The sequence below is a fragment of the Comamonas sp. Z3 genome, from assembly GCF_008121565.1.
Taxonomy (GTDB): Bacteria; Pseudomonadota; Gammaproteobacteria; order Burkholderiales; family Burkholderiaceae_C; genus Comamonas; species Comamonas brasiliensis.
The window spans coordinates 340194-388899 of the sequence record NZ_VOQU01000008.1; the positions used below are offsets into that span (position 1 = coordinate 340194).

A 48706-nucleotide genomic window follows, 5' to 3' on the forward strand; every position below is an offset into this window, starting at 1 on the left:
GCGCCGTCTGCTGCGCCGGGCCAGATCGATCAGATAGTCGATCACATAGGGACAGCGTTTCTGATAGGCCTGAATCACAAAGCCCAGGCCGTTCCAGCCCGCCAGGCTGGGGCCATGGGCCAGTTGCTCCAGCAGGTCCAGCGACAGCTCCAGCCGATCGGCTTCTTCGGCGTCGATATTGAGACCTATGCCGTAGCTGCGCGCCAGCTCGCACAACTGCAGCACGCGCGGCAGCAACTCGCTCATCACGCGCTGCCATTGGGCGCGGCTATAGCGTGGATGCAGGGCGCTGAGCTTGATGGAAATACCCGGTCCTTCATAGAGGCCCATGCCGCCAGCGGCCTTGCCAATGGCATGAATCGCATCCACATAGGATTGCAGATAGCGCTGCGCGTCCTGGGCTGTGAGAGCCGCCTCCCCCAGCATGTCGTAGGAATGGCGAAAGCCTCGGGCCTGCAACTCTCGCGCGCGCTCCAGAGCCTGGGCAATGGTCTCGCCCATCACAAACTGCTCGCCCATCAGGCGCATGGCCATATCCACGGCCTTGCGCACCAGCGGCTCGCCCCCTCTGGTCGTGACACGCTTGAGCGCCGCGAGCAGGCCCGGTTCGCTATGCGTATCGACCAGCTTGCCAGTGACCACCAGCCCCCAGGCGGCGGCATTGACAAAGAGCGAAGGGCTTTTGCCCAGATGCGCCTGCCAGTCGCCGCCGCGCAGCTTGTCGCGGATCAGTGCGTCGCGCGTGGCGGCATCGGGTATGCGCAGCAAGGCCTCGGCAAGACACATCAGCGCCACGCCTTCCTGCGAGGACAGAGAGAACTCCTGCAGCAAGCCTTGCACCAGTCCCTGGCGTCCCGCGCTGGCAGGCTGGGCACGCAACTGCTCGACCAGCCTTTGCGCATGAACGGCAACCTGGGCTGCCTGTGCTGGGGGCAGGGTGGCGGCGGGCAGCAGCCGGGCCACGGCATCGGTCTCGGCCATGCGGGTAGCGGCGGTAATGGCCTGGCGCAGTGCGTCGGCAGGGCGTTTGCTGTCAGGCAGCACAGTGAAGGTCGGCATGTCGGTGCAGGTGTCAAAGAGCCTGGACGCGAGCGGGTGCGCGGCCTTCACCATGTTCACAGCTGCATTGCAAGCGGCGCGGACGCGGCTGTCTACATAGGGAAAATCATTGCTGGTTTGCTGAAGAATGAATCACTATATTGAGTGAATTAGAAAGAGGAATTCACCAATGAATGACGCTTCAGAAGTGGATATCGACAGGATTGATCGAAAAATACTGGCAATTCTGCAAACCGACGGGCGTATCTCCAATCTGCGCCTGGCTGAACAGGTGGCGCTTTCACCCACGGCCGTACAGGCTCGCGTGGCCCGGCTCACGCGCGACGCCTACATCCTGGGCTACGAGGCGCGTCTGAATCCGCAGAAGCTGGGCGTGGGCATGACGGTGTTTGTCGAGGTGCTGCTGGATCGCACCACTCCCCATGTGTTTGATGAGTTCAAGGCCGCCGTGCTGGCCTATCCCGCCATCATGGAATGCCATATGGTGGCAGGCGGCTTTGACTATCTGCTCAAGACCCGCATGGCCGATATGGCCGCCTACCGCGACTTTGCGGGCCGGGTGCTATGGCAGCTTCCGGGTGTGCGCGAGACCAGAACCTATGCGGTGATGGAGGAGATCAAGGATGATGCGCGGCTGCCTTTGTAGGAGAGGAGCGCGTTTGAATGAAGGGATCAGGGCTCTGTGTCTGCGTTGATGCGGGCTAGCAACAACTGATTTTTCAGGAATGGATGGGGCGCAAAAAACATGTAAATAATTGATACACACAGAGGTGGCTGCTGCAGCGCAGACTGCGGCACAAGGCTGTGCAGTCTTTCTCGATCAATGACCAGAAAGCGGCATCTATGCGAGTCAATGCACCAGTGACACAGCGTGAGTACAGCTTTGATGAAAATGCCACTCTGATGTCCACCACGGACACGGAGAGCTACATCAAATATGCCAATCAGGCATTCATGGAGGTCAGCGGCTTCGAGCCGCAAGAGGTTCTTGGCCAGACGCACAATCTGGTGCGCCACCCGGACATGCCTCCGGCCGCTTTTGCCGACATGTGGGCCACGCTCAAAAGCGGCGAGCCCTGGAGCGCACTGGTCAAGAACCGGCGCAAGAACGGGGACCACTACTGGGTTCGGGCCAATGCCATTCCCATCATCCGCAATGACAAGGCCAAGGGCTATATGTCGGTGCGCACGCAGCCCGAGCGCAAAGAGGTCGAGGCGGCACAAAAGCTGTATGAAACCATGCATGACAAGGGCGCTGCCGCCCCCGAGCTGCACAAGGGCATCGTCTCCAGGAAGGGGCTGGGGAAGGTGCTTTCGATCTGGCGGCACATGGGGGTGCGCCGGCGTATCCGGCTGAACTCGCTGGCTTTGTGGGGCGCCCTGGTGCTCGGTGCCTGGCTGCTGGGCCAAAGCCAGATGCAGTTTCTGTCGATGGCGGCCTTCATGACGGTCGCCCTGATGGTCATGACGCTATTGCTCGAGAGCCAGTTCGCCACGCCGCTGGAGCTGCTCAAGCGTCAGTCGCTGAACGTGGCAACCGGCAACAACCGGCAGACGGAATATCTGCAGCGCACGGATGAAATCGGCACCACGCTGCGTACGGTCAACCAGATCGGTCTCATGTTTCGCTGGCTGGTGGACGATGTGAATCAGCAGGCCCTGAATGTCCAGCAGGCCTGCAATGAAATCGAGCAGGGCAACAGCTATCTGCACGGGCAGACGGAGCAACTGGCGGTGAATGTGGCGCAAACCTCGGCATCCATGGAGCAGATCACGGCCCGGGTTCAGTCCAGCGCTGATACGGCGCAAAAAGCCGGAGTGCTTGCCAGCGAAGCCAGTGCAGCGGCCCTGCGCGGGGGGCAGTCCATGGATCAGATCGTCGCCACCATGGACTCCATTACCGCCAACTCCCGCCGCATTGCCGACATCGTCGGCGTGATTGACAGCATTGCGTTTCAAACCAATTTGCTGGCCCTGAATGCAGCCGTGGAGGCAGCTCGTGCGGGCGAGCACGGCAGGGGCTTTGCGGTGGTTGCCGGCGAGGTACGGGCACTGGCTCAGCGCAGCGCAGATGCAGCCAAGGAGATCAAGACACTCATTCAGGCCAGCACCGCCAATATCGAAGCCGGCTCTCTCGTCGTGAACGATGCGGGGCGCAACATCGGCGATATCGTTTCCCAGGCCCGCAGCGTTGCGGACTTCATTGCCGAGATCAGCAAGGCCACGCGCGAGCAGAGCGAGGAGATCACCCAGGTCGGCAAGTCGGTGGCGGACATGGACTATCTGACGCAGCAGAACGCGCAACTGGTGACTCAGGGCGCGCAGGCCTCCAGCAGCATGCAATGGCAGGTGAAGAATCTCGTGGAAGCGATTGGCGTGTTCCGGTAGCTGGCGAATTCAGGGCAGTCCGATGGCTGCGATGGGTTGCGGGCTGCCCTGCTTGGGCAGGATGTGGGCGATCAGCCCGTGACAAGTACCTCAGCCCCAGAGCACTGGCTTGTTCACCATCAAATAATAGGTGCCGGCCATGGCTACAAAGGCGGGGTAGCCCAGGGCCTCCCAGCGCAACTGATACTGCCGGAAAAGCGGCGGCAGGGCCTGGCTCTGGCTATGGGCCTGAGTCGCCATCGCCGCCATGCGGATCTGCAGCCAGACCACGGGAAGCCAGCAAATGCCGGCCAGCGCATACAAGCCCAGCGAAAGCGCGAGCCAGGGCGTGGTCAGCGGCCAGCCTGCGAGATAGGCCATGGCAATGCCCGTGATGGGCTGGATAAAGACGCAGGGAGTGGTGAACCACCAGTCGGCCCGAACCACCAGGCGGCTGACCACGGCCTGGGCCGCGACCGAACCACTGCGGTTGGCAAAGAACATATAGAAGGCCGAACCCAGGCCGGTGCCGACCAGCAGCACGCTGGAGAGGATGTGCAGCGTCTTGAGCAGCAGATAGGTATTCATGATTCAAGCCTGTGGGAAGAGTTGTGTGCCTGCAGCAAAAACCACAACATGGCGGCGATGGGCAGGTTCTTGAGCAGCGGCCCGAGCGGATGCAGCCACAGCGCGGGTTGAAGCGCCGTGCCGATCACGGTCATGGCCGTCATCAGCAACAGGGCTGTCAGATAGCTGGCCCGCCCCGGGCGCAGCAGCAAGGCCAGGCCCAGCGCCAAATCGGCCAGCAGCCCGGACCAGATCAGCAGTGCCTGCCAGCGCGCATCGACGATGCCGCCTTCGGCCAGCAGGCGTGCACCTTCGTGCCTGAGTCCCGAGAGTCCGAAATAGTCCAGTGCGCTGACGAGGGCCGTGCCCAGCCAGACGACGACCAGGCTGGCGTGCATGTATCTGGCTGCCTGTTCGCTGGCGTGGCTTCTGTTCTGCAGATCAGGCATGGCGGCGGCCTTCCCTGGGCACGGTACCCAGCATGGCACCCGGAGCCACGGGCGCACGCCCCAGCAACGTGGCCAGGGTCCGGGGATCGGTGACGTTGTCGTTTTCCAGCAAGGCCATGGTTTCGCTGCACCAGGGCAGGGTGGTAATCTGGTCGCCGACTCTGGCACTGCCCTTGCTCATCCAGTCGGGCAGCGCGTATACCGATGCCGGGCCATAACCCATCTGGCTGCGCAGGCTGGCGATGAAGGCCTCGGTCGAAAGCGGCTCGGGGCCGCCGATTTCGACCATGCCTTCGGGGGCATCCGATGTCGCCATATGCGCGAGCACATCGGCCAGATCACGCACGGCCACGGGCTGTATCTGGCTGCTGCGCATGAGCTCGGGCAGCAGCAACAGGGGCAGCCTGGCCAGATTCATGAACAGCTGGCTGCTGGCGCCCCCCGCACCGAAGATGATGCTGGGGCGCACGACGACGGGATTGAGCAGGCCCTGCCTGCCCAGCGCCAGCAGGTGTTCGTCGGCAGCGCGCTTGGTCGTGGCGTACTGGGTGCCGCTCAGTCCCGCGCCCAGTGCCGAGACCTGAACCACGCGGCGCACGCCGGCCTGCGCACAGGCATCGAACAGCGCCATGGGTGCCAGGGCGTGCAGGGTCTGCAGATCCTGGCCGGGCTTGTCGCGCAGAGCGCCTACTGCATTGATGACGGCGTCGATGCCATGCAGATGCTCAAGCCACGCCTCGGCTGTCGTGCAGACGCCGAAATCCAGAGGCGGCTGGCTGTGGCGGCTGCGCACCACGGGGTCGTGGCCCAGCAGGGCCAGGGCATTCACGATATGTCGGCCCAGAAAACCGGTGCCGCCGCAGATCAGAACTCGCATACGCTACTCCTTTTCAGTTTTCTGCCTTGACAGAATTCAGCTCGGTTTCAGTCGTTGTCCTTGCCCTGGCCGCCGTCCCTGCCGCGGACAAAGCGCTGGACGCTGGCACCCAGGCGCAGGATCTTGTCCAGCGTGGCAGGGGACAGGCGCAGCATCTCGTCGGTCCAGATGCCCAGCGAATCCATGAGGCGCAGGGTCTCGTGCACGCGGTCCTGGGTATCGGCTGTCTCCTGCTCGAATTCGGGCCTGGCGATCAGCTCGCGCAGCAGCGCGCTGGTGGGATCGAACTCCCGCTGCTTGCGCTCTCGCACAATGGTGCGCAGCAACTCCCAGACATCGGCCGAGGTCTCGAAATATTCACGCCGATCGCCGCTCCTGCGGCTGGTGCGAATCAGGTTCCAGTTCAGCAGCTCCTTGAGGCTGTTGCTGACGTTGGAGCGGGCCGCGCCCAGGGTTTCGCAGATCTCATCGGCATTGAGGGGGCGGCCATGAAAGAACAGCAGTGCATGAATTTGCGCCACCGTGCGATTCACGCCCCAGGCGTTCCCCATGTCTCCCCAGTGGTGCACAAAGCGTTCAGCGATAGGACTCAGTTGCATGAGATGCAGTGTGGTCTCGCTCGAAATTTCTGTCAATACAGAAATTTGAATTTTTGAGCAGCCGCTTTTCTGCTTAGGGCAATGCTCATGTGATCAGCGCACTCCGGCGGGGAGGATTGGAAGCGGATTTTCTTTGGCTGAAGAAAATTCGAGCAGATTCGCTCACGGTGTCCGTACTCGTAAAATAGCCGCATTACAGGGGGCATGGAGCCCCGTCAGGGAAGGGAGAGTTCATGACCGCTGCATCCGCCTTGCGTGCTGCCTTGATTTTGTCGGCCTGCGCCTTGGCACAGGCCGCGTCGGCCGCCTGCTATTTTGTCTATGCGCCCAATAACGAGCTGATCTATCGCTCCAATGTGGCGCCAGTCGATCTCTCCTTGCCCCTGCACCAGACGGTGTCGCAACTCTCCCCCGGAGCGCGCATGTTTTTCTCGCTCGACGAGTACAACTGCGCCACCGAGGTCAATCTGATTGCCGAGCGTGCCCAGATTGCCGCGGCGCGCAACAACCGCGAGCGTCGCCTGCGCGAAGAGCAGCGCTTCTGATTACATAGCTTTCAGCGCTTTTCCAATAAGCGTTTGAGGCATTTTTTATGCTTGCTATCTGACTCGCGGCAGATGCAGGGGCCAGGGCGTCATCCCGCAGCCCGTGCAGTTTTTTGCCGTGGTCTGCCCTCGGGTATGGGGTGGCCTGAGACAATCGGCCACCATGAGTGAATCCCGCGACAACAAAATTCCCGAGAACCTGCCCGAAGTCCCATCTGATGCCCCGGCGTTGCCCGAGGGTTGGCTGGAAGTGCTGTCCATGGACATGGATGCCCAGGGTGTAGCCCGCAAGCCTGATGGCAAGGTCGTCTTCATCGACGGCGCCCTGACCGGTGAAATCGTCAGCGCCAACACCCATCGCAAGAAGAACAACTGGGAAGCAGCCACGCTGACCGAAATCCATCGCGAATCCTCGCAGCGCGTTACGCCTGGCTGCCCTAATTTCGGCCTGCACGCCGGTGCCTGCGGCGGCTGCAAGATGCAGCATCTGCATGTGGCGGCCCAGGTCGCGATCAAGCAGCGTGTGCTGGAGGACAACCTCTGGCATCTGGCCAAGGTCAAACCCGAGACGCTGCTGCGCCCCATCGAAGGACCGGCCTGGGGCTATCGCTTCCGCTCGCGCCTGTCGGTGCGCTATGTGGCCAAGAAGGGCAAGGTGCTGGTGGGCTTTCACGAGCGCAAGAGCCGCTACATCGCCGACATGGAGGTCTGCAAGATTTTGCCGCCCCATGTGGATGCCATGCTCATGCCCATGCGCGCTTTGATCGCCAGCATGGATGCCCGCGAAACCTGCCCGCAGATCGAAGTGGCTTGCGGTGACCATGTCACCGCCCTGGTGCTGCGCCATCTGGAGCCTCTGTCGGATGCCGACAAGCAGCGCCTGCGCGACTTCGCTGCCGCGCAGAACGTGCAATGGTGGCTGCAGCCCAAGGGCCCGGATACCGTGCATCTGATGGAGGAAGGCGGCACACAGCTGTCTTATGGTCTGCCGGACTTCGGCATCACCATGCCTTTCAAGCCTACCGACTTCACCCAGGTCAATCCGCATATCAACCGCGTGCTGGTCACGCGCTCGCTGCGCCTGCTCGATGCGAAAGAAGACGAGCGCGTCATCGACTGGTTCTGCGGCCTGGGCAATTTCACGCTGCCGATCGCCACCATGGCCCGCGAGGTGCTGGGCATCGAAGGCTCGGAAACCCTGGTCAAGCGCTCGCACGAAAACTACGCTGGCAACAATGCCACGCGCAGCGAAGATGACAAGCTGGCTCCCACCAGCTTCGTGGCGCGCAATCTGTTCGAGATGACACCTGCCATGCTGATTGCCGACGGCAACTCCGACAAATGGCTGGTCGATCCCCCGCGTGAAGGTGCGTTTGCGCTTTCCAAGGCACTGGCCGATATTCACCAGATCCGCATCGGCGCCAAGCAGACTGGTGTGGCCTCCGAAGAGCAGCCCGATTTTCTGCCGCCGCTGCCCGAGGGGCAGGAAAACTGGCAGTTCCCCAAGCGCATTGTCTATGTGAGCTGCAACCCGGCCACGCTGGCGCGTGATGCGGGCTTGCTGGTGCATCAGGCGGGCTATCGCTGCGTGGCAGCGGGTGTGGTGAATATGTTCCCGCATACGGCGCATGTGGAGTCCATGGCCGTTTTCGAGCGCGCATAAGAGCGCAAGCGCATGAACTGCGCCGGCATGGCGCAGTTCAGCCGCCCAGGGTGGTGTCCAGAATCATCATCAAGACAAAGCCCAGCATGAGTCCTGTGGTGGCCCAGGCTTCATGGCCTTTGCGATGCGATTCGGGAATGATTTCGTGGCTGATGACAAACAGCATGGCACCAGCGGCGAAGCCAAGACCCCAGGGCAGCAGCATGGTGGAGCTGCTGACCACGATGGCGCCGATCACGGCGCCCAGGGGCTCGATCAACCCTGTCAGAGCCCCCAGCACCACTGCAAAACCGCGGGTATAGCCGGCTGCCAGCAAAGAGGCCGCGACGACAAAACCCTCGGGCACATCCTGTATGGCAATGCCCAGCGTCAGCGAGCTGGCACGCAGCCCCTCGTTGGCGGCATAACCCACGCCTATGGCCAGACCCTCCGGAAGATTGTGCAGGGTGATGGCAATGACAAACAGCCAGGTGCGCCGCAGCTGCTTGGCATCGGCGCCTTCACGGCCTTTGATGAAGTGCTCGTGCGGCAGCAGGCGATCCATGACCAGCAGGGCTGCACCTCCGAGCAAGATGGCTGCGCCGATCAAGGCACCGCTCAGCCATTCGCTGCTGGCGGGCGAGGTCGCTGCCTTGGCGGCTTCCAGTCCGGGGAGGATCAATGAAAAGGCGCAGGCAGCCAGCATCACGCCTGCGCCAAAGCCAAACAGCGTGTCCTGTGTGCGCTCGGACGGATGTTGGGTCAGCAGCACCGGCAAAGCGCCCAGCGCGGTCGCCAGTGCCGCTACGCTTCCGCCTAGCAGTGCATTCAGTGCTGCGGGATTGGTCTGCAGCTGCTTCCAGACCATGGATGCCAGCACCAGAGCACCGGCCGCAGAGATCAGCAGCCCGAGCCTGGTCCTGAGCGGCAGGGGCGTCTGGCTGGAGGAGGCGGTCTGCAGTCCGTCCGGGCCCATGGTTCAGCTCCTGACAGCCTGGGTGGCGGCAGCAAAGCGGCGCGCCACTTCATTCCAGTCCACCACGTTGTAGAAGGCGGCGATGTATTCGGGGCGGCGGTTCTGGTATTTCAGGTAATAGGCATGCTCCCAGACGTCCAGGCCCAGAATCGGCGTGTTGCCGCTGCCAATGCCCAGCATCAGAGGGTTGTCCTGGTTGGCGCTGCTTTCCACATGCAGCTTGCCGCTGCGGTCCACGCTGAGCCAGGCCCAGCCGCTGCCAAAGCGGCTGATGGCAGCCTTGGTGAATTCGGTCTTGAAGTTCTCGAAGCCGCCAAGGTCCTTGTCAATGGCTGCTGCAAGAGCGTTCTGCGGAAGACCTCCGCCGCCGGGAGACATGACTTGCCAGAACAGGCTGTGATTGGCATGGCCGCCGCCGTTGTTGCGCACGGCCTGCCGCAGCGCTTGCGGCAGCGATTCGATCTTGGCGAGCAGATCGTCCAGCGACCATTGCGCGTACTCGCTGCCTTCGAGTGCCGCATTGAGGTTGTTGACGTAGGTCTGATGGTGCCTGCAGTAGTGGATCTCCATGGTTTGCGCATCGATATGCGGCTCCAGTGCCGCGTAGTCGTAGGCCAGTGGGGGCAGGGTATAGCTCATGATTGAATGCCTTGGCAGTGAGAGAGAGGTCAGTGCAGTGATGAATGCACGGACTCGAAGCTGGCAAGGCAGGACTGCCTGTCGCTGGCGGGGTGAGTGAGAGGGAAAGCGGATGTCGAGGCGCAGACGCCCGCGGCGGCATGAGGGTCTGCTGCACCGTGCCCGGCCCGTGCGGCCAGCAGCTGGGGCAGATGACGGTATATCGCCAGACTCAGGGAAGGGCTGGCACAGCCCTGCTGCAGCAGTGACATCAGGGTCTGCTGCACTTCATGCAGACATTCGGAGGACGAACCCGGCTGGCCTGCGGCAGCAAAGGCATCCGCCAGATTCAGGTGGGCCACGACAAAGGCTGCAACGCGGTCATCGTCGGCAATGTCTCCGGGTTCCGCGTTGAGTAGCTGCAGACCCAGCTGCTGCGCATGGCGATAGTGCTTTTGCGCCGAGAGATGGCGATGCTCCAGCGTTGCCGCCAGCGCCGTGCGGGTGTGCCGCTTCCATGCGGACAGCAAATCGGCAGCCGAGGCGTTTGTCGTGCGGACTTTCATGAGGCGCCCTCGATGCAGGCTTGGGCTGCCACGACTTTTCCGTCCTCTCCCGATGGATGAATGCGCACCACCCGCAAGGCGTTCGGCTGATCCACCAGCAGGCAGGTCTTGCCGGTGCGCTTGCAGTGATCCTTCACGCGCCAGTAGGCGCCATCACTGATGCAGCCCGTCTGGCAGATCACCAGATCGGCAGCGTGCAGGCTGTCCTCCAGCAACTGCTGCTGGCTGTCGGCCGCCTCGACCAAAGGCCAGTCAATGCCGGCTGCCGTGGCTGTCTGAGATGCTGGGGGTACTTGAAGCGGGGCTTGCACCAGATTCAGTGCCATGGCCTTGGCCAGCGCGTGGCGCTGCTCACGCTCCCAGGCCAGAGCGCTGTCACGGACAATGACTTTGGCCCTGATGTGCACCAGCTGCCGCTTGAGCGCCTCCACTTCGCGAGCCAGCGATTGCATCTGTGCCGTGCAGCGGGTCTGCACTTCCATGTAGGTCAGCATGAGGGCCTCATGCTCAAGGCGTAGTTGGTTGAAGTCATCATCTGGCACGGCAGTCTTGTCCCCATGGTTGAGAGCACAACAGAACTCGTCGCTGGGATGCGTGTATGTGCAGCTAAGAATGGAATCAATAATTCATGAATATAAATGAGAATTGTTTGTATTCAATACACGTAAAGAAAATATGCCATCCGGGAGTGCGTGGACAGGGCGGTTGCCGGATATGAAAAAAGCCGTAGCAGTGTTGCTACGGCCAGTGCCGATCGATGTTCAGTGACAGTGCCAGGAGCTCATGCTCCGGGCCTGCCATCAGCGATTTCAGCTGCGGTTACGGCTGCTGCCGTTGTCGGGCTCTGCAGCACTGCGCTTTTCGGCGGCACTCTGTCCCAGCACGGAAGGCACGCCTTCGATCTTGTTGGAGCGCATGTATTCATCCATGTCCTTCCAGCCCGCAAACACCAGCGCCTTGGGTGCCTTGGGGTTGAGGACGTAGCAGTCTTCCAGTCCGCGCATGGCATGCCGACAGGCGCCGCCAATGGCCTTGGCTTCGGATTCGCGCGCCACGGTGCGTGGATCAGGGCCCAGGCCCGGAATGTCTTCGATCTTGCAGCCTGCCAGTACCAGAGGCAGCAGGGCAATGGCAAGTGCGCGGGGAAGGTGGTTTGGCTTCATCTTGTTTGCTTATCGGCAGCGGCAGCCGGGAATTTAGGCCATGGCTGAAATTTCCATTGCGGCGATGGCCGTGCCCGGCATCAGACTACTGCAAACAAAAAGGAGTGCGCAAGGCACTCCTTCTTGACCGAGCAGCAGCGAGGCTTAGTCGCGATCGCCGCCCATGATGCCGAGCAGGGCCAGCAGGCTCTGGAACACGTTGAACAGGTCCAGGTACAGGGCCAGGGTGGCGCTGATGTAGTTGGTCTCGCCGCCATCGATGATCTGCTTGAGGTCATACAGCATATAGGCGGAGAAGATGCCGATAGCCAGCATGGAGATGGCCATCATGCCTGCCGTGGAGCCCACGAAGACGTTGATGATGGCACCCACCATCAGCACCAGAGCGCCCACGAACAGGAACTTGCCCATGCCCGACAGGTCGCGCTTGATCACGGTGGCCAGCATGGCCATCACGAAGAACACGCCAGCGGTGCCCGCAAATGCCGTCATGATCAGCTGGGTGCCGTTGGAGAAGCCCAGGATCATCCCGATCAGGCGCGAGAGCATCAGGCCCATGAAGAAGGTGAAGGCCAGCAGCACGGGCACGCCGGCGGCGCTGTGCTTGGTCTTCTCGATCGCGAACATGAAGCCGAAGGCGCCGACCATGAACACGATCAGGCCCACGCCGCCCGTCAGCGCGCGAGTCATGCCAGTGGCTACGCCCAGCCAAGCGCCCAGCACGGTGGGGATCAGGCTGAGTGCCAGCAGCCAGTAGGTATTGCGCAAGACACGGTTGCGCTCTTGCTGCGAGACACCGTAGCCCGCAGAGCCCAGTGTGGTGACTTGTTCGTTCATGTAGCCATTCCTCCTTCAGGAATTGTGGGTTGAAACATTATCATTCTAGGTGGGGGTCTTGAGAAGCCTTTGCAATACCCCGTTGCAATGCGGCAGTTTTAGGATGGAATGTTTTTCACATCGCATCTACTTTTGCCTGCAAGGTACAGAATATGCTTGCTGCATTGACAATCCAACGGAGCTTTTTATCTCATGAAAACCAAGCACGAACTCGAACTGGCCGATGTGAAAGCCATCGCTGCGGCTGCCGAAGCTGAAGCACTGAAGAACAACTGGCCCGTGACGATCTCCATCGTGGACGACGGCGGCCATCTGCTGCTGTTGCAGCGCATGGATGGTGCTGCTCCCATTTCTTCCCATATCGCGCCCGCCAAGGCGCGCTCTGCAGCCGTGGGCCGCAAGGACACCAAGGCTTTCGAAGACATGATCAACAACGGTCGTACCGCTTTTCTGAGCGCTCCCTTTGTGGACGGTCTGCTCGAAGGTGGCGTGGCCATCGTCAAGGACGGCCAGGTGCTGGGCGCCGTGGGTGTCTCCGGCGTGAAGGCCAATGAAGACGCACAGGTTGCCAAGGCCGGCATTGCGGCCCTGGGTCTGTAATCGCGCTTGATTTCTGCCACTGCGGTGGCAGAGACCAAAACAAAACCCCTGCCGCTTGATGCGCGCAGGGGTTTTGTTTTGGCGGGTTGCGAATGAGGAAAAAACGCGTGGCTATGTGAAGTGTGGGCACAAGAGAGGGCAGGTGCTCTGCAACGACTATGGCTGGCGAATCGACACTTGCGGTGTCGCCCCACGATGAAACGGTCTATTTGGTCAGGATGAGCTTGCCCAGCTTGGTGGCCTGCAGACGATAGGGCGTGCCGTTGTGCAGGATGGTGACGGCCTTCTGGCCGTTGAGCAGCAGGGCGCTGTCCAGGCCCAGGCTGGAGCCGGCAGCGGCTGAGGGATTTGCAGCAGCCATGGAGGAAGAGCTGCGGTTGTTGGGCTGTGAGGTCGCAACAAGCGGTGCAGACATGCCGTGATTCCTTAAGTTCAAAACTGGTGTAATGATAACAATTCTCAATTGAAACGCAAGTGATACGTAGTCTCATTTGCGAAAAAACATTGTTTATTTTTCTGGCGGAATCTGTCCGTCCGTGCGCCAGCCCGGGATTTCTGCCTTGCGATGGTGTGCAAGAGCTGGGCGGGCGGGATGCGGATGCCATTGCTCGATGTCATTCGAGTCATAAAAAACGGCCCCGGAGGGCCGTTTTTTGAATAAGCATGCGCTTACTGGGTGGGGTCGGTCACAAAGCCGATTTTCTTGACGCCAGCGCGCTGGGCGGCGGCCATGGCCTGAGCCACACGTTCGTAGCGCACGTCCTTGTCGCCGCGGATGTGCAGGTCGGGCTGAGGCTCCTTGACGGCTTCGGCCTGGAGATTGGTCTCCAGCTGCTCGTCGCTGATGTCCTGGCCGTTCCAGGAATACTTGCCGTCGGCCGTGATGCCCAGCTGCACGGTGGCAGGCTTGGTGTCCTCGGGCTGGTTGGTGGCGCGGGGCAGGTCCACGTTGACCGAGTGCTTCATCACGGGCACGGTGATGATGAAGATGATGAGCAGCACCAACATGACGTCCACCAGAGGGGTCATGTTGATTTCGTTCATCACATCATCGCTGTCCCCATCATCCATGGTTCCGAACGACATGGCTTAGGCGCCTTTCTTCAGGGGCAGCACATTGCCGGAAATCTGACCGTCCACGGAAACGCGGGCACCGGTCACGAAATAGGCGTGCACGTCGTGGGCAAAGCTGTTCAGTGCATTCAGAATGCCCTTGTTGCCGCGTACCAGGGCGTTGTAGCCCAGCACGGCAGGGATGGCGACTGCCAGACCCAGTGCGGTCATGATCAGCGCTTCGCCGATGGGGCCGGCCACCTTGTCGATGGAGGACTGACCCGACATGCCGATGGCCACCAGTGCGTGGTAGATGCCCCAGACGGTACCGAACAGGCCGATGAAGGGGGCGGTGGAGCCCACGGAAGCCAGAATCGCCAGACCGGATTGCAGGCGGGCCGTGAATTCGTTGATGCCGTTGCGCAGGCAGCGTGTCACCCAGTCGCTGATGTCCAGTGTGTCATGCAGATGGACGCTGGTCTTGCGGTGGTGAGCCGAGGCTTCACGGCCTTCGAGCACCATGAAGCGGAAGGGGTTCTGCTTGTCGTCACCGAGCTTTTCCAGGCCGGTGGCCAGATCGGGGCTGTGCCAGAAGTCCTGCGCCTGGGTGGCGAACTTCTTGAATTTCACGATATCCAGGGCCTTGAGAACGATGACCAGCCAAGAGGCCACCGACATGACCAGCAAGATGATGGCCACGCCTTTGGTCACGAAGTCGCCCTGTGTCCAGACGTGGGCAATGCCGAATTGGGATTCCATGGGTACTCCTGAGAACTGCAGATTTATTTGAGAACAAAGTTGATGGGCACGATGTGCCACATGGGTTCGGCCACGCCGTTGCGCTTGCCGGGGACAAACTTCCACTGGCGCACGGTATTGACGGCCGCTTCATCCAGACGGTCAAAGCCGCTGGACTGCTTGATTTCGATTTTCTCGGGCTGGCCCTGCTCGTTGATATAGACGCGCAGCAGGACCTTGCCTTGTTCACCCATGCGCTTGCTGACCGAAGGATAAGCGGGAGCGGGGTTGTTCAGATAGGCCGCATTGCTCGATGGCTGCTCGATCTTGGGCGGAGCTGGTGGTGCCTGAGGTGCGGGCGGGGTTGGAGGAGCCGGGGGCGCGGGTGGCGCTGGCGGCGTCTTGTCCGGTTTGCTGTCGCTGTTCTCCAGGGCGCCCTGAGGCGCGGCCGGTGCCGGCGTTGGATCCTTGATGGCCTTGGGCAGCGGAGCCTTCTTGATCTCGGGCTTGGGCTGTGGCTTGGGTACGGGTTTGGGCGCTGGTGCAGGAGGCTTGGGGGGCGGAGGCGGAGCCGGCGGGGTGGGTTCGGCGGCAGGCGGTGCCACAAACTGGGCAATCACGCTGGCGGGAATCACTACCTCTGGCAGCTTTTGCTGTGCCAGACCATGTTGCATGGCCCACAGGGCAGCAGCATGCGCAACCACCACAGCACCAGCAACTGCCATATTGCGGCTTGGGCCGCTGGCAGGTGCAAATCGATCAGACTGGGACATAAGAGCGAGAAGAGCAACCAGCGCAGGCTGGAATCAGAAAGGAGAAGCGCTGGTCAACCGGCAATAGCAGGCACAGGAAACAGGGCACGCAGACAGGAACGCATCATTCACGCAGGATCCACCAGGTGCATACCATCACGAGGATCAGACTGCCGAAGACGGCTGAGAGGACGGAGAGGTGGGCCATGCTTTGCTTTCCAGGATATTGGTGGCAAGCTGAACCGTCTGCATCGACGCGCGGGATTGCGCTTCGTTGTGGATGGCCGCGATCGGATGACTGGCACTGCACTGGGCGACGACATCGCGTGCGCAGCCTTCGCAGCGCCCGCATTGTGTGGCAACGCCCAATTCAAACTGGATTTCGTCAAAGCTCATCCCCGCATGCGCGTGGCGTGCTATTTCTCGGTCAGAAACCCGGCGGCATACACAGACGATCATGGCTACAGGCAGTTGTTGCTGGCTATTGATGCAATAGGCGGAGTATAAATGAGAATCCATCGCATTTGCAATGCATGCCGCCAAATTACGCACATTCAGCAAGTGGTTAAGAGCCCGGGCCCGATCTGATCGAGGCTGGCGCAGCCTGTCTGCGCCATGGCCAGTTCCAGTTCGGCGCGCAGCAAATACAGCATATGGGCCACGCCCAGCATGCCGGCCACTGCCAGGGCATGCATCTGGGGCCGTCCCAGCAGCACGGCACTGGCGCCCAGGGCGATGGCCTTGAGCACATCGGTTCCCTGACGCACGCCGCCATCCATCAGCAGCGGGATATGGGCAGGCGTGGCCGCGCGTATGGCAGGCAGCACTTCCAGGGCGGAGACGGCGCTGTCCAGCACGCGCCCGCCATGGTTGGAGACCACGATGGCATCGGCCCCCAGTTCCACGGCTTTCGCGGCGGCGCGGGCCGAGAGCAGGCCCTTGACGATCAGCGGCAGCCGGGTTTGCTGGCGCAGCCAGACCAGGTCGTCCCAGGTGGGGGCGCCTCGGGCCAGCTCGGAGCCGAACAGAATATGCTCGCTCATCAGATCGCCACTCTGGCTCTGCCTGGGCATGCCGTGCAGATTGACGGCCTCTACGCCTGGCGGCAGCGGGTAGCTGGAGCGTTTGATATGGGCGTCCACCGTCCAGACCAGTGCCTGATAACCGGCGTCTTCGGCACGCCGGATCAGCTGCAGCGTGTGCTCGCGTGCCGCCTGCTGGTAGAGCTGAAACCAGAGCGGGCCGCTGCGCCCCAGCTCCTGGGCTGCGGCTTGTGCGGCCTGGGCAATGGCTTCCAGGGTGTAACTGGACAGGGTGCTGACCACCATGCCGGTGCGCATGGCCATGGCCGCGCGTGCCGTGGCGAGTTCGCCTTCGGGATGCGCCAGCTGTTGATAGGCTACAGGTGCCAGCAGCAACGGCCAGTCCAGACTCCGGCCCAGCAGGCTTTGCCGCGTATGGGCATCTGACAGATCGGCCAGCGGTTCCGGGCAGAGGCGAAAGCGGTCAAACGCCTGCCTGTTATGTGCCAGCGTCAGCCCCTGATCGGCGCCGCTTTCGATATGCGCCCAGGAGTGGGCTTCCATATGCTCGCGCGCCAGCCGGGCGTAGTCCGCCAGGGAGCCTATCTGCGCGGAAATCTGCGGCAGTGGCGGTTTGACGGGCTGGCCTGCGGCATTCAAACGTTCAACAGTCATAAATCAAGCCGGTTGGAGGGGGATGGGGCGGCAGAGCAGGCACGGTGCAGGGGGGGCAGCTGGCAAGGCCTGCCCAGCAGCGCAGGCTGTCGTCCCCCGGGGGGCTAGCTTTCAGACCACATGCGCAACAGATTGTGATAAGTGCCCGAGAGGGCGGCGACGCGCGGGTGTTCGGGCTGCTCCTGGGTGAGTTGCTGAATGCTCTGGTCCAGATCGAACAGCAGACGGCGCTGCTCCGCCGACTTGACCAGGCTGTGCGTCCAGAAGAACGATGCATAGCGCGTGCCGCGCGTGACGGGGTTGACGCGGTGCAGGCTGGTGCCGGGGTAGACGATGGCATCGCCGGCCGCCAGTTTCACGCCTTGCTGGCCGAAGGTATCTTCCACCATCAGCTCGCCGCCTTCGTATTCGTCGGGATCGCTGAAGAAGACCGTGGTGGAGACATCGGTTCTGACCTTGATGGCGGTACCCGGAATGGTGAAGAATGCATTGTCGATATGGTTGCCATAAGTGCCTCCGCCCTCGTAGCGATTGAAGCGCGGCGGCAAGACCTTGAGCGGCAGGGCTGCCGACATGAACAGGGGGTTGCGGCCCAGCCGGTCCAGGATCAGGTCGCCGATCTGCTGGCCGGTCTTGCTGTCCAGCGGCAGCTGCAGATTGCTCTTGACCTGAGCCGCCACATGACCGGCTGTGGCCTTGCCGTCCTGCCAGCTGGCGGCTTCCAGCGCCTGGCGGCAGTGGCGTACTTCATCGGGAGTGAGCAGGCTGGGGATGCGTAGCAGCATGGCAGGAGTGAGGCGATATCTATCTGTGGATGATCGGGGTTACATCAATAACCATAGCTGGTAGCGCTTGTTAATTATTGTTTTCAGTGGATTTTTGACTTGAAAACGTTTGTAGGCGGGCGCAAGAAGCTATGGTTTTGATGGCAAATCAGACTTTGCGAGCCAGCGGCAATGCGCTTGACCCGCCAAGTGTGCATGTAAAAAGCCCCGCTGGCATCAGGAGCCTGCGGGGCTTCGGGGCATGGTTTGCAGCAAGCCTGCGCCAGATCAAGCGCAGGCAGGGCTTGCATCAGTACGTGAACTTGAGCGAAGCCACGGCAGAGCGGCCGGCAGCCATGGTGGCGTAGTGGGGTGAACGCACGCCGCTGTAGTAGACCTTGTCGCCCAGGTTGAAGACATTCAGCTGGAAGGCCAGATTCTTGTCGATCTGGTAGGCCATCATCGCGTCAAAGCGGGTGTAGCCGCCGACGCCCTTGGTCACGATGCCGCCAGAATTGCTGTATGCATAGGCTGCATTGACGCTGCTTTGCGCATAGACGCCCAGACCCAGGGTCAGCTTGGGCATGGGCTTGTAGCTGGTCCACAGGCTGAAGCTGTGCTTGGGCGTGTTGATGAAGGCCTGACCGTTGGCGGCCGAGGTGACGCATTTGAGAGGCGTGCCGGAGCAGGTCTGTCCAGCGTTCTTCTGCTCGCTATCCATATAGGTATAGCCGCCGAAGACGCTCAGGTTGGACAGGATGCGGCCGGTGAAGCCCAGCTCCAGACCGTTGACCACCTTGTCGCCACCCATGAAGACGGCACCAGTGCCATCGGTGATACGGACATTGGTGACGTTGTTGCGGAAGATGGCGGCAGTCAGGCCCAGGTTCTTGTCCAGCAGATCCCACTTGGTGCCCAGCTCCATGGAGCGGGTTTTCTCGGGCTTCAGATTGGCCAGCGCATCGGAGGTGATGGCCAGATCTTCGCTGCCGTTGCCCAGGGTCGAGCCGCCGGGACGCGAGGAGGTGCCGATATTGGCGTAGATGCTGCCATTGGCGGCGGGCTTGTAGACCAGACCCAGCTGGTAGTTGAACAAGGTGTCGCTGCGAGAGTAGTCGAAGGCGGCAGACTTGGCGTTGGTGATGGGGTTGGTGTAGTCAGGAGCCGCAGTCGATGTCTTGTAGTGGTCGACGCGCAGGCCCGCATTGAGCAGCCATTGCTCATTGAACTTCAAGGTGTCGAAGCCATAGATCGCAACGGTGTCGATCTTGTTGCGGGTGGTGCGACCCTTGTCCCAGGCGTAGTTCCAGGGCGTGGAGGCATCGGGATTGTTCAGCGAGGTGCACCACATATTGAGTGATGTGCAAGTGCTGGTGGTGCCGTCTTGTATGGCGCCGGACTGGGCATCGGACTTTTCCTTGGACAGCTCCAGGCCGAAGGCATAGCTGTGGCCGATGGAGCCGGTCTGCTCCTTGCCGGTGAACTCGGTCACGTTCTGCAGGGTTTCCACATCGGAGAAGCGGAAGTTGCCGCGGCGCCAGACATAGCCGTTGAGAACGTTGCCCTTGGAGTCGTCGGGCTGGGTCCAGACATAGTCCTGCTTGCTCTTGCTGTAGCGCAGGCTGTTGCGGATCTTGTTGGTGTCGGTGAACTTGTGTTCCACCGAGGCCGTGAACAGATCGCTCTTTTCCTTCTGGTAGTCACGGTTGTTCATGCCGTACCAGTTGGCGCTGTTGCTGCCATAGCTGGGGCGAACCGTCGAGCCGCCGGCCAGCTTGGCCATGGCGGCATTGCTGTACAGATAAGGCACGCCGCCATCGGGCATGCTGTCGGTCTGCAGATGCTGCCAGGACAGGGTCACTTCGGTGGGCGTGCCCATGCCGAAGGTCACGGTGGGGGCAATGCCCCAGCGCTTGTTGTCGGGGCCGTTGCGACCCGGAACGTCGGCGCTGTGACCCATGGCGTTCAGACGAATGCCGGTGGTCTCGTTGATCTTGCGGTTGATGTCCAGGGTGCCGCGCAGGTAGTTGTCGGTGCCCAGGCCCACATCGCCGGAGATGAAATTCTCGTTCTTGGCCTTCTTGGTGGTGATGTTGATGGAGCCGCCGGCGCCGCCACGACCGGCGTAGGCCGAGTCCGCGCCCTTGATGACTTCCACGGATTCCACGTTGAACAACTCGCGCGTGCCGGAAGCGATGTCACGCATGCCGTCCACAAAGGTGCTGGACTGGGCGTCCATGCCGCGGATGAAGGGCTGGTCGCCGGTGGGGTTGCCACCTTCGCCGTTGCCGAAGGTGATGCCGGGGGTGGAGCGCAGAGCATCCTGCAGGCTGGTGGCACCGGTCTGCTTGATGATCTCTTCATTGATGACCTGAACGGTCTTGGGCGTGTCCAGCAGGGGGGCGGTGAACTTGCCCTGGGGGCTGGCTTCGGTCTTGAAGCTGGCGTCGGCCGCGGCTTCCACATTCACGGTGGACAAGGTGGTTTCCTGCTGAGCCATCGCGCTGGCACCAATCAGGCACAGGCCTGCGGCAATCACGATTTGCTTGAGCTCGCAGCGCAAGCCGTTGGAGTCAGTGGGGGTCAGATAGTGGTTGGACATGCTTTTGATGAAGAGTCGATTTTTGAAAAAGCGTGCGGATTCTAGGTGATATTGATAATAATTCTCGATACCATTCAATAATGGCTGCGGATACCCTACGTTTTGTTGCAGCAGGGCAACAGCATAGGATGCGAGGCGGCTATGCGAGGGCGCGGGATCCGCGCCGCCGTGGGTTCTCGGGACGGCTCAATGACCCTGGTCATGACCGGGCGCTTTGTTTACGCCAGGTAAAGTAAATAGAAGTGATATGCATTTAGAATTTTGCGCAACTAGAATGCCGCCTTGCCGTGTACCCAAGGCCGGGCCTTGTGGCGCGATGTCGCGCAGGCCGGTTCGGCCCGGCGGCGATGCAATCCCAGAAAGTTCTGAATGACCGCGGCTTCCTCCAACGCTCCGCAGCGGGCGTATTGGCTCAAAAAATTACATGAGTGGCACTGGATCAGCTCCGCCATCTGTCTGATCGGCATGCTGCTGTTTGCCGTGACGGGGTTCACCCTGAATCACGCCGGGCAGATCGAGTCCAAGCCCAAGGTCGAATCGCGTGACGCACAGCTGCCCCCGGAATTGCTCGAAAAGCTCCAGCAAGCCCAGAAGCAGGGCTTGCTGGCTGCCGGCAAGGATGCGGTGGGTATGCCTGCCGATGTGGATGGTTGGCTGGCTCAGCAGATCAAGGTCAGTGCCAAGGGCTTTGCCGTGGAATGGAGCGAGGACGAGGCCTATGTGCCCATGCCGCGCCCGGGCGGCGATGCCTGGCTGCGCGTGGACCTGAAGGAGGGCTCGGTCGAGTACGAGAAGACCGACCGGGGCTGGATCTCCTACCTCAACGACTTGCACAAGGGGCGTAATACCGGCGGTGCCTGGAGCTTGTTCATCGACATCTTTGCGGTCGGTTGCCTGGTGTTCTGCATCACGGGTCTGCTGATTCTGAAGATGCATGCACAGCGCCGGCCGATGACCTGGCCCATGGTGGGTCTGGGTCTGGTGCTGCCGGCCCTGCTGGTTCTGCTGCTCGTGCACTGAGTCCAAGAATTTTGTGAAGGAAGAGAAAATGGCTAAGCGGATTTTCAAAACCTCGGTGGCATTGAGCGCCGTGGTGGGCCTGCCGGCACTCGCGGGCGGCATGAATGTGGCGGTGACCGTGCCCCAGTTGCAGGTGGCCGAATACCACAAGCCCTATGTTGCTGTGTGGCTGGAAAAGGCCGATGGCGGCGTGGCCGCCAATCTGTCCGTCTGGTACGACGCAAAGATGAAGAATGCCGAGGGCACCAAGTGGCTCAAGGACATGCGCCAGTGGTGGCGCCGTACGGGCCGTGAGCTGAGCTTCCCCATCGACGGTGTGACCCAGCCGACCAAGCCCGTGGGCAGCCATGCGCTGTCCTTTGCCGAAGGCAAGAACCCGCTGCCCCAGCTGGCTCCCGGTCAGTACAAGCTGATGGTGGAAGCCGCCCGTGAAGTCGGCGGCCGCGAGCTGGTATCCATTCCCTTCGAGTGGCCCGTCAAGCAGGCCACCAGCCTGAGCGCCAATGGCAGCACCGAGCTGGGCGCGATCAAGCTGGAATTGAAGCCTTGATCGCCCTCTGAGGCGCTTGGCCTAGGCGGCCCCGCGCCTTCCCCCTCTCTGCTTCGCGGAGAGGGGCAGCATCTTCGCTGCGAGGCGGCTCTTGTTCGGTGTTCCTGGCCTGGGCATCGCCTCATTTTCGGATTTGTCACCCTTTCTGTTTTCAAGGACCTGATATGAAGTTCCAAACTCGCGCCATCGTCGCTGCAACTCTGGCTCTGGCTGCCCTGGGCGCTCAGGCGCATGATCTGTGGTTCAAGCCTTCCAGCACCGTGCTGTCCAAGTCTGACTGGGTCACGGTGGATGCCGCCGTGTCCAACGATGTGTTCTTCTTCAACCATCGTCCGTTGGGTCTGGAGGCCGTCAAGGTGACCGCGCCCGATGGTGCGGCGGTGGAAATGAAGAATGTGGCCAAGGGCGAGCTGCGCAGCATGTTCGACTTCAAGCCCGAGAAGACAGGTACCTACCGCGTCACCATGCTGATGACCGGCGTGATGGGCGGCTACAAGGATGCCAACGGCCAGCCCAAGCGCCTGCGTGGCTCGGTGGAAGAAGTGCTCAAGCAGATTCCTGCCGATGCCAAGGAAGTGCGCGTGACCGAGAACCTGCGTCGCATGGAAACCTTTGTGTCCCTGGGCAAGCCCTCGGCACTGGCGCTGACCGGCAAGGGCCTGGAACTCAAGCCCGTGACCCACCCCAATGATCTGGTGGCCAGCGAAGAGGCGACTTTCGAGTTTCAGATCGACGGCAAGCCTGCTGCGGATCTGGAGCTGGAGCTGGTGGCCGACGGCATTCGCTACCGCGACGGTGTGGATGCCATGAAGCTCAAGACCGATGCCAAGGGCCAGGTCAAGATCAAGTTCCCTCGCGCAGGACTGTTCTGGCTGAACGCCGATGCCACGGACAAGAAGACCAGCATCGCCAAGGCCACAGAGCGCCGCCTGGGCTATATCGCGACTCTGGAAGTTCTGCCTTAAGCGCTGTCGCTTGATGGACTGAATACGCGCCCGATCCGGGCGCGTCGTCGTTTTCACTGCTGTTGTGCCCTTGTCCGCATGCCCATGACCACTTCTGTCCGCGTACGCTTCGATGCCAGCCTCTGGCAACTGCCCTCATCCGAGGGGCAGAGCCAGGTGCATGAGCGGACGCCGGCGCCGGACTTCGGCGTGCAGCGCTGGAGGCCGGCAAGCCTGCAGCACCAGCAGGATGGGCGCATTCACCGCCTGTCCGGCCAGACCATGGGCACGCACTGGTCGCTGCGACTGGTCAACCCGGATTACCTGCCCATGGCGCCGGTGCAGGCGCTGTTGCAGCAGGTCTTTGAGGATGTTGTCGCCCAGATGAGCAACTGGGAGACCGATTCGCTGATCACCCGGTTCAATCGTTCAAGACCCGGTGAAATGCATGTGATGCCGGCAGAGTTTGCGCATGTTCTGGAGGCGGCCTTGCACTGGGCCCGATTGTCTGGCGCAGCCATGGATCCCTGCATGGGGGCGCTGGTCTCGCTATGGGGGTTCGGCCCACGTCAGAACCCCTTGCAGCCGCATCACTGGCAAACGCCGCCTGGTGATGAGATCCAGCGCCTGCTGCAGACCAGCGGCTGTCGCCATCTGCACTGGAATGCGCAGACCCGGCAATTGCAGCAGAGCGGTGGCCTGGAGCTGGATTTTTGCGGCATTGCCAAGGGCTTTGCCGTGGACTGGGCGGTGCAGAAGCTGCAGGCAGCAGGCTGGGCTGGGGGCCTGTTCGAAATCGGCGGCGAGCTGCGCAGCTGGGGGCAGAGGCCCGATGGCCGGCCCTGGCAGGTGCAGCTGGGCACGGGCGGCACTACCGAGGCGGAGTCCCTGATCGTGGCCTGCCGCGAGGGCGCTTTTGCCACATCGGGCGACTTCTGGCACCAGTTCACGCATGCCGGCAAGCGCTATTCGCACACGCTGGATCCGCGCACCGGCTGGCCGGTGGCGCATGATCTGGCCAGCGTTACGGTGTTTCATGAGGAGTGCATGCATGCCGATGCCCTGGCCACCGTGCTCACGGTGCTGGGGCCTCAGCAAGGCATGGACTTTGCCCTTCAGCATGGGATTGCAGCCGTGCTGACATCGCATCTTGCATCCGATGGCAATGAGACCCGCAGGCAGGTGATCAAGACACCCGCCTGGATCAACCAATTTGAGGCATGACAGTGGAATGGATTTTGACGCCCGAGCGCATCTATGGCGCCATGGGCCTGGTTGCAGCGTACGCCGGCATGTGCTGGGGTATCGGCTCCAGGGTACGCAGGCAGCGCCTGGTCGACGAAGCCCAGAGCCAGTTATCGCAGGGCGATGCCCAGGCGCCTGCCGTCCTGGTCGCCTATGCCAGTCAGACGGGGCAGGCCGAGGCTCTGGCCCGTGCCACGGCCAAGATGCTGGTCGAAGGCGGGCTTCAGGTGCGCCTGCTGCCCGTGGAGAAGCTGACGACCGAGCTGCTGCAGGAATATGCGCATAGCCTGTGGATGCTGTCCACCACGGGCGAAGGCGATGCGCCCGACCATGCGCTGGGCTTTGTGCAGCAACTCATGGCTGCGCAGCCCATGCTGACCCGGCACCAAAGCCTGGTGCTGGCGCTGGGTGATCGCGAGTATCAGGAGTTCTGTGCTTTTGGTGTGCAGGTGCACGAATGGCTGCAGACCAGCGGCGCGCGCAGCGATCTCGTCTGTGTCGACAATATGGATGGGCCGAGTTTGCAGAGCTGGCAGGCCCAGGTCGGGCAGATAAGGCAGAGCCTGCTGGGCGAGTCTGCATCGGCTCAGGAGCTGGATGCAGACTGGTTGCAGGCACCGGTAAGCGTAGCTTTTGTGCTCAGCCGGCGGCGTTTGCTCAATCCCGGCAGCCAGGGCGGGGCGCTGTATCAGCTGGAATGGACACCGCAGTCTGGCGAGCTGCCGCCGTGGGAGTCGGGCGATCTGGTGTCCCTGTGCGTGCCCGCCGATCCGGAGCGCGCACGAGACTATTCGATCGCCTCGATCACGGCCGACGGCAGTCTGCAGTTGCTGGTGCGCGAGAGCACGCGTGCCGACGGCTCGCCGGGGCTGGCCTCTCACTGGCTGTGCTGCGGCATGGCAGAGGGAGATGTACTGTCGCTGACGCTGCGCGAGCACCGTGGCTTCAGGCTCGGTGACAACGCTGGTCGGCCGCTGATCCTGATCGGCAATGGCTCGGGCCTGGCAGGCCTGCTCAGCCACATCAAGGCGCGTGTGCAGCAAGACCGAAATGATCAATGGCTGTTGTTCGGGGAGCGCAGCCCACAGCATGATGCCTTCTGTGCCGAGCAGTTGGCGGCGTGGGTAGAGCAGGGGCGATTGGCGCGGCTGGATCAGGCCTGGTCGCGCAACGGCAAGGACTCGCGCTATGTGCAGGATTTGCTGCGCAGCCATGCCGAGGAAGTCCGGCATTGGGTGGAGCGTGGCGCGGCCATCTATGTCTGCGGCAGCCTCAATGGCATGGGGCAGGGCGTGCATCTGACGCTGCAGGCTATCCTGGGCGAGGCCAAGGTGGCGGAGTTGCTGGGCTCGGGTCGCTACCGGCGCGATGTGTATTGAGCTCCTGAGATACACCACTTTCATTGCCGTGCAGGCATAGGCATGTCGCACGGTGGCTTTGCGGCAGGCCTGACGTTGGGCAGGGCCATCAGCCATCTTCAGAAACACAAAAAGCTGGCTCGTGCCAGCTTTTTTGTGGTCAGCGCAAGCGCAGTGCTTACTTGACGTGCTTGCCGATCAGGCCGGCCATCTCGAACATGGAGACTTGGGGCTTGCCGAAGACTTCCTTGAGCTTGGCGTCGGCGTTGATCATGCGCTTGTTGGCGGCGTCTTGCAGGTTGTTGGCCTTGATGTAGACCCACAGCTTGCTGATGATTTCGGTACGGGGCAGGGGGTCCTTGCCAACCACTGCAGCCAGAGCAGCGCTGGGTGTCAGGGGTTTCATGAAGGCAGCGTTGGGAGTGCGCTTCTTAGCGGCGGGAGCTGCTGCCGGTGCTGCAGCGGGTGCCTTCTTTGCAGTTGCCATTTTGCTTATTCCTAATTGGGTAGTGGACTTATCACCAGCGAAATACAGCTGCAATCCACTGGCTGAGTCTGATGCTAATGGCAAAAAATCTCTCTTCCAAGCTCGTCAGCTGTTTTTTTGCCTCGATTTGTTGATCTCGGGCCTTTTAGCGCCTGTTTTCATGGGTTTTTCCTCGATAGTGTTGTGAAAAAGTTGCTCTCCGTGGGTGCTCGCTTGTGCTTGTGCTAGTGCCCGCGCTGGAGGCAAGATGGGCGAAACCTGACCCTGTGGAGATTTTCATGAGCGATTCCCCGGCTTCTCTGCCCTTCAGCACCTGCGATCTTTGCGATGCGCATATCAGCGACGACAGCAGCGATTTCCGCGTCCTGCCACCCGTGTTCCACAGCTATGGGGCGAATGTCGGCTTCATGGGCGAGGTCAGCACCGTGCAATGCCTTGACGACAACAGCCTGGTACGGGCGGCGCTGGCCGAGCCCGGTGACGGCCGCGTGCTGGTGGTCGATGGCGGCGGTTCGCTGCGTCGTGCCCTGGTGGGCGGCAATGTGGCTGCATCGGCGGCCCAGAACGGCTGGGCCGGGGTGCTGGTCTACGGTTGCGTGCGCGACCTGGCCGAGTTGAAAGCCGCCTCCGTGGGGCTTTATGCACTGGCGCTCAACCCCATGCCCACGGTCAAGCAGGGTCAGGGACTGCGGGATGTCTATGTTCAGATCGCGGGCCTGTGGATTCGTCCGGGCGACTGGCTATATGCCGATGCCGACGGCATTGTGCTCAGCCGCCGCAACCTGCTTGCCTGATGGGCTGTGCAGCCTAGCGCCTGATCTGCAGCGGGCGGGGCCAGGTGGCAATCACCACGCTGCTCAGGGCGATACCGAAGGCCAGCAGCTGCACGGTGCTGATGCGCTCCCCAAGGGCCAGCATGCCCACCAGCGCCGCGCTGACAGGCAGCAGCACGGTAAAAATGCCGGCCTGCGATGCGGGCACGGCGCGCAGTCCCGTCATCCACAACCACACCGTCCAGACGCAGGCGGCCAGCGCGTAGAACAGCAGCAGGCCCCATGCAGGCGCAGAGACCTGGGAAAAATCAAACTGCCAGGCCAGATAGAGCCCGGCCGGGGCGGAGAGCGCAAAGCCCCAGAGATTGATCAGAGCGGTAATGCGCTTGGGGCTTACGCTGGCGGTGAGTTTTTTGCCGATCACGGCATATGCGGCTTCGCAGAGCACGGCGGCAATCAACAGCAACTGGCCCAGGCCTTGCTGAGTGGCGGGGGCAACGTTGCTGCCATCGGTTTTGCTCAAGGCGTTCAGTCCTATTCCGGCCACCGCGAAAACAATCGCTGTCCACGTACGTGCACCCACGGCCTCACGCAGAAAAAGCCAGCTCATGATGGCGACGGCGGCGGGAATCGCGGCCATGGTCACTCCGGCAGTGACGGCGCTGGTCATGGCCACGCCACTGATCATGCAGAGCGTGAACAGGAAATTGCCGAAGAATGATTCAAAGAACAGCAGCCACTTGGTCTGCCGGGTCAGGGCCGCCTCATGTGCGGGGGCCTTGAGCCAGCCGAGCATGGCCACGGCGCCGATGCCAAAGCGCAGCCATGCCAGCAACATGACCGGAAAGATGGCTGCCAGAGGCTTGGACAGGGCCACATAGCTGCCCACCAGAGACATGCTGAGCGCCAGGCAGAGATAGGCAAGTGGGCGGCTGGGCGTGTGCATGAGGTGGCGGGATGAAGGTCAGAGGGAGAAGAAGGTGGCAAGGCAGTGTGGCAGGGCTGTTGCATGCTTTTGGCTCGGACGCAGGGAACTGTTGTTTTTTGGTTCTCGCGCGACTGGCGCCCTGTCTTTGCCGTGTCACCTGTTTTGGTTCAAGTGCGTTGAACCGGGCAATGCGGCTGGCAAATGAGCGCTTCAGTGCATACGGCACGGCTTGTTTCGTGCCGCACCGGAGAGATTCCGGTTCTGATGGCCAGGAATGCGCCAAATTTTCATGAAGCAAGAATTCGATTCCGTATTATGAAAAAACGAAATGCTGCGCTGCCGCAAAATTTCTCGATATGAGAAATGTGTTTTCTTATTGTGAAAAATAAAAATAAGATGTTGATTTTGTTGAAATAAATTTCAGTCTTTTATAAGACATAAGACTCTGAGAAAAAGCGTTGCAGACATAAAGTAAATCCCAAGGACGAACACCAACCCATCTTGTTTAACCGCTAAGGAGTGCACCATGCCCCAATCCCTGACCCAGCAACTGAGCCGTGAACAGCAAATCGCAGCCCTCGAAAAAGACTGGGCACAGAACCCACGCTGGAAGAGCGTCAAGCGCGGCTACAGCGCCGCCGATGTGGTGCGTCTGCGTGGCAGCCTGCAGCCCGAGTACACCCTGGCCCAGCGCGGAGCCGAAGTGCTGTGGGACAAGATCAACGGCAGCTCGAAGAAGGGCTATGTGAACGCCTTCGGTGCCATCTCTGCGGGCCAGGCCATGCAGCAGGCCAAGGCCGGTCTGGAAGCTGTGTACCTGTCGGGCTGGCAAGTGGCTGCCGACGGCAACACCTCGGAGACCATGTATCCCGACCAGTCTCTGTACGCCTACGATTCCGTGCCCACCATGGTGCGCCGCATCAACAACACCTTCAAGCGTGCCGACGAAATCCAGTGGGGCAAGGGCATCAACCCCGGCGACAAGGAGTTCATCGACTACTTCCTGCCCATCGTGGCTGATGCGGAAGCCGGTTTTGGCGGCGTGCTCAACGCGTTCGAGCTGATGAAGAACATGATTCAGGCGGGCGCTGCCGGTGTGCACTTTGAAGACCAGCTGGCTGCGGTCAAGAAGTGTGGTCATATGGGCGGCAAGGTGCTGGTGCCCACCCGTGAAGCGGTCGAGAAGCTGATCGCGGCTCGCTTTGCCGCCGACGTGATGGGCGTGCCCACCATCGTGCTGGCCCGTACCGATGCCGAAGCGGCCAATCTGATCACCAGCAACCACGACGAGAACGACATTCCGTTCCTGACCGGCGAGCGTACGCAAGAAGGCTTCTACCGCGTCAAGAACGGCCTGGAGCAATCCATCAGCCGTGGCGTGGCCTACGCTCCCTACGCGGATCTGGTGTGGTGCGAAACCGGTGTGCCCGATATCGGCTTTGCCCGCGAATTCGCCCAGGCCGTGCATGCCGCCTGCCCAGGCAAGCTGCTGAGCTACAACTGCTCGCCTTCGTTCAACTGGAAGAAGAACCTCAACGACAGCCAGATCGCCTCCTTCCAGGAAGACCTGTCCGCGCTCGGCTACAAGTTCCAGTTCATCACGCTGGCTGGCATCCACAGCAACTGGTACAACACCTTCAAGTTCGCCCACGAGTACGCTCGCGGCGAGGGCATGAAGCACTACGTGGAAATGATCCAGGAGCCCGAATTCGCGGCTCGTGACAAGGGCTACACCTTTGTCTCGCACCAGCAGGAAGTGGGCGCAGGTTACTTCGACGACGTGACCACCGTGATCCAGGGCGGCTCTTCCAGCGTCAAGGCGCTGACCGGTTCCACCGAGGAAGAGCAGTTCCATTGAGCCACGATGAATCGTGATTCTGTCTAGGTAAAAAAAGGGGTTATGCGCCCGGGGCGAAAGTCTCGGGCGCTTTTTTGATTGCCGGGTTAAAATGCCACGACTTCAATTCACAAGGGCGAGAAAGGCATCAACGGTTATGACACCGCGAACTACATCGGAGATGTATTTCAGCTGCTGATGGCAGCTGGCGGTTCGCGCCTGCCCGAGATTTCTCGACATCCTCATCAAAGCGCGGACTGGTTCCGCGCTTTTTGCTTTCAGGCGATTCCAAAGCTCTGGCGCTGGCTTTCCCCCACACAAATTTGGTTTGACAAGGAATTTCATGATCAACATCACGCTCCCCGATGGCTCCAAGCGCGAATATCCAGGTCCGGTTTCGGTCGCTGAAGTCGCTGCGTCGATCGGCTCCGGCCTGGCCAAGGCCGCACTGGCCGGCAAGATCAACGGCAAGGTCGTGGACACCAGCTTTGTGATCGAGCAGGATTCGCCGCTGTCCATCATCACCGCCAAGGATGCCGATGGTCTGGAAGTGATTCGTCACTCCACCGCTCACTTGCTGGCGTATGCTGTCAAGGAGCTGTTTCCCGATGCCCAGGTCACCATCGGCCCCGTGATCGAGAACGGTTTCTACTACGACTTCTCGTACAAGCGCCCCTTCACTCCCGAAGATCTGGCTGCCATCGAAAAGAAGATGACCGAGCTGGCCAACAAGGACGAGCAGGTGGTGCGCCGCGTGCTGCCTCGCGACGAGGCCGTGCAGTACTTCAAGGGTCTCGGCGAAGCCTACAAGGCCGAGATCATTGCCTCCATTCCCAGCAACGAGGACGTGAGCCTTTACCGCGAAGGCGCTTTCGAGGATCTGTGCCGCGGCCCTCACGTGCCCAGCACCGGCAAGCTCAAGCACTTCAAGTTGATGAAGGTGGCCGGTGCCTACTGGCGTGGCGACCACCGCAACGAGATGCTGCAGCGCATCTACGGTACCGCTTGGGCGACCAAAGACGAGCTTAAGGACTATCTGTTCAGGCTGGAAGAAGCCGAAAAGCGCGATCACCGCAAGCTGGGGCGCGAGCTGGATCTGTTCCACATCGATGAGCATTCGCCCGGCACCGTGTTCTGGCACCCCAAGGGCTGGGCGGTCTGGCAGCAGGTCGAGCAGTACATGCGCCGCGTCTATCAGGACAACGGCTACCAGGAAGTCAAGGCTCCGCAGATTCTGGACAAGGGCCTGTGGGAGAAGACCGGCCACTGGGACAAGTATCGCGAAAACATGTTCACCACCGATTCGGAAAAGCGTGAATATGCCCTGAAGCCCATGAACTGCCCGGGCCACATCATCATCTTCAAGCAAGGCATCAAGAGCTATCGCGATCTGCCGCTGCGCTTTGGCGAGTTCGGCAACTGCCATCGCAACGAGCCCACCGGTTCGCTGCACGGCATCATGCGCGTGCGTGCCTTCACCCAGGACGATGGTCACATCTTCTGTACCGAAGACCAGATCCAGGCTGAGGTGACGGCTTTCACTTCGCTGCTGCAGAAGGTGTATGCCGACTTCGGCTTCACCAATATCCTGTATCGCCTGTCTACCCGTCCCGAGAAGCGCATCGGCACCGATGAAGCCTGGGACAAGGCGGAGAACGCGCTGGCCGAAGGTCTGCGCGCATCGGGTTGCGAGTTCGAGTATCTGCCTGGCGAGGGCGCTTTCTACGGCCCGAAGATCGAGTACACCCTGAAGGATGCGCTGGGCCGCGAATGGCAGTGCGGCACCATCCAGGTGGACCCGAACATGCCCGAGCGTCTTGATGCGGAATTCGTGGGCGAGGATGGCGAGCGCCATCGTCCCATCATGCTGCACCGCGCGATTCTGGGTTCGCTCGAGCGTTTCATCGGCATTTTGGTCGAGCATCACTCGGGCGCGCTGCCTGCCTGGCTGGCTCCCGTGCAGGCTGCCGTACTCAATATTACGGACGCTCAGGCCGACTATGCGCAGGAAGTTGCGCAGAAGCTGCAAAAAGCATTGCCGAATCAAAGCCTTAGGGTAGTGACAGATCTGCGCAATGAAAAGATTACGTATAAAATACGCGAGCATTCCATGCAGAAGCTGCCCTACATCCTTGTCGCGGGCGACAAGGAGAAGGCCGCTGGTGCGGTTGCAGTGCGCGCCCGGGGTAACAAAGACCTCGGAGTGATGTCGGTTGATGCATTCATTGAATTGCTCGCCAAGGACGTCACGGCCAAGGCCTGAAGCAGATTAATTTTTGTGGCGGGTCGGTCAGCGTGCAAGGCACGCTAGCCGGCTACGCTGTTGTAGCCATTTCAATCCAAGGGTGAAAACCATAGCTACTGAATTTCGCGATCGGCGCCACCGTGAAGAGCGCAAGCATCGACTGAACCGAGAAATCATGGCGCCTGAAGTGCGTCTGTCTGGTCCTGAGAACGAGCCTCTGGGCATCGTGCCGCTGCAAGAAGCGCTGCGCATGGCCGGCGAGCTGGATGTCGACCTGGTGGAAATCGCGGCCAACGCATCTCCTCCGGTCTGCCGTTTGATGGATTACGGCAAGTTCAAGTACCAGGAACAGAAGAAGGCTGCCGAAGCCAAGGCCAAGCAGACCGTCATCGAAATCAAGGAAGTGAAGTTCCGCCCTGGTACGGATGATGGTGACTACAACATCAAGCTGCGCAATATCCGCCGTTTTCTGGCGGAAGGCGACAAGTGCAAGATCACGCTGCGTTTCCGCGGCCGTGAAATCACGCACCAGCAGCTGGGTCTGAATCTGCTCAACCGTCTGCGTGACGATCTGGCCGATTCCATCCAGGTGGAGCAGTTCCCCAAGCTGGAAGGCCGTCAGATGATCATGATGGTTGCGCCGGCTCGTGCAGGTGGCAAGAAGCCCGCTGGTGGTGCAAAACCACAAGGCGATGGTGTCGCTGCTGCACCTGAGGCTGCAGATAAGGCATAATTGCGGTTTTGCCTTTCGGGCAAGAGTGGGCTTGGCCCACTTTTGTTTTGTGCGGCAGACAAAGAATTTGCAGGCTTGCCTGCAAGAGTCAGCCCGGCCTGGCCGGACTGACAAACAAGTGCCTCGGAGGCCAGCGAAGTGTGTGCGGGTTGCACACCGCCTTGCGAGCACAAATTCAATAGGAGCATTCACATGCCCAAAATGAAGACCAAGAGCAGCGCGAAGAAGCGTTTTCGCGTTCGTCCCGGTGGTACCGTCAAGCGCGGTCAAGCCTTCAAGCGTCACATCTTGACCAAGAAGACCACGAAGAACAAGCGTCACCTGCGTGGCATTGTCAACGTGCATTCCGGCGATATGGGCTCCATCGCAAAGATGTTGCCTTCCGCAGGCCTGTAATTCACTGACGAACTAGGAGAAAACACATGCCTCGCGTCAAACGTGGTGTAACGGCTCGCGCCCGTCACAAAAAAGTTCTGAATCTGGCCAAGGGTTTCCGCGGTCGCCGTGGTAACGTCTTCCGCGTTGCCAAGCAAGCGGTCATGAAGGCTGGTCAATATGCCTACCGTGACCGTCGTACCAAGAAGCGCGTGTTCCGTCAGCTGTGGATCGCTCGTATCAACGCTGCTGCACGTGAACTGGGTCTGACTTACAGCCAATTCGCCAACGGCCTGAAGAAGGCTGCCATCGAAATCGACCGCAAGATGCTGGCCGATATCGCCGTGCACGACAAGGCTGCTTTTGCAGCTATCGTCGACCAAGTCAAGGCCAAGCTGGCTGCCTGAGGTCACGATCGGTAGTTACTCTTGTAGGACTTTTGCAGACAAGAATCCTCAAAGGCATTTGCCGATGGGCGAGCATCTTGCTTGAACTTGATTGCAGAAGTCGTGTCTTGTTCAGTAGCTGCTGATGCACAAACAGCAAGGGCTAGGGCTTGAAAAGGCACTAGCCCTTGTTTATTTTTACAAGTCGATAAAGAGTCGATATGAACGAGTTGGATTCTCTGGTCGAAAGCGCACAGCAACTGTTTGCGCAAGCCCACACCCCCGCTGATCTGGAAAATGCCAAGGCGCAGTTTCTGGGCAAGTCGGGCAAGATGACCGAGCTCATGAAGGGCATGGCGCAGCTTTCCGTCGAAGAGAAAAAGTCGCGCGGCGCTGCCATCAACGTGGCCAAGCAGGCGATCGAAGCGGCTCTGACCGCCCGCCGCAAGGCCTTGGCGGATGCCGAGCTGCAGGCCCATCTGAAAGCCGAGGTGCTGGATGTGACTCTGCCTGGTCGCCGTCGTGGCGCGGGAGGGCTGCACCCCGTCTCCATCACCATGGAGCGTATCGAGGGCATCTTCGGCTCCATGGGCTTTGACGTGGCCCAGGGCCCCGAGATCGAATCCGACTGGTTCAACTTCACGGCGCTGAACACGCCCGAAGACCATCCCGCGCGTTCCATGCACGACACCTTCTATGTCGAAGGCGGCACCCAGCATGCGCCCAATCTGCTGCGCACACACACCAGCCCCATGCAGGTGCGTCATGCCGTGCAGCATGTGAAGAATTACCGCAACGCGCTCGACGCCGGCCAGACCATGCCCGAAATCCGCGTGATTGCCCCCGGCCGCACTTACCGTGTGGACTCGGATGCCACCCACTCGCCCATGTTCCACCAGTGCGAAGGCCTGTGGATCGGCGAGAACGTGAGCTTCAAGGACCTGAAGGTGGTGTTCACCGATTTCTGCAAGACCTTCTTCGAGCAGGATGATCTGGTGCTGCGCTTTCGTCCCAGCTTCTTCCCGTTCACCGAGCCTTCGGCCGAAATCGACATCCAGTTCCAGAGCGGCCCGCTGGCCGGTCGCTGGCTGGAGGTCTCGGGCGCCGGCCAGGTGCACCCCAATGTGGTGCGCAACATGGGCCTGGACCCCGAAAAATACATCGGCTTTGCCTTTGGCATGGGCCCCGACCGCCTGACCATGCTGCGTTATGGCGTCAACGACCTGCGCCTGTTCTTCGACGGCGACATCCGTTTCCTGTCGCAGTTTCAGTAATTAAAAAAGTGAGCTGCTAGCGCATGATATGAAACAATTTCAGATAGTTTTGATGCTGAGATTGTTGTGAGCCGAGCGCTAATAGCTCATCTTTTTGAAATACGCATGCCCAGCCAGTTGCAGACCGCCTGCGGTGCGACTGGCATGAACGCCAAAGAGTCTGACTATGCAATTTCCTGAATCCTGGTTGCGCGAATACTGCAACCCCAATCTGACCACCCAGCAACTGGCCGATACCCTGACCATGGCCGGTCTGGAGGTGGAAGAGCTGGATCCTGTGGCGCCTCCCTTCACCGGTATCGTGGTCGGTGAAATCAAGGAAGCCGTGCAGCACCCCGACGCCGACCGCTTGCGCATCTGCCAGGTCGACGTGGGCGGCCCCGAGCTGCTGAACATCGTCTGCGGCGCGCCCAATGCGCGCGTGGGCATCCGCATTCCCTGCGCCACCGTGGGCGCCGAGCTGCCGCCCGGTGCCGATGGCAAGCCCTTCAAGATCAAGATCGGCAAGCTGCGCGGCGTGCAGAGCTTTGGCATGCTGTGTTCGGCCAAGGAGCTGGGCATCGACGAAGACGCCAGCGGCTTGCTGGAGTTTCCCGCCGATGCGCCTCTGGGCCAGAACGTGCGCGAGTACCTGAATCTGGACGACACGCTGTTCACGCTGAAGTTGACGCCCAATCTGGCGCATTGCCTGAGCGTCTACGGCGTGGCGCGCGAGCTGTCGGCGCTGACCGGCACGCCGCTCAAAGCCCTGTCCTTCCCCGCTGCGGCCGTGGCCTTGCAAGACAAGCTGCCGGTCAAGATTGAAGCCACCGACCTGTGCGGCCGCTTCTCGGGCCGCATCGTGCGCAATGTCAACACCCGGGTGAAGACGCCCCAGTGGATGGTGGACCGCCTGGCACGCTGCGGCCAGCGCTCGGTCAGCCCTCTGGTGGACATCTCCAACTACGTGATGTTCGAGCTGGGCCGTCCCAGCCATATCTTCGATCTGGACAAGATCAGCGGCGGCCTGAATGTGCGCTGGGGCAAGGAGGGCGAAACGCTCAAGCTGCTCAATGGCAACACCATCAAGATCGACGATTTCCTCAAGGTCGGCGTGATTGCCGATGACAAGCAGGTCGAGTCGCTGGCCGGCATCATGGGCGGCGACGCCACGGCCGTGTCCGACGACACCAGGAACATCTACATCGAAGCCGCGTTCTGGTTCCCCAAGGCCGTGGCCGGCCGTTCGCGCCACTTCAACTTCTCGACCGACGCCGGTCACCGCTTCGAGCGCGGCGTGGACCCCGAGTTCACCACCGAGCACATCGAGCGCATCACCGCGCTGGTGCTGGAAATCTGCGGCACGCCCGAGACGCAGGTCGGTGCCATGGACGACCAGAAGCCCAATATGCCCGCCTCCAAGGCCGTGCAACTGCGCGTGGCGCGTGCGGCCAAGGTCATCGGCATGGCCGTGACGCAGCAGCAATGCCTGGATGCCTTGAACGGCCTGGGCCTGCCTGCCACCGTGGCTTCGGAAGGCGTGATTTCGGTGACTGCTCCGACCTTCCGCTTCGACATCAATCTGGAAGAAGATCTGATCGAGGAAGTGGCCCGCATGATCGGCTACGAAAACCTGCCGACCACCAAGCCGCTGGCCCCGATCTCGCCCAAGCTGCGCGCCGAGAACGAGCGCAGCCCCTATGCCGTGCGCCACGAGCTGGCGGGCCTGGGCTACCAGGAAACCATCAACTTCAGCTTTGTCGAAGAAAAGTGGGAGCAGGAGCTGGCCGGCAACAGCAACGCCATCAAGCTGCTCAACCCCATTGCCAGCCATCTGAGCGTGATGCGCTCGTCCCTGCTGGGTTCGCTGCTGCAGGTGCTCAAGTTCAACGTGGACCGCAAGGCTCAGCGCGTGCGCGTGTTCGAGCTGGGTCGCGTGTTCTTCAAGGACGAGTCCGTGGCCGACTCCGACACCACCGTCAAGGGCTTTTATCAGCCCATGCGCGTGGCGGGTCTCGCCTACGGCGCAGCCGACCAGCTGCAGTGGGGCAGGGCAGAAGCCAAGGTCGACTTCTATGACGTCAAGGGAGATGTGGAAGCACTGCTGGCTCCGGCCAAGCCGGTGTTCGAGCCCGCCGAGCATCCGGCCATGCACCCCGGCCGCTGCGCGCGCGTGCTGCTGGACGGCAAGGCCATCGGCTTTGTCGGCGAGCTGCATCCCCAGTGGCGCCAGGAATGGGATCTGGCCCAGGCTCCCGTGATGTTCGAGCTCGAGCTCGATGCCGTGCTGGCCCGCCAGGTGCCGGTCTTCAAGCCCGTTGCCAAGCACCAGGCCGTGGAGCGCGACATTGCCGTGGTCGTCAAGGAAGCCGTGACCCACGCCCAGGTGATGGAGGCCGTGCAGCAAGGTGTGCAGGGCGGCATTCTGCGCTCGGCCGTGCTGTTCGACGTCTTCCGTCCCAAGAAGCTCAAGGCTGGCGAGGAAGCGGCGCCGGGCAGCCTGGCCCAGGACGAGAAGAGCCTGGCCGTGCGCCTGACGCTGGGCAGCGACACCGCGTCGCTGACCGATGCGGAAATCGAGGCCGCCATGCAGGGCACCATTGCGGCGCTGGTTGAACGCGTTGCGGCTCGTCTGCGCTGATATGTTCAATCCACAAGGAGATCGACCCATGGAGCTTGCCGTAGAGAGCATCGACAGCCCCGCGCTGACCAAGGCGCAGCTGGCCGATCTGCTGTTTGACGAAATCGGTTTGAACAAGCGCGAAGCCAAGGACATGGTGGATGCGTTTTTCGACCTGATCTCGCAAAAGCTGGTGGAAGGCGAAGATGTCAAGCTTTCGGGCTTCGGCAACTTCCAGATCCGCACCAAGGCACCACGTCCCGGACGCAACCCGCGCACTGGAGAGCTGATTCCCATCGCTGCTCGCCGCGTGGTGACCTTCCATGCCAGCAGCAAGCTCAAGGAGCTGATCCAGGGCGAGAGTTCGGGGTCTTAAGCGACTTGCACACGGCTGATGCACTGTCAAGCGGAGCATCGGTCACTGAAGAGCTGACAGTCTTGCGTCGCGCGCGGTGCAAGGTCCTGTCAGCTCTTCGCGCTATATTGCAAGGACTTGTACAAAGAGGGGAGGCGCAATGGGCTTTGCTATCGGCAAAGCACCGTGCCCGATCCTGATTTGCACAAGCCGTGATGGCCTATCTTTCACTCGTCCCTTCATCGACTGCTTGCAACCAGCCATGGCTTCATCTTTGCCGGCAATTCCTGCCAAGCGCTATTTCACCATCGGTGAAGTGGCGGATCTGTGCGACGTCAAGCCTCATGTGCTGCGTTACTGGGAGCAGGAGTTTGTGCAGCTCAAGCCCATGAAGCGGCGCGGCAACCGCCGCTACTACCAGCACCACGAGGTATTGATGGTGCGCCGCATCCGGGAGCTGCTGTACGAGCAGGGCTTCACCATCAGCGGTGCAAGAAATCGTCTGCGCGAACTGGTGACGGGCCACGGCAGGGCAGTCGAGCCGCAGGCGGCACTGCCTGTGCCGGGCGAGGACCTGGCTCAGAGCCATCTGCTGAGCGCAATGCTGCAACAGGGCCTCGCAGAGCCTGCCGGTGTCATGGGCATGGAAGAGGTCAAAGAAGAGCTTTTGCAGATCAGGGCGCTGCTTTCTCTTTGATGTCGGATTTCTGTGTATAATTGAGGTCTTCGGAATGTAGCGCAGCCTGGTAGCGCACTTGCATGGGGTGCAAGGGGTCGCGAGTTCGAATCCCGCCATTCCGACCAATTAGACAAGGGCTTCTGACTATCAAGTCAGAAGCCCTTTTTCTATTGCCGCAGCGATACGGCGTGAAGCATTTGATGACGGCTTCCCTGTAGGAACGGGTCTGATTTCGTCCGATTGCGTTAACCCCAGCGGGAATAACGAGAGCGGATGCGGTATTGATTCTTGGTTTCTTTGATATAAAGAACGAATGAAAAGAATTGCCAATTCCGGGCAAAAAATTCGAAGTTCGGCTGTTTGAGTGATTTTTGAAACAAATTCTTGCATGCGTTGTGCTAGATTTGCATTCGAATCCAATTGTTTGATGGTGTTGCCAGGAGATCAGCCATCAACGCACGGCTTCGCATGCAAGGTTATGCGTCAAGAACACCGGCCGGAAACCGGAGGCTCCGCCTTGCTATCGTGGAAAGGAAAATCTCCAAATGCGCTGTGTCTAGCCTATCGCCGCTTCACAGCCTGTCCGCGTGATTTGTTTGGCCTGGGGATTGGTGACGCCATCCCTTCAGCACCGCCTTGCGGTCGCTCGTCAGGCAAATGTGATGAGTCTTGTCGATCAGGCAACAAGCTTGGCCTGAACTTCAGTCTCCTGCGCGGCGCTGGCATGACGCCAAAGGTTGTGAGCAAGAGAGTTACAGAGTTCCATTTTGCGAGTTCTGAGGCCGTCTGCTATGCCTTGCCGGGCAGCAGCGAGCCCGTCCACATCAACACCAGCTTCCGCGGGGAGCGACTTGCAGAGGTCGCACCGATTGCTCTCGCTCATTCGTTGGCGGGCCAGACATCGCATTGCCCGGTCGGAGTCAAACAAGAGGGATAACAATGAAATTCAGTCAGATTGCACAAGTGGTTGCCACTTTGGGCGTGGCCTCGTGGGCCATGGGAGGCATGGCCCAGACAACCATGAATGCACAGCAAGCCAACGAGCAAGGTGTCGCACTGCAAAAAGTGGTGGAGCAGGCACTGATGACGCATCCGGAAGTGCAGGCGCGATTTCAGGATTTCACTTCGTCCGCCGAAGGTCAGAACGTGGCCCGGGGCGGCTGGCGTCCACAAGTCACAGCGCAAGGTTGGGTCGGGCGCGAGTGGCGCAGCCATATTCAGGATTCGCCATCGCAGAACTGGAACCGTCCAGGCTGGAATCTGCAGCTGCGTCAGCTGATCTTTGATGGTTTCACCACCAGCAGCAATATCCGTCAGCTGGGCTTTGAGAAGCTTTCAAAGTTCTACGATCTGCGTGCCACCACGGAAAGCCTGGCCAATGATGTGGTCGCGGCCTATCTGGATGTGCAGCGCTACCGTGAAATGGAAAAGCTGGCGCGCGAAAACTTCGGCACCCACCAGGTGACGCTGGGCCAGTTGCGCGAGCGTCAGCAGTCCGGCGTGGGGCGTGGCGTGGACCTGGAGCAGGCCAGCGGTCGTCTGTCGCTGGCACAGACCAATCTGATGACCGAGAGCAACAACCTCAACGATGTGATGCAGCGCTACCGTCGTGTGGTGGGCGAGTATCCGGCGGCCACGCTGGATCCCGTGCCCGAGGTGACTGGCAAGCTGCCGGTATCCGGGGTTGCCAAGGATTTTGGCGATTCGCTGCGCGCGAGCCCGCTGCTGCTGTCGAAACAGGCCCTGGTGCAAGCGGCCGAGGCAGGTCAGAAGGCCGCCAAGGGGGCGCATATGCCCAAGCTGGAGCTGCTGGCATCCACCGGGCGTGACCGTGACCAGAATTCGCCGGCCTACTGGGATGTGCAGAGCTCGCGGGTGCAGCTGATGCTGACCTACAACCTGTATCGCGGCGGCGCGGACGAGGCACGTCTGCGCCAGACGATCGCCCAGGGCTATGCGGCCCAGGACGTGCGCGATTACACCTGCCGCAATCTTCAGCAGGAGCTGTCGATTACCTGGAACACCATGGCCCGTCTGCGTCAGCAAACGCCGTTCCTGCGTGAGCATGTTCTTTCCACTGCCAAGGTGCGCGTGGCGTATCAGCAGCAGTTCAAGATCGGTCAGCGTTCGCTGCTGGACCTGCTGAATACGGAAAACGAGTTGTTCGATGCGCAGCGCGCCCTGGTCAATGCCCAATATGACCTGAAAAAGGCCGAGTACCAGTGGCTGACCTTGTCCAGCCAGATTCTGCCGGTGCTGGGCCTCGCGCAGCCGCATGACGATAGCCGTCCGGAGGAGCAACAGGCACTGACCTTGCCCGATGACTTGCTGCGCAGCTGCAAATCTTCGGTGCCGGACACCAACAATCTGACGCCGGTGCCTGCCAGCATGGAGACCGATCAGGGCGTTCCTGTGCAAGCTCCAGCTCCTGTGTCTGCACCGGCCGCAGCTGTCCGCCAGTGATGGCTGCCGGCGTCTGGCGCATCTTTAGTGGGAGTTGAACAAGATGGATAAAAGCGATTCACCACCTTCAGAGCGGTCTTCCCGGCAGGAACTGTCGGCACTGGATGCGGATTTCATTCGCGTTCTGGAGGACTTGATTGATGCCTTGCTTGCCAATGGAACCTTGCGCTTGACGGATCTTCCGCCGCAGGCGCTGGAGAAGCTGAGCCAACGCAAGCAGGCGCGCCAGCGCATGCGCAATTCGCTGGACTTGATTGATGATGACGAAGAGCTTTTATAGGTTGATTGTTGAAGATGACCAAACCAGACGTTGAACCTACTATGGCATCGGTCAGCGGTACGGATGCGACCCAGAAGCGAGGGCGTGGTGCTTCGCCGGACACGGCGGCGGAGCAGGCCGGCCCGGCTTTTCTGGGGGTGCGCGGCTCAGGGCATGCGCCGGCTGGAGACTGGCGCATGCCTGCCCACGAGACCCATGCCGATCCCTTGCTGGACTGCCTGGTTCAGCTCACCAACCTGCATGGCAAGCCCTATACCGCGCAGGCCCTGAGCAATGGTCTGCCGCTGGTGGACCAGCGTCTGACGCCTTCGTTGCTGGCTCGGGCCGCGGCTCGCGCGCAGTTCAGCACGCGCATCGTGCAGCGCGGTCTTGATGATGTCCCCCAGGGTTTGCTGCCGGCCATTTTGATTCTCCATGGCGGCCGTGCCTGTCTGCTGCTCAGGCCCCAGGAGAGCGGTCGCTTCCTCGTGCAGTACCCGGAGTCGGAGAGTCCGGTCGAGGTCGAGGCCCAGGCTTTGCTGCAGGACTATGCGGGGCTGATGTGCTTTGTGCGTCCCCAGTTCCGTTTCGAGCCGCGCTCCGTGCAGCAAGGCATGGAGCCACGCAGCAGTCACTGGTTCTGGGCCGTGATTCTGGAGAATCGGCGCCTGTATCGCGACGCCCTGCTGGCTGCCGTGCTCATTAATGTCTTTGCGCTGGCCATGCCCTTGTTCAGCATGAATGTGTATGACCGCGTGGTGCCCAACAACGCGGTGGAAACATTGTGGGTGCTGGCGATCGGCATTTCCCTGGTGCTGATCTTCAACTTCGTGCTGACGACGACGCGCGCCTATGTCGTGGATGCGGCGAGCAAGCGTGTGGATGTGCAGCTGTCCGCACAGATCATGGAGCGTGTCCTGGACTTGCGCATGGAAAGCCGGCCTGCATCCGTCGGTTCGTTTGCGGCCAATCTACGCTCGTTTGAGTCGGTTCGGGACTTCATTGCGTCTGCCAGCTTGACGACCCTGGTGGATCTGCCCTTTGTGCTGCTGTTCCTGGTGGCGATTGCCTGGATTTCGCCCTGGATGCTGATCCCTCCCGTGGTCGCGATTGCCGCGATCTTGCTGGTCTCCTTCTGGGCCCAGGCGCGCATGGAGAGTCTGACGCTCAAGACCTTCCAGGCCTCGTCTCAGCGCAACGCGTTGCTCGTGGAGTCGCTGACCAACCTGGAGGCCGTCAAGACGCTCAACGCCCAAGGCGGCGTGCAGCGTCTGTGGGAGAGCTCCACCCAGTACATCGCCTATATGGGCGGCAAGATCAAGTTCATTTCGTCGGGCACGGTGAACTTCGTTCAGACCCTGCAGCAACTGGTCACCGTGGCGGTGGTCATCGTCGGCGTGTACCAGGTGCAGGATTCGGCGCTGTCCATGGGCGGCATCATTGCCGCCTCCATGATTGCGGGGCGCTGCCTGGCGCCTTTCGGTCAGGTCGCAGGGCTGATGATGCAGTTCCACAATGCGCGCACCTCGCTGAATTCCATCGACAACTATATGAAGATGCCGGTCGAGCACGAAGCGGACCGGGAGTTCGTCTCGCGTCCGGATCTGCGTGGCGCCATCGAATTTCGCAATGTCAGCTTCAGCTACCCGGGCAGCGAGCAGGCCAGTCTTTCAGGCGTGAGCTTTTCGGTCCGGCCCGGGGAGCGGGTCGGCATCATCGGGCGTATCGGCTCGGGCAAGACCACGCTGGAAAAGCTGGTTCTGGGTCTGTATCAGCCCACTGAGGGCTCGGTGCTGATCGATGGAGTGGATGCTCGTCAGATAGATCCCGTGGACCTGCGCCGGGCCATCGGACATGTGCCGCAGGATCCTATGCTGTTCTATGGCAGCCTGAAGCACAACCTGCTGGTGGGGGCGCCGTTCGCGGGCGAGTCCGATATGTTGCATGCGGCGCGCATTGCCGGCGTGGATGAGTTCGTGGCGCGCAACCCCAAGGGCTATGACATGCTGGTGGGCGAGCGTGGCGAGTCGCTCTCTGGCGGCCAGCGCCAATCCATTGCGGTCGCCCGTGCCCTGATCAACGACCCGGCCATATTGTTGCTGGATGAGCCCAGCAGCAATCTGGACAATCAAAGCGAAGCCCAGCTCAAGCGGCGGCTGGAAGAGGCTGCCCGGGACAAGACCATTTTGCTGGTCACGCATCGCACGGCCTTGTTGACCCTGGTTGACCGGTTGATCGTGATCGATGGCGGCAAAATCGTTGCCGATGGTGGCAAGGAGCAGGTCATCGAAGCCTTGAAACAAGGACGGATTGGCGGAGTAGGAGGGCGAGCATGAGCGAGTCCAAGGCAGAGAAGAAGCCCTCGCGCTTCAGCAATGCACTCAAGGCGCGCTGGTCGCGGCTGGAGCGATGGCTGCTTGACGGTAGCGAGGTGGTGGGAACGCATCAGCCTGGAGATCTCAAGGCCGATGCGCAGTGGGCGGCAGGGCAGCAGCAGGCGCGCGGCTCTCGTCTGCTGATATGGGTGGCCTTGGTCACCGTGCTGGTTCTGGTGCTCTGGGCCTGTCTGGGCCGCATCGACGAAGTGGTTCGAGGCCAGGGCAAGGTGGTTCCCTCGCGTCAGGTTCAGGTGGTGCAGAGCCTGGATGGCGGCATCGTCAAGGAAATTCTGGTGCATCCCGGCGAACATGTGGAGCAGGGTCAGGTCATCTTGCGTATCGATCCAACGCGCTACAGTTCGTCCTTGGGGGAGAACAAGGCCGAACTGCTGGCATTGAAGGCCAAGGCTGCACGCCTTCAGGCCCTGGCATCGGGTGAGCCCTTCAAGGCTCCGGAGGATGTGCAGGCGCTGGCGCCTCAGCTGGTGGAGATGGAGCGGCGCATGTGGGAGAGCCGCTCCCAGGAGCTCAACACCAATGTCAATATTGCACGCGACCAGTTGCGCCAACGCCAGCAGGAGCTGCGCGAAACCCAGGCCAACCGGGACCAGGCTTCCTCCAGTTGCAGTTTGACGTCCGAAGAGCTTTCGGTGACCCGTCCCTTGCTCAAGAGCGGTGCGGTGTCCGAAGTGGATTTGCTGCGCCTGCAACGGGATGTGGCTCGCTTCTGTGGCGAGGCCAAGGCAGCCGGCGCGCAGATCGGGCGTATTCAGGCGGCGATTCAGGAGGCGGAACGCAAGATCCAGGAGTCCGAGCTGAATATGCGCAACCAGTCCCGCTCCGAGCTCTCGGATACCCAGGCCAAGCTGGGGACTCTGGAGCAAGGCAAGGTGGCACTGGAGGACAGGGTCAAGCTGGCCGAGGTGCGCTCGCCCGTTCGCGGCACGGTCAATACCCTGATGGCCAATACCGTGGGCGGTGTCGTGCAGCCTGGCAAGGACATCCTGGACATCGTGCCGCTGGATGACACCTTGCTGATGGAAGTGCAGGTCAATCCACGCGACATCGGCTTCTTGCATTTCGGTCAGCAGGCAGAGGTGAAGTTCACGGCCTATGACTTTGCCATCTACGGAGGTTTGCAGGGGAAATTGGAGCAGATCGGTGCCAACACCGTGACGGACGAGAAAGGGAATTCCTTCTATGTCGTGAAGGTGCGCACGGACAAGGCTCATGTGGGCGATGACTCGCGCCCCATCATTCCCGGCATGCAGGCGGAAGTGCACATCCTCACGGGCAAGCGCACCTTGATGCAGTATCTGCTCAAGCCGATTCTGCGTGCCAAGTCCAATGCCTTGATCGAACGTTAGTTCATGGATCACCAACAATTAAAAAGGACCTCTATGAATGCCTTGCCTGTATTGATGCTGACCCAGGATGCCACGCTGTGGCAGGAATGGCAGCAGATCGCAGGCCCTCAGTGGATGCCTGCGCGCGGCCAGACTCTGGCCGATTTGCAACGCTGGAAGCAGCAAGGCCGTACCGTGGTGGTGCTGGATGCAGCCCTGCCATCCTTGCCCGAGCCGACGGCTTCACGCTGGAATGAGCTGCTGAAGGATCTTCAGGTTCTGGTTCTCAGCAACCGTCCCAGCGATGAGGAGGGCCGGAACTTGCTGTCCCGTGGAGCATGTGGCTATGCCCACGCGCAATCGAGCTCGGAAGTGCTGTCGAGGATGCTGCAAAGCATGGCTGGTGGCAACATCTGGCTCGGACGTTCTCTGCTGCAGCGCTTGTTGCGCGATGTGGACGCCCGCCTGCCCGAGCAGGAGTCGGACTGGGCTGAACCATTGTCCGCACGCGAGCAGGAGGTTGCCCGCTATGCATCGCTGGGTGACAGCAATGCGGAGATTGCCGAACGCATGTCGATCAGCGAGCGTACCGTGCGTGCCCATCTGTCGGCTGTCTTTGAGAAACTGCAGGTGCAGGATCGATTGATGCTGACGTTGAAGGTTCACGGTATCGGACGCAGGCAACTGGCCTGAACCTGACCTTGGCGCTGCTGATGCAGACCTGATCATCTGCGGTGTTTGCCGCTGGAGTGCCAGTTGCTGAAAAGCCTGAAGCCTGCATATTGCAGGCTTCAGGCTTTTTTGATGTTCGGCAGCAGACACCGAATAAAACCGATCCTGATTGGCTTTGACGCCAATAGTGCGGCGGGGTGTTGGCTTCTACTATGTCAGTTGAATTATTGGACAGGTGCCTTTGTGCACCTTCACTTTTTAATCTGACTGGATAGGCAGACCCTCATGGCAGCTCAAACCGTTCTCGTTACCAAACTCACTGGCCAGGCTTGGATGCGTGGTCCTGATGGCAATCTGACGGTACTCCATGAAGGCATGCGTATCCCCGCCGATGCCGAGATCGTTACGGCGTCCGGCAGCACCGTGCAGCTGCAGGCGGATGGTCAGCCACCGCTGATGGTGGGCGAGAACCAGGATGTGCATCTCACCGCTGACCTGGTTCAGCCGCCTACAGTGGAAGAGGCTGCTGTAGCGAGTCCTGCGAGCACCGAGATCGACCAGATCATTGCGGCCATCAATGCAGGAGGGGACCCATTCGATGAGCTGGATCCCACGGCGGCCACCTTGTCCGGCGGTAGCGAAGGCGGCAGCACTTTTGTGCGTCTTTCCAGCATCATTGAGGCCGTGTCGCCGCTGGCGCTGGAATACGGACGTTCTGCTCCAGTGACTACAGTGCTTCCGCTTTTCAGTGGGGTGGGCGCTTTGCCGGAAGGCACCGATCAAGGGACGCCGACCCAGCCTGCGAGCATTCCCCAGGCCAGTGCGGACTCGGGCGTGACCTTCGAGGATGCCGTATCTGACTTGCAAGGCAATGTTCTGAGCAACGACAAGCTGGGTGAAGGCAGCATCACAGAACATCGTGTGGCTCTGGTTGGCGCAGATCAAGGGCTGTACGGCAAGATCATCCTCAATACCGACGGCAGCTATAGCTATCAGCTCGACAGCGGTTTGAATACTGTGCAGGCATTGGCTGAGGGTGAGTCCCTGGTCGAGACCTTTACCTACACCCTGGTCGATAAAGACGGTGCCAGCTCTACTGCGACATTGACTATCACCATCGTCGGCACCAACGATGCCCCCGTTCTCAGTGGCAACACGGACGGCGCTGTGGTCGAGGACGGTGCTACCACCGCCACCGGCAAGCTCGACGTCAGCGACGTCGACACCACCGACACGCACACCTGGAGCGTGAACAACGGCGGCAAGGGCAGCTACGGCTCCTTCTCCGTAGACGGCTCGGGCAACTGGACCTACAACCTGGACAATGCCAACAAGGACGTGCAGGGCCTGGCCGAAGGTCAGAAGGTCACCGATACCATCACCGTGACCGTCGACGACGGTCACGGCGGCACAGCGACCCAGACCATCATCGTTACCATCACTGGTACCAACGACGGTCCGGTTTCCACTTCCATTTCCGACACTTCGGGCATCGATGCTCAAGCCGGTGTGAGCTATGACGTATCCAGCCATTTCTCGGACCCGGACACCAGCGACAAACTCACCTACACCGCAGCCGGCTTGCCGCCAGGCCTGAGCATCGATCCGAACACCGGCCTAATCACTGGCAGCATCGATCATTCCGCTTCGCAGGGCGGCAACAACGGTGTCTACACGGTCACTGTGACTGCGACCGACCCATCCGGCGCTACGACCTCCCAGAATTTCAACTGGGACGTCACCAACCCGGCCCCCTCTGCCGCCGACGATACAGGTACCACGGACGAGGACACCACGCTCAATGTCGACGCTCAGAACGGCGTCTTGGCCAATGACGTTGACCCGGACGGCGACACCCTGACTGTCTCGCAAGTCAATGGTGCCACCGCCAGCGTAGGCACGCCGACGGCTGGCTCCAACGGCGGTACGTTCATCCTTAATGCCGACGGTTCGTACTCGTTCAACCCCGGCAATGCCTTCCAGTACCTAGCTACCGGCCAGACGGCAACCAGCTCGATCACCTATACCGTCACGGACAGTGAAGGCGGTACCAGCACCGCCACGCTGACCATCACCATCACCGGTCAGACCGATGCGCTTCCGGTCATCACGCCCGAGGACAGCGACGGCGGCGTGAGCACTGCCCACAACAGCGTGGTCGAAGGCACGGGCAATACCGTCACCGGTTCCGTGACGGTCATCGCCGAAGCCGGCATCGCCGGCGTCACCGTTGGCGGCAAGGACATCACCGGCGCCACCGCCACCAGCCCGGTAGTCATCACCACTGACAAGGGCATCCTGACCGTCAGCGGCTACGACGCTGCCACCGGCAAGATCACCTACGCCTACCAGGAGACTGGCGGCGCCGCTGACCACGGTGCTGGTGATGACTCGGTCCGCGACCTATTCCAAGTTTCCGTCAAGGATTTTGCCGGCGAGACTCGCAGCAATGACTTGGTCATCCAGATCACCGACACGGCTCCCGAAGCCAAGCCCGACACGGCCTCCGTCACGGAAGACACCGGGCTGAGCGCCAGCGGCAACGTCATCAGCGGCACCGGCGCCGACAGCCTGGGAGCGGATGCCACCAACGTCGTGGGCGTGGCCAAGGGCACCGTCACTGGCGGCCAGAACGTCAGCGGCAGCGTCAACACCACAGTCAGCGGCGAGTACGGCACGATCGTGCTCAAGGCCGACGGCAGCTACACCTACGAGCTCAACAACAACGACCCACGCGTGAACGCGTTGCTCGATGGCCAAAAGCTCGAGGACACCTTCAGCTACACGATCCGGGACGCCGACGGCGACCTCAGCACCACCACCATCACGGTCACCATCAACGGCCACACCGATGGTGTGCCGGGCGTGACCATCCCTGACGCCAACGGAGCCGCAGCCGGCAACGTCAGCATCGCCGAGAACGCCACCCAGCCGGTCACCGGCGAGCTGAGCGTCTCCGCTCCCGAAGGCCTGGCCAGCGTCCAGATCGGCAACGTCACACTCACCGTGGCCGAGCTGCAAGCGCTGGGCACCACCCCGCGTGTCATCACCGGCACCGAAGGCAAGCTCACGCTGACTGGCTACGACGCCAGCACCGGCAAGATCAGCTATAGCTACCAGCAAGACGGCACGGCCAAGGACCACACCGCTGGCGACGACTCCGTCAAGGACAGCTTCACGGTCACCGTCACCGATGCGGCCAACCAGAGCAAGTCCGACAACCTGGTCGTGCTCATCACCGACACGGCTCCCGAAGCCAAGCCCGACACGGCCTCCGTCACGGAAGACACCGGGCTGAGCGCCAGCGGCAACGTCATCAGCGGCACCGG

Annotated in this window: 49 protein-coding genes and 1 tRNA gene (1 of these 50 running past the window's edge); 28 read left to right on the top strand and 22 right to left on the bottom strand. The window is 61.0% G+C overall.

The window, feature by feature from the left end; translation table 11 throughout:
• Positions 1–1113: the start of a trifunctional transcriptional regulator/proline dehydrogenase/L-glutamate gamma-semialdehyde dehydrogenase gene (putA, locus tag FSY59_RS23270; protein WP_148729766.1), read on the bottom strand. Its footprint begins 2712 nt before the window's first position; the window shows 1113 of its 3825 coding nt (coding positions 1–1113); it begins with the start codon at positions 1111–1113; its stop codon lies off the left edge, out of view.
• A 115-nt stretch (positions 1114–1228) separates the two neighbouring features.
• On the opposite strand from putA, the gene FSY59_RS23275 reads away from it, so the two are divergent.
• Complete coding sequence (locus tag FSY59_RS23275; RefSeq protein ID WP_003053519.1) at positions 1229–1705, top strand: Lrp/AsnC ligand binding domain-containing protein; 477 nt, start codon at positions 1229–1231, stop codon at positions 1703–1705.
• A 197-nt stretch (positions 1706–1902) separates the two neighbouring features.
• Positions 1903–3447, top strand: a complete 1545-nt coding sequence (locus FSY59_RS23280; protein ID WP_148729767.1) for a PAS domain-containing methyl-accepting chemotaxis protein — start codon at positions 1903–1905, stop codon at positions 3445–3447.
• Positions 3448–3537: 90 nt separating this feature from the next.
• Here FSY59_RS23280 and FSY59_RS23285 read toward each other — a convergent pair whose 3' ends face one another.
• Genes FSY59_RS23285 through FSY59_RS23300 form a run of 4 tightly spaced genes read right to left on the bottom strand, consistent with a single transcriptional unit; the run spans position 3538 to position 5918 of the window.
• Positions 3538–4014, bottom strand: coding sequence for a DUF2269 domain-containing protein (locus tag FSY59_RS23285; protein WP_003053521.1), 477 nt, complete (start codon positions 4012–4014; stop codon positions 3538–3540).
• Complete coding sequence (locus FSY59_RS23290) at positions 4011–4442, bottom strand: DoxX-like family protein (protein ID WP_019043995.1); 432 nt, start codon at positions 4440–4442, stop codon at positions 4011–4013. The genes FSY59_RS23285 and FSY59_RS23290 overlap by 4 nt, the downstream gene beginning before the upstream one ends.
• Positions 4435–5319, bottom strand: a complete 885-nt coding sequence (locus FSY59_RS23295) for an NAD-dependent epimerase/dehydratase family protein (RefSeq protein WP_148729768.1) — start codon at positions 5317–5319, stop codon at positions 4435–4437. Before FSY59_RS23295 ends, FSY59_RS23290 begins: the two co-directional genes overlap by 8 nt.
• Positions 5320–5366: 47 nt before the next feature.
• Positions 5367–5918: a GbsR/MarR family transcriptional regulator gene (locus FSY59_RS23300; protein ID WP_003053524.1), complete on the bottom strand. Its 552-nt coding sequence runs from the start codon at positions 5916–5918 to the stop codon at positions 5367–5369.
• A gap of 233 nt (positions 5919–6151) precedes the next feature.
• Here FSY59_RS23300 and FSY59_RS23305 point away from each other — a divergent pair, with 233 nt between their 5' ends.
• Both FSY59_RS23305 and rlmD read left to right on the top strand, forming a co-directional pair.
• Positions 6152–6463, top strand: a complete 312-nt coding sequence (locus tag FSY59_RS23305; RefSeq protein WP_003053526.1) for a hypothetical protein — start codon at positions 6152–6154, stop codon at positions 6461–6463.
• A 163-nt stretch (positions 6464–6626) separates the two neighbouring features.
• Complete coding sequence (gene rlmD / locus FSY59_RS23310; protein ID WP_148729769.1) at positions 6627–8126, top strand: 23S rRNA (uracil(1939)-C(5))-methyltransferase RlmD; 1500 nt, start codon at positions 6627–6629, stop codon at positions 8124–8126.
• Positions 8127–8163: 37 nt separating this feature from the next.
• On the opposite strand, the gene FSY59_RS23315 is transcribed toward rlmD, so the two are convergent.
• The 6 genes from FSY59_RS23315 to FSY59_RS23340 all read right to left on the bottom strand — a co-directional run bounded on the left by FSY59_RS23315 (position 8164) and on the right by FSY59_RS23340 (position 12265).
• Positions 8164–9081 (bottom strand): ZIP family metal transporter, encoded by a 918-nt coding sequence (locus tag FSY59_RS23315; protein ID WP_019043999.1) that lies wholly within the window; start codon positions 9079–9081, stop codon positions 8164–8166.
• Positions 9082–9084: 3 nt separating this feature from the next.
• The gene (locus FSY59_RS23320) at positions 9085–9720 is read right to left on the bottom strand and encodes a superoxide dismutase (protein WP_148729770.1); all 636 of its coding nucleotides are present in this window, start codon (positions 9718–9720) and stop codon (positions 9085–9087) included.
• 29 nt (positions 9721–9749) lie between these two features.
• Positions 9750–10265, bottom strand: coding sequence for a hypothetical protein (locus tag FSY59_RS23325; RefSeq protein WP_148729771.1), 516 nt, complete (start codon positions 10263–10265; stop codon positions 9750–9752).
• Positions 10262–10759, bottom strand: a complete 498-nt coding sequence (locus FSY59_RS23330) for a DUF2325 domain-containing protein (RefSeq protein WP_148729772.1) — start codon at positions 10757–10759, stop codon at positions 10262–10264. The genes FSY59_RS23325 and FSY59_RS23330 overlap by 4 nt, the downstream gene beginning before the upstream one ends.
• A 315-nt stretch (positions 10760–11074) precedes the next feature.
• Complete coding sequence (locus tag FSY59_RS23335; protein WP_148729773.1) at positions 11075–11428, bottom strand: hypothetical protein; 354 nt, start codon at positions 11426–11428, stop codon at positions 11075–11077.
• A 144-nt stretch (positions 11429–11572) separates the two neighbouring features.
• On the bottom strand, positions 11573–12265 hold the full coding sequence (locus FSY59_RS23340) for a Bax inhibitor-1/YccA family protein (protein ID WP_003053535.1): 693 nt from the start codon (positions 12263–12265) through the stop codon (positions 11573–11575).
• 192 nt (positions 12266–12457) lie between these two features.
• Between FSY59_RS23340 and FSY59_RS23345 the strand changes: the two genes are divergently transcribed.
• Positions 12458–12865 carry a heme-binding protein gene (locus FSY59_RS23345; RefSeq protein ID WP_003053536.1) on the top strand — a complete coding sequence of 136 codons (408 nt, stop codon included), beginning with the start codon at positions 12458–12460 and terminating at the stop codon, positions 12863–12865.
• A gap of 205 nt (positions 12866–13070) precedes the next feature.
• Here FSY59_RS23345 and hemP read toward each other — a convergent pair whose 3' ends face one another.
• The 8 genes from hemP to FSY59_RS23385 form a co-directional block, all read right to left on the bottom strand.
• Entirely contained in the window at positions 13071–13280 is a 210-nt protein-coding gene (hemP, locus tag FSY59_RS23350; protein WP_003053537.1) for a hemin uptake protein HemP, read from the bottom strand.
• A 254-nt stretch (positions 13281–13534) separates the two neighbouring features.
• Positions 13535–13951, bottom strand: a complete 417-nt coding sequence (locus tag FSY59_RS23355; protein ID WP_003053538.1) for a biopolymer transporter ExbD — start codon at positions 13949–13951, stop codon at positions 13535–13537.
• A gap of 3 nt (positions 13952–13954) precedes the next feature.
• Positions 13955–14677, bottom strand: coding sequence for a MotA/TolQ/ExbB proton channel family protein (locus FSY59_RS23360; protein ID WP_003053540.1), 723 nt, complete (start codon positions 14675–14677; stop codon positions 13955–13957).
• Positions 14678–14700: 23 nt separating this feature from the next.
• The gene (locus tag FSY59_RS23365; RefSeq protein WP_148729774.1) at positions 14701–15429 is read right to left on the bottom strand and encodes an energy transducer TonB; all 729 of its coding nucleotides are present in this window, start codon (positions 15427–15429) and stop codon (positions 14701–14703) included.
• A gap of 144 nt (positions 15430–15573) precedes the next feature.
• Positions 15574–15867, bottom strand: a complete 294-nt coding sequence (locus FSY59_RS23370; protein ID WP_029158775.1) for a bacterioferritin-associated ferredoxin — start codon at positions 15865–15867, stop codon at positions 15574–15576.
• A gap of 95 nt (positions 15868–15962) precedes the next feature.
• Positions 15963–17090 (bottom strand): alpha-hydroxy acid oxidase, encoded by a 1128-nt coding sequence (locus FSY59_RS23375; RefSeq protein WP_050871622.1) that lies wholly within the window; start codon positions 17088–17090, stop codon positions 15963–15965.
• A gap of 119 nt (positions 17091–17209) precedes the next feature.
• The gene (locus tag FSY59_RS23380; RefSeq protein WP_019044007.1) at positions 17210–17890 is read right to left on the bottom strand and encodes a Fe2+-dependent dioxygenase; all 681 of its coding nucleotides are present in this window, start codon (positions 17888–17890) and stop codon (positions 17210–17212) included.
• 289 nt (positions 17891–18179) lie between these two features.
• On the bottom strand, positions 18180–20471 hold the full coding sequence (locus FSY59_RS23385) for a TonB-dependent siderophore receptor (RefSeq protein WP_019044008.1): 2292 nt from the start codon (positions 20469–20471) through the stop codon (positions 18180–18182).
• Between the two features lie 369 nt (positions 20472–20840).
• Here FSY59_RS23385 and FSY59_RS23390 point away from each other — a divergent pair, with 369 nt between their 5' ends.
• The 5 genes from FSY59_RS23390 (at position 20841) to FSY59_RS23410 (ending at position 25609) form a co-directional block, all read left to right on the top strand.
• A complete protein-coding gene (locus FSY59_RS23390; RefSeq protein ID WP_003053550.1) occupies positions 20841–21491 on the top strand; it encodes a PepSY-associated TM helix domain-containing protein in 651 nt (216 codons plus the stop codon).
• A 28-nt stretch (positions 21492–21519) separates the two neighbouring features.
• Entirely contained in the window at positions 21520–22041 is a 522-nt protein-coding gene (locus FSY59_RS23395; protein WP_003053552.1) for a DUF2271 domain-containing protein, read from the top strand.
• Positions 22042–22205: 164 nt separating this feature from the next.
• Positions 22206–23006, top strand: coding sequence for a DUF4198 domain-containing protein (locus FSY59_RS23400; RefSeq protein WP_148729775.1), 801 nt, complete (start codon positions 22206–22208; stop codon positions 23004–23006).
• A gap of 84 nt (positions 23007–23090) precedes the next feature.
• The gene (locus tag FSY59_RS23405; protein ID WP_255439693.1) at positions 23091–24209 is read left to right on the top strand and encodes an FAD:protein FMN transferase; all 1119 of its coding nucleotides are present in this window, start codon (positions 23091–23093) and stop codon (positions 24207–24209) included.
• The gene (locus FSY59_RS23410) at positions 24206–25609 is read left to right on the top strand and encodes a sulfite reductase subunit alpha (protein ID WP_148729777.1); all 1404 of its coding nucleotides are present in this window, start codon (positions 24206–24208) and stop codon (positions 25607–25609) included. The genes FSY59_RS23405 and FSY59_RS23410 overlap by 4 nt, the downstream gene beginning before the upstream one ends.
• A gap of 157 nt (positions 25610–25766) precedes the next feature.
• Here the strand turns inward: FSY59_RS23410 and FSY59_RS23415 are convergent, their stop codons facing one another.
• Entirely contained in the window at positions 25767–26075 is a 309-nt protein-coding gene (locus FSY59_RS23415) for an SWIB/MDM2 domain-containing protein (RefSeq protein ID WP_003053560.1), read from the bottom strand.
• Here FSY59_RS23415 and FSY59_RS27440 point away from each other — a divergent pair.
• On the top strand, positions 25993–26262 hold the full coding sequence (locus FSY59_RS27440) for a hypothetical protein (protein ID WP_162473290.1): 270 nt from the start codon (positions 25993–25995) through the stop codon (positions 26260–26262). The genes FSY59_RS23415 and FSY59_RS27440 overlap by 83 nt on opposite strands.
• A 91-nt stretch (positions 26263–26353) precedes the next feature.
• Complete coding sequence (rraA, locus tag FSY59_RS23420) at positions 26354–26869, top strand: ribonuclease E activity regulator RraA (RefSeq protein WP_003053562.1); 516 nt, start codon at positions 26354–26356, stop codon at positions 26867–26869.
• Between the two features lie 13 nt (positions 26870–26882).
• On the opposite strand, the gene FSY59_RS23425 is transcribed toward rraA, so the two are convergent.
• Positions 26883–27794: a DMT family transporter gene (locus tag FSY59_RS23425; protein WP_003053564.1), complete on the bottom strand. Its 912-nt coding sequence runs from the start codon at positions 27792–27794 to the stop codon at positions 26883–26885.
• Between the two features lie 508 nt (positions 27795–28302).
• Here FSY59_RS23425 and aceA point away from each other — a divergent pair.
• The 10 genes from aceA (at position 28303) to FSY59_RS23475 (ending at position 38384) form a co-directional block, all read left to right on the top strand.
• On the top strand, positions 28303–29634 hold the full coding sequence (gene aceA / locus FSY59_RS23430) for an isocitrate lyase (protein WP_003053566.1): 1332 nt from the start codon (positions 28303–28305) through the stop codon (positions 29632–29634).
• A gap of 322 nt (positions 29635–29956) precedes the next feature.
• On the top strand, positions 29957–31876 hold the full coding sequence (gene thrS, locus FSY59_RS23435) for a threonine--tRNA ligase (RefSeq protein ID WP_003053568.1): 1920 nt from the start codon (positions 29957–29959) through the stop codon (positions 31874–31876).
• Positions 31877–31958: 82 nt separating this feature from the next.
• The gene (gene infC, locus FSY59_RS23440) at positions 31959–32591 is read left to right on the top strand and encodes a translation initiation factor IF-3 (RefSeq protein WP_019044015.1); all 633 of its coding nucleotides are present in this window, start codon (positions 31959–31961) and stop codon (positions 32589–32591) included.
• A gap of 192 nt (positions 32592–32783) precedes the next feature.
• Positions 32784–32987, top strand: a complete 204-nt coding sequence (rpmI, locus tag FSY59_RS23445; RefSeq protein WP_003053571.1) for a 50S ribosomal protein L35 — start codon at positions 32784–32786, stop codon at positions 32985–32987.
• Between the two features lie 26 nt (positions 32988–33013).
• Entirely contained in the window at positions 33014–33373 is a 360-nt protein-coding gene (gene rplT, locus FSY59_RS23450) for a 50S ribosomal protein L20 (protein WP_003053572.1), read from the top strand.
• A gap of 200 nt (positions 33374–33573) precedes the next feature.
• On the top strand, positions 33574–34626 hold the full coding sequence (gene pheS / locus FSY59_RS23455; RefSeq protein WP_003053573.1) for a phenylalanine--tRNA ligase subunit alpha: 1053 nt from the start codon (positions 33574–33576) through the stop codon (positions 34624–34626).
• 166 nt (positions 34627–34792) lie between these two features.
• Complete coding sequence (gene pheT, locus FSY59_RS23460; protein ID WP_148729778.1) at positions 34793–37246, top strand: phenylalanine--tRNA ligase subunit beta; 2454 nt, start codon at positions 34793–34795, stop codon at positions 37244–37246.
• 28 nt (positions 37247–37274) lie between these two features.
• Positions 37275–37601: an integration host factor subunit alpha gene (locus tag FSY59_RS23465; RefSeq protein ID WP_003053575.1), complete on the top strand. Its 327-nt coding sequence runs from the start codon at positions 37275–37277 to the stop codon at positions 37599–37601.
• Between the two features lie 241 nt (positions 37602–37842).
• Positions 37843–38277, top strand: a complete 435-nt coding sequence (locus FSY59_RS23470) for a MerR family transcriptional regulator (protein WP_003053576.1) — start codon at positions 37843–37845, stop codon at positions 38275–38277.
• Between the two features lie 30 nt (positions 38278–38307).
• Positions 38308–38384, top strand: a tRNA-Pro gene (locus FSY59_RS23475).
• 22 nt (positions 38385–38406) lie between these two features.
• Here the strand turns inward: FSY59_RS23475 and FSY59_RS23480 are convergent.
• Entirely contained in the window at positions 38407–38649 is a 243-nt protein-coding gene (locus FSY59_RS23480; RefSeq protein ID WP_144244942.1) for a hypothetical protein, read from the bottom strand.
• A gap of 549 nt (positions 38650–39198) precedes the next feature.
• Between FSY59_RS23480 and FSY59_RS23485 the strand changes: the two genes are divergently transcribed.
• From FSY59_RS23485 to FSY59_RS23510, 6 genes are all read left to right on the top strand, one after another.
• The gene (locus FSY59_RS23485) at positions 39199–40722 is read left to right on the top strand and encodes a TolC family outer membrane protein (protein ID WP_019044020.1); all 1524 of its coding nucleotides are present in this window, start codon (positions 39199–39201) and stop codon (positions 40720–40722) included.
• Positions 40723–40765: 43 nt separating this feature from the next.
• Positions 40766–41002, top strand: coding sequence for a hypothetical protein (locus tag FSY59_RS23490; RefSeq protein WP_003053579.1), 237 nt, complete (start codon positions 40766–40768; stop codon positions 41000–41002).
• A gap of 176 nt (positions 41003–41178) precedes the next feature.
• Positions 41179–43317, top strand: a complete 2139-nt coding sequence (locus FSY59_RS23495) for a type I secretion system permease/ATPase (RefSeq protein WP_051962311.1) — start codon at positions 41179–41181, stop codon at positions 43315–43317.
• Complete coding sequence (locus FSY59_RS23500) at positions 43314–44726, top strand: HlyD family type I secretion periplasmic adaptor subunit (RefSeq protein WP_019043538.1); 1413 nt, start codon at positions 43314–43316, stop codon at positions 44724–44726. Before FSY59_RS23495 ends, FSY59_RS23500 begins: the two co-directional genes overlap by 4 nt.
• Positions 44727–44759: 33 nt before the next feature.
• Complete coding sequence (locus tag FSY59_RS23505; RefSeq protein WP_003053584.1) at positions 44760–45398, top strand: response regulator transcription factor; 639 nt, start codon at positions 44760–44762, stop codon at positions 45396–45398.
• Between the two features lie 264 nt (positions 45399–45662).
• Positions 45663–48706 (top strand): retention module-containing protein (locus tag FSY59_RS23510; protein ID WP_148729780.1); only part of this gene is annotated, 3044 nt, incomplete at its 3' end.

Coding starts and splice junctions, on each gene's coding strand:
- FSY59_RS23280 (WP_148729767.1), top strand. CDS start 1,903: ATGCGAGTCAATGCACCAGTGACACAGCGTGAGTACAGCTTTGATGAA.
- FSY59_RS23400 (WP_148729775.1), top strand. CDS start 22,206: ATGAAGTTCCAAACTCGCGCCATCGTCGCTGCAACTCTGGCTCTGGCT.
- FSY59_RS23325 (WP_148729771.1), bottom strand. CDS start 10,265: ATGAAAGTCCGCACGACAAACGCCTCGGCTGCCGATTTGCTGTCCGCA.
- FSY59_RS23395 (WP_003053552.1), top strand. CDS start 21,520: ATGGCTAAGCGGATTTTCAAAACCTCGGTGGCATTGAGCGCCGTGGTG.
- FSY59_RS23495 (WP_051962311.1), top strand. CDS start 41,179: ATGCCTGCCCACGAGACCCATGCCGATCCCTTGCTGGACTGCCTGGTT.
- FSY59_RS23340 (WP_003053535.1), bottom strand. CDS start 12,265: ATGAACGAACAAGTCACCACACTGGGCTCTGCGGGCTACGGTGTCTCG.
- FSY59_RS23360 (WP_003053540.1), bottom strand. CDS start 14,677: ATGGAATCCCAATTCGGCATTGCCCACGTCTGGACACAGGGCGACTTC.
- pheT (WP_148729778.1), top strand. CDS start 34,793: ATGCAATTTCCTGAATCCTGGTTGCGCGAATACTGCAACCCCAATCTG.
- FSY59_RS23425 (WP_003053564.1), bottom strand. CDS start 27,794: ATGCACACGCCCAGCCGCCCACTTGCCTATCTCTGCCTGGCGCTCAGC.
- FSY59_RS23410 (WP_148729777.1), top strand. CDS start 24,206: ATGACAGTGGAATGGATTTTGACGCCCGAGCGCATCTATGGCGCCATG.
- aceA (WP_003053566.1), top strand. CDS start 28,303: ATGCCCCAATCCCTGACCCAGCAACTGAGCCGTGAACAGCAAATCGCA.
- FSY59_RS23470 (WP_003053576.1), top strand. CDS start 37,843: ATGGCTTCATCTTTGCCGGCAATTCCTGCCAAGCGCTATTTCACCATC.
- FSY59_RS23320 (WP_148729770.1), bottom strand. CDS start 9,720: ATGAGCTATACCCTGCCCCCACTGGCCTACGACTACGCGGCACTGGAG.
- FSY59_RS23380 (WP_019044007.1), bottom strand. CDS start 17,890: ATGCTGCTACGCATCCCCAGCCTGCTCACTCCCGATGAAGTACGCCAC.
- thrS (WP_003053568.1), top strand. CDS start 29,957: ATGATCAACATCACGCTCCCCGATGGCTCCAAGCGCGAATATCCAGGT.
- rpmI (WP_003053571.1), top strand. CDS start 32,784: ATGCCCAAAATGAAGACCAAGAGCAGCGCGAAGAAGCGTTTTCGCGTT.
- FSY59_RS23315 (WP_019043999.1), bottom strand. CDS start 9,081: ATGGGCCCGGACGGACTGCAGACCGCCTCCTCCAGCCAGACGCCCCTG.
- FSY59_RS23485 (WP_019044020.1), top strand. CDS start 39,199: ATGAAATTCAGTCAGATTGCACAAGTGGTTGCCACTTTGGGCGTGGCC.
- hemP (WP_003053537.1), bottom strand. CDS start 13,280: ATGTCTGCACCGCTTGTTGCGACCTCACAGCCCAACAACCGCAGCTCT.
- rraA (WP_003053562.1), top strand. CDS start 26,354: ATGAGCGATTCCCCGGCTTCTCTGCCCTTCAGCACCTGCGATCTTTGC.
- FSY59_RS23405 (WP_255439693.1), top strand. CDS start 23,091: ATGACCACTTCTGTCCGCGTACGCTTCGATGCCAGCCTCTGGCAACTG.
- FSY59_RS23355 (WP_003053538.1), bottom strand. CDS start 13,951: ATGTCGTTCGGAACCATGGATGATGGGGACAGCGATGATGTGATGAAC.
- rlmD (WP_148729769.1), top strand. CDS start 6,627: ATGAGTGAATCCCGCGACAACAAAATTCCCGAGAACCTGCCCGAAGTC.
- FSY59_RS23505 (WP_003053584.1), top strand. CDS start 44,760: ATGAATGCCTTGCCTGTATTGATGCTGACCCAGGATGCCACGCTGTGG.
- FSY59_RS23295 (WP_148729768.1), bottom strand. CDS start 5,319: ATGCGAGTTCTGATCTGCGGCGGCACCGGTTTTCTGGGCCGACATATC.
- FSY59_RS23480 (WP_144244942.1), bottom strand. CDS start 38,649: ATGCAAGAATTTGTTTCAAAAATCACTCAAACAGCCGAACTTCGAATT.
- FSY59_RS23300 (WP_003053524.1), bottom strand. CDS start 5,918: ATGCAACTGAGTCCTATCGCTGAACGCTTTGTGCACCACTGGGGAGAC.
- FSY59_RS23465 (WP_003053575.1), top strand. CDS start 37,275: ATGGAGCTTGCCGTAGAGAGCATCGACAGCCCCGCGCTGACCAAGGCG.
- FSY59_RS23385 (WP_019044008.1), bottom strand. CDS start 20,471: ATGTCCAACCACTATCTGACCCCCACTGACTCCAACGGCTTGCGCTGC.
- FSY59_RS23290 (WP_019043995.1), bottom strand. CDS start 4,442: ATGCCTGATCTGCAGAACAGAAGCCACGCCAGCGAACAGGCAGCCAGA.
- FSY59_RS23500 (WP_019043538.1), top strand. CDS start 43,314: ATGAGCGAGTCCAAGGCAGAGAAGAAGCCCTCGCGCTTCAGCAATGCA.
- pheS (WP_003053573.1), top strand. CDS start 33,574: ATGAACGAGTTGGATTCTCTGGTCGAAAGCGCACAGCAACTGTTTGCG.
- FSY59_RS23415 (WP_003053560.1), bottom strand. CDS start 26,075: ATGGCAACTGCAAAGAAGGCACCCGCTGCAGCACCGGCAGCAGCTCCC.
- FSY59_RS23370 (WP_029158775.1), bottom strand. CDS start 15,867: ATGATCGTCTGTGTATGCCGCCGGGTTTCTGACCGAGAAATAGCACGC.
- FSY59_RS23390 (WP_003053550.1), top strand. CDS start 20,841: ATGACCGCGGCTTCCTCCAACGCTCCGCAGCGGGCGTATTGGCTCAAA.
- FSY59_RS23345 (WP_003053536.1), top strand. CDS start 12,458: ATGAAAACCAAGCACGAACTCGAACTGGCCGATGTGAAAGCCATCGCT.
- FSY59_RS23305 (WP_003053526.1), top strand. CDS start 6,152: ATGACCGCTGCATCCGCCTTGCGTGCTGCCTTGATTTTGTCGGCCTGC.
- FSY59_RS23275 (WP_003053519.1), top strand. CDS start 1,229: ATGAATGACGCTTCAGAAGTGGATATCGACAGGATTGATCGAAAAATA.
- rplT (WP_003053572.1), top strand. CDS start 33,014: ATGCCTCGCGTCAAACGTGGTGTAACGGCTCGCGCCCGTCACAAAAAA.
- FSY59_RS23285 (WP_003053521.1), bottom strand. CDS start 4,014: ATGAATACCTATCTGCTGCTCAAGACGCTGCACATCCTCTCCAGCGTG.
- FSY59_RS23335 (WP_148729773.1), bottom strand. CDS start 11,428: ATGAAGCCAAACCACCTTCCCCGCGCACTTGCCATTGCCCTGCTGCCT.
- FSY59_RS23365 (WP_148729774.1), bottom strand. CDS start 15,429: ATGTCCCAGTCTGATCGATTTGCACCTGCCAGCGGCCCAAGCCGCAAT.
- FSY59_RS27440 (WP_162473290.1), top strand. CDS start 25,993: ATGAAGGCAGCGTTGGGAGTGCGCTTCTTAGCGGCGGGAGCTGCTGCC.
- FSY59_RS23330 (WP_148729772.1), bottom strand. CDS start 10,759: ATGCTGACCTACATGGAAGTGCAGACCCGCTGCACGGCACAGATGCAA.
- FSY59_RS23490 (WP_003053579.1), top strand. CDS start 40,766: ATGGATAAAAGCGATTCACCACCTTCAGAGCGGTCTTCCCGGCAGGAA.